This is a genomic window from Methylacidimicrobium sp. AP8, assembly GCF_903064525.1.
Taxonomy (GTDB): domain Bacteria; phylum Verrucomicrobiota; class Verrucomicrobiia; order Methylacidiphilales; family Methylacidiphilaceae; genus Methylacidimicrobium.
Window position 1 is genome coordinate 2,139,559 of record NZ_LR797830.1, and the last position, 56,640, is coordinate 2,196,198.

Here is a 56,640-nt window from a genome sequence, read left to right on the forward strand (position 1 = left end):
GTTCCGCCGGAAGCCGAGCAGGCCGCTGGCGCAAAACGCGCATCGGTACGCGCAGCCGATCTGACTGGATAGGCAGAGGGTCAGTCTGCCGGAACCGGGATCCGCTTCCGAGGGAATCACAACGCTTTCGACCGCCTCGCCGTCGTCCAGCTTCCAAAGCAGCTTTTGGACGCCGTCGGCGTTCTCGAGGCGACGAACCGCACGCAGGGCGCGGAGCCGGTACCGGCCGGCCAACTCCGCCCGGAGCGAGCTAGGCAGGCTCGTCATCCGCTCAAAGGACGGCGCTCGCTTCGCAAAGACCCACCGGCGCAAGATGCTGCGTTGGTAGGAGGGTCCGCTTCCTATCTCCCACTCGTCGGGAGTCTGGTCGAGGAGATGCCGTTTCACCGGAAATCCCTTGCTCCGCGCATCGACTTGCCCGGCGTAGCCCTTTACGGCATGGGACAGGTTATCCCCCTCTGCCGCATGTACTTGCCGTTGCGCTCGGCATAAGAAACCTCGCAGAGTTCGGCCGCCTCCAAGAAAATGACCTGGGCCAAGCCTTCATTGGCGTAGACTTTCGCCGGCAGCGGGGTCGTGTTGGAGATCTCCAAGGTCACGTGCCCTTCCCATTCCGGTTCGAACGGGGTTACGTTCACGATGATCCCGCACCGCGCGTACGTCGATTTTCCCAGGCAGATCGTGATGACGTTCCTGGGGATCCGGAAGTATTCCACGCTCCGCGCCAGCGCGAAGGAATTAGGGGGAATGATGCACACGTCGGCCGTCACATCGACGAAGGAACGCGGATCGAAGAGCTTCGGATCGACCACGGTGTTGAATACGTTCGTGAAAATCTTGAACTCGTTCGACACGCGGAGGTCGTAGCCGTAGCTCGAAAGCCCATAGCTGACCACCGGTGCTTCGGAGTCGGCCTTGCGGACCTGGCTTTCGACGAAGGGTTCGATCATTCCCTCCTCCAGCGCCTTCCGGCGAATCCAGGCATCAGAGTGGACGCCCATCCCGCTGCTTCTCCGCCCACATCCGCTCTTGCGCCAATTCCCCGCCCCGTTTCCATTTTTTCGATAGAGCCGCCCGATAGACTCTGCCCAGAAGGGAAATCGGCACAACAGAAAAGATGGATGCGCAAAGGCTGGGAAGAAAGCCCGGGGTGACCTGCGGCTTGCCCCGCCGGGCCGCCGCCAGCGAGCAGCGGACCACCTCCTCGGCCGTGGTCCACAAGAAAGGCGGACCACCGATTCGTTCACGGTCTCCCGGGCACCGGGCGGCCCGCTCGAAAAACTCGGTCGCCACGGAGGCGGGGGAGACTTGGGTCAGGGTGACGCCGCTTCCGGCCAGCTCCCATGCCAACCCGTGGGTCAGGCTGTGGACATACGCCTTGGACGCCGCATAGGCCGCATAAAACGGAACCGGACGCAGTCCGGCGATCGACCCGACGTTGATGATGCATCCTTTAGCTCGCCGAATCATTCCCGGCAAGAGCCACCAGAGCAGAAGCGTAAAGGCTTTCACATTGAGGTCGAGCATCCGGGAAAGGCGGGCGGGGTCCGCATGATAAAACAACCCGAAATCTCCGATGCCCGCATTATTGACCAGCAGGTCGACCTCGATCCGCTCGGCGGCCAGCTGATCGATTACTTTTTCGATATCGTCGGGAGCGGTCAAGTCGGCAGGAGCCACGATGACCCGCACCTTCGGCTGCTTCCGCTCGATTTCGCAGGCCAACTCGCAGAGCCGTTCCTTGCGGCGAGCCGTCAGGATCAGGCAGGCCACTTCCGGAGCGAGCTGGCGCGCGAACTCGGCTCCCAGCCCGGAAGAGGCGCCGGTGACCCATGCGGAAGAACCCGAAAACGAATGTTTCACCGCTCTTCCTATTCGACGTGGTAGAAGACGACCGAACGCGCCCTTTCGCCGTGAAGAGGGACTTCGGAAAGGAGGATCATCTTGTCTCCCGAAGCGATGACCCCCCGCTTCCGCAGCTCGGCTTCCGCGAGCGCGATTCCCTCTTCCTGGGTCGTCGGGTAGCCTGAAGGGATCGGCTCGATCCCGTAGTGGAGGACGAGCCGGCGGCAGAGCTCCTCTTCCGCCGCCAAGACGTAGATGGGAGAATAGCGCGGCCGGAGCCCGGCCACCGTAGCAGCCAGCTTCCCCTGGCGGGTGAACACGCAGATCGCCGCCGCGCGCACCTGGTCGGCCAAGTGCACGGCCGCGCTGGCTATCTTCTGTTGATCCTCGGTCAGTTCTGCAAACGCCGCGTAACCCGCTCCTCCGCTCCGCTCGGTCCGGCGGATGACCCGGTCGAGCACGGAGATGCATCCGAGGGGATAGCGCCCCGCCGCCGTCTCGCCCGAAAGCATCAAGGCATCGGCCTGCTCGTAGACCGCATTGGCGATGTCGGTGATTTCCGCCCGGGTGGGGACAGGGTTCTGGGTCATGCTCTCGAGCAGGTGCGTCGCCACGATGACCGGTTTCATTTTTTGCAGGCACATCTTGACGATCCGCCGTTGGATGATGGGGAGCTCTTCGAACGGGCACTCGATCCCCAGATCACCGCGAGCCACCATGATCGCGTCGGCCGACTCGAGAATCTGCGGCAGGTTTCGGACGGCGGCTTGGTCCTCGATCTTTGCGACAATGACCGCCGTCGAGCCCCTGGCGATCAAGATCTGGCGGAGCAGATCGACGTCATTCGCCTCCCGAACGAAGGAGAGGGAGAAATAGTCCATCTGACATTCTACGCCGAGGTCGATATCCGCCAGGTCCTTCGTGGTCAACGGCGGAAGGTTGACGCGAACGCCCGGCAGGTTGATGTGGCGACGGCTCCCCATGACTCCGGGTGTGACAACCTCACAGCGGACACGAAATCCCTCCTTATCGAGGACCTTCATCTGGATGACGCCGTTGTCGACCATCACCACGTCTCCGACCCGCAGATCCTGGGCTAGGTCATCATAGTTCACGGAGACCGACGGCTCATCGACAGTCGGATCTCCCCTCACCGTGAAGGTGAAGATGTCGCCCGGATGAAGCTCCAGCCGGCTCGATAGATCCCCCGTACGGATCGCCGGCCCTTGGGTGTCCAGGAGGAGTCCCACCTGCCTGCCGAAGCGGCGGCTTTGCTCGCGCACGATGGCGCTAGTTCTCCGAACCCAATCCGGGGAAGCATGGGACATGTTGAAGCGGAAGATATCCACTCCGCGCGCGATCAGCTCGGAGATCTTTTCTTCGGACTCCGTGCTGGGTCCCAGCGTGGCGATGATCCTCGTTTTCCGCTTTCCCGTCGGTTCGATCACGGCCGCCTCCCTCCGCTCCTCCTCTCCATGGCCCAAGATGTCAAGGCTCGGAAGCTTCCCGGGGTGCGAATCCGAATGACCGGTATGTGCGCTCACGCGCTTCCCTTCCCCACGGTGATTCTTAGTTCCCGAAGCTGCTTCGGCTCGACCGCCGATGGAGAACCCGTCAGCGGATCGACGCCGTGCCGGTTCTTGGGAAAGGCGATAACGTCTCGAATGGATTCCGCGCCGGCCAGGAGCATCACGAGGCGATCGAGGCCGAGGGCCACACCCCCGTGAGGAGGGGCTCCGTAACGAAACGCCCGCAGCAGGTGGCCAAAACGCTCCTCTTGCGTCTCCGGATCGATGCCCAGCACCGAAAAGATCTTCTGCTGCAGATCCGCTTCATGGATTCGGATGCTGCCCCCACCCAGTTCCATCCCGTTGAGAACGATGTCGTAAGCCAGGGCACGCACCTCTCCGAAATGCCCTTCCTCCAAAAGGGGAATGTCTTCAGCCTGCGGCCGGGTGAAGGGGTGATGCACGGAAGTCCACCGGCCGGCTTCGCGGTCGAAGGTCAACAGTGGAAAGTCTTTTACCCATAGGAACTTCCACTCGGAATGTCCTCTTCGGCCGCCGGAAAGCTCCGCGAGGCGCCCTCGAATCCGGCCCAGAATTTCGCAGGCAAGCTCCCACCGGTCTGCCGCGAAGAGGAGAAGATCGCCTTCGGCTACCTCCAGGGCGCGGACAAGTGCATCCCGCTGCCCGGCAGTGAGGAATTTCGCGATCGGCGATTTCCATCCGGAGCTCTCGACCCGAACGTACGCCAGCCCCTTGGCCCCGAGGCTGCGGGCAAGCTCCTCGAGCGCGGCCAGCTCCGAGGAACCGATGTTCGCCAGCCCTTTCCCGTTCACCGCCTTGACGACTCCTCCTCCGTCCAGAACCGTTCGGAACACGTGCAAATCCGACTCCCGGAAAATCTCCCCGACGTCCCGAAGATCAAACCCGTACCGGAGATCGGGCTTGTCGCTCCCGTAACGATCCATCGCCTCTCGATAGCTCATCGCGGGAAAGGGGAGGGGAAGGTCGACGTCGAGGACATCGAGGAAGATCTTCTGCAGCAATCCTTCCACCCAAAACTGAATATCCTCGGGGTCGACGAAGGAGGCCTCCAAGTCGATCTGGGTAAATTCCGGCTGCCGGTCCGCTCGCAAGTCTTCGTCGCGAAAGCAGCGGGCGATCTGGTAGTAACGCTCGATTCCGCCGACCATCAGGAGCTGCTTATATTGTTGGGGAGCCTGGGGCAGAGCATAGAAGGAGCCCGGGGTCAGCCGGCTGGGAACCAGGAAATCCCGCGCCCCTTCAGGCGTGCTCTTGGAGAGAATGGGGGTTTCCACCTCCAAAAAACCCTGCGCGTCCAGATATTCCCTCGCCGACTTGACGGTTTGATGGCGGATCCGGAGATTTTCCTGCATCCGCCTTCGCCGCAGGTCAAGAAATCGAAAGCTGAGCCGCAACTCTTCATTTTCCACATCGGCATCGAGCGGAAACGGGAGGGGCGAGCAGAAGCTGAGCGGCCGGACCCAATGGGCGACCACTTCGATTTCGCCGGTCGCCAAACTCGCATTCTCCGTGCCGCTTGGTCTCCTAGCCACCTCTCCTTCCACCTGCACAAGGTCCTCAGCGTGCAGAGCCTTCCCGATCGCCGCCGCCTCCGGATGTTCCTCCGGACGAAAGACGATCTGACAGATCCCCTCTCGGTCGCGAAGATCAACGAAGGCGAGCCCGCCATGATCCCGCCGCCGATCGACCCAGCCGCAGAGGCGGACTATCCGGCCGACATCCTCCTTCCGCAATTGCGCGCAATGATGGGTGCGCCACCGATTTGCGATTCTCATGGCAACTGCTCTCCCGCGGAAAGTCCATGCATCCTCGCCGTTCGGCTCTCCTCTCCGATGTCCGTCGCCGACCCCTGGAGCAGTGATCCGACGGCTTCGAGCGGGACGGTTCGGCTTTTCCGGGACGCCATCTCCCGAACCTCCACCATCCCCTCGATCGCGCGGACGTCGATGACGATGGCATGACGGACTCCCAGAGCCTCGGCGCGCTCCCACTGCTTCTTGAGTTTGGCGCCGTGGAGAGGATAATCGACCGAAAATCCCAGATCGCGTAGCCGTTGGACCAGCCGGATTGCAGACGGGCGAACCTCTTCCTCCGCGATGATCACAAAAATGTCCGGCTGCGGAAGCCTCGCTTCCAGCTTTCCTTTTTCCCGAAGCAGCTCTCCCAGCACCACGTCCCCCATACCGAACCCTACCGCCGGCATCGGATCCCCGCCGAGACGCGCAATAAGGTCGTCATACCGTCCCCCTCCCGCAATGGCCCGAAACGTTCCCTCCCGGTCGAACACTTCGAAGACGGTCCCGGTATAGTAGGCCAGCCCTCGCACAACACGGTAATCGCGCTCAGCGAAGGATCCGAGCCCGCGCGCGTGCAATCCGGCCAACACCCGTTCTACCGGCTCCCACGGCTCGCCCTCCTCGATCAGCCGAAAGACGGGACCGGCCAGGGACCCCAGCGCTTCCTCGGTCTTTTCGCGCGGCCGCCTCTCCATTTTGTCGATTGCTTGAAAAAGGCTGTATCGCTGTTCTTCACGCACGCCATGCCGCTCACAAAACTTGGTCCAGACTCCGCGGTCGCTCAACCGCACTACGAAGTCCTGCGGGCCCAGTCCGAAGCTCCGCAGCAGATCGATCGACAGGGCGATGACCTCGATATCGGCTTCCAAAGACTCCTCTCCGAGAATGTCGCAGTTCCACTGGAAATGCTCCCGCAGCCTACCGCGCTGCGCCCGTTCGTAGCGATACACCTGAGGCATCGAGAACCATTTCAGGGGCTTGCGGTAGTCGCGGTGGCGCGCTTGGACCATACGGGCGAGCGTCGGGGTGATCTCGGGCCGCATGGCCACCAGTCGGCCGCCTCGATCGCTGAACTGATAGACCTGCTCCAAGAGCTCGGAACCTGATTTTTTTTGGTAGAGATCGAGCGGTTCGAGGACCGGGCCGTCATACTCGACGAAGCCGTAACGGCGCGCCACCGCCCGCCAGCGGCACCGGATAGCTTCCCGGAAGGCGAGATCCTCCGGATAGAAGTCGCGAAAACCGGGAAGGGGCTGCATGGGAAGAGCTCCCCCGCTGCCTGTTCCCAGCGGGATAGCGAGATTAGGAGTATCCCCGACTGCCGGATTCAGGGCGAGCTTTTTTTCCCCGACTCCTCCTCCAGAAGCTCTTGCGTAACCTTCTGCAGGATACGCTTGACCTGTTTCCCCGGCTTAAAGCGGATGACAGCGCGCGGCGGGATCGTGATGTCGCGCCCGGGACTCCTCGGATTCCGGCCGACGCGGGCGCGGCGCAACGCGATTTCAAACACGCCGAAATTCCGCAACTCGATATTCTGCCGGTTCGCAAAGCTCTCCATGAGAATCCGCAATAAGGATCCTAAAACCTTCGCCGCCTGCTGCTGCGGAAGATTTGTCTCTTCCGCAACCTGCACCACCAAGTCCCTGCGCGTCAGGTTGCCCATAAATTGATCCGATGCGGTTCCGCTCGCCGGAAACCCTTTTTACGGAAAGAATAGTCTGAAAAGAAGGTTGCACAACAGAAAAAGCGGACCGCGGGGCCGCTCCAGCTCTTATATCTTATCCTCATCCCTTCCCCTCCTCATCGGGCACTGCTCCCGCCGGAACTGTGTGACGCTGCGGCTTGCAAATCGACGGGTATCTGGTTTTCTTGGCCTCCGGCCATGTCCTTCTTCCCTCGCCCTCGGCGGCAGCGCCTCCGCATGCGCCCGGCGCGATTTCCCGGGGAAGCCGGCCCGCAACGGCAATCCTACTGACGGCTTTCTAATATGGGAGAACGATTTTTCCTCACGACGGCAATCGACTACGTCAACGGCTTGCCCCACCTCGGGCACGCTTATGAAAAGACCCTCGCCGACGCGCTGGCCCGCTACCAGCGGCTCTGCGGCCGCTCGGTCTTGTTCCTCACCGGCGTAGATGAGCACGGGCAAAAGGTGCAGCAATCGGCACGCGCCCTCGCTCTCGACCCGCAGGATTTTTGCGACCGGCAAACCGCTCTCTTCCGATCGCTCTGGCTGCGACTCGACATCTCCTTCGACCGGTTCGCCCGCACGACCGACCCGCGGCACAAGGAGGCGGTTCGAGGCTTTCTGGTCCGGCTCCGGGAGAAGGGACTCCTCCGCTTCGAGGAGCACGAGGGCTTCTACAGCCTGCGCCAAGAGCAGTTCGTCACCGAAAGGGAACGGGTGGGCGGCCGCTGGCCGGAGATCTACGGCGAAGTGATCCCGATGCGGGAACCCAACTATTTCTTCCTTCTCTCGCGCTTCGGAGAACGGATTCGCAGCGCAATCGAATCCCGTCCGGATTGGATCGTCCCCGCCTTTCGGCGCCAGGAACTGCTTGCCGCCCTGCAACGTCCTCTGCCGGAGCTCTGTCTTTCCCGGCCGCGGAGTCGGCTGGCCTGGGGGATTCCCTTGCCCTTCGATGAGCAGTATGTGACCTACGTCTGGTTTGACGCCCTACTCAACTACGTCTCCTTCGCCGGCGACGAGCGCGGAGGCACCTGGTGGCCCGCCGATCTCCAGATCATCGGCAAGGACATCCTCATTCCGGCTCACGGCATCTACTGGCCCGCGATCCTCGAGGCCCTGGAACTGCCTCTCCCCCGTCGGCTCTTGGTGCACGGGTGGTGGCTCAATCGAGGTGCTAAAATGAGCAAATCGACCGGGAACGCGATCGATCCCGTCCCCTATCTGGACCGCTACGGTTCCGATGCGCTCCGCTACTTTCTCCTACGCGAGATGACCCTGGGGAACGATGCCGACTTCTCGGACGAGAAGCTGCTCCAGAGGTACCAGAGCGACCTTGCCAACGATTTAGGGAACTTCGCCCACCGCTCCCTCTCCATGATTGCGCGTTACCGGGGAGGCCGGGTACCCGGATGGGTCGATTCGGAAGCGGGGCCGGCGGAAAAGGAGATCGCCGCCGCCTTCGACGAGGCGGCCTATCGGAACGCCTTCGAAGAAGGGGACACCAGCACGGCCCTGGCCGTCGCATGGACCTTCATCGGCCGGGCCAACCGCTACGTCGATCAAGCCGCTCCGTGGAGAGCGGCCCGGGCTCCCGGGTCTCAAAAGAGGCTCGACCTCATTCTGGCAACCCTGGCCGAGACTCTCCGGCGGATCGCCATCTTTATCGAGCCGGCGCTTCCCCGGAGCAGCCAAAAGCTCCTAAAAGAGCTCGGTATCTCCGAACCCCCGCTCCTCTCCCGCGCCGCCTTTGCTCCGCCGAGGGAAAGCTATTCCGTCGGCGTCCCCGAGCCGCTTTTCCCCCGGATCGAGAGCTAGCGGCCACGTTTCTCACAACCTTTCTCCTACGGCTTCCAAAACGGGCTCGTCCGCTTCGCTCCCGTTTGGTTTTCCATCCTCGCAGTATGTCTTCCTACAGCTCTGATGGCCGAGGAAAACCTGCGCCCCGCCTCGCAACCCAAGCCCATTTGCGGCGCCTCGGCTACGAAATTTGCGAACATTAGCCGCCAGCCGGACCGCGGACCGAGAAGAAAAATCGGAAGATTTTCGGCTCCTCTACGAGCTTGCCATTGCCCGGAACTACTCTCTCTGTCATTTTCTCTTTCGCCATGAGCGCCGAAAGACGGGTTGGGTGCGGGACGGTGTCTTTCATCGTTCTTTTGGCCGTCAGCCTCTTGTTCAATTTGATCCTCTGGAATGCGCTCCAGATGAAGAAGGGCGTCAGCCCCGGAATGAAGCCTCCCGAGTTCCCGGAAGAATACGTCTTCGGCGATCCGGATCGGGATCAGAAGATCGTCCTGATCCGCTTGCAGGGACTGATCGCTCGAGAGGAGCCCGGCCAATTTGCGGACAGCCTGATCGAGGACATCTCCCTCCAGCTCAGACAGGCCCGTGACGACCGCCGCGTTAAGGCCATTCTCCTGGCGATCAACTCCCCGGGCGGCGAGGTCGACGCGAGCGATGTGCTCTACCACGAGATCGAACAGGCCCGGCGGATCAAGCCGATCGTTGTCTACATGGAATCGATCGCCGCCTCGGGCGGCTATTACGCGGCGATGGGCGGCAGCTACCTGATGGCCAACGCCCTCTCTCTTACCGGAAGCATCGGCGTGATCCTGCAGACCTTCAACGTCAAGGATCTCCTGGATAAAATCGGCGTGAAGGCGCTGACCCTCAAGTCGGGCAAAATGAAGGATATCCTCAATCCCACACGGGAGATGACTCCGGAGGAGCAAGCTTATGTCCAAGGGCTCATTAACGCGAGCTATGACCGATTCGTCGGCATCGTTTCCCGGGAAAGGCACTTGGACCTGGAGCAATTGAAAGCCCATTGGGCCGACGGGAGGATTCTTTCCGGCTCCATGGCTCTCCAGGCGAAGTTGATCGATCAGATCGGCTACTTTGAAGACGCCGTCGAGAAATGCAAGGAACTCGGCCGAGTCAAGACGGCCCGCGTGGTTCGCTACGTCCCACCCTTCCGGCTCTCGGCGCTGATCCGCGGCCTGTTCGGAAGCGAGGCCCGCGCGGCGAGCGTCCTGGCCGCCGATCGGCTCCCCCTGATCTCGGGCCGTCTCTACTATCTGGCGCCGACCGTATTCGGATCCAGCGGATTCCTACCGTGAGAATCCGGCGGCTGTCCTCGCTCCGCCTCGGCACGCCACTCTCTCGGACCTGTCGCCGACGCGCCTATCGCACGAGCGTTCCCCTACGGCTTGCGTGACGACTCCGCCGGGAATGAACGAGATCACCGCCAAGCTCTTCCACCGATATGGGGGCCTGGTCGCCAGCTTCTTTCTGGCGAGCGTCGCGGCCGCCGTGATGCTGGGCTACGCCGTCCGCAAGTTTCACCAGGCGGGTGCGCTTCGGTACGGGCAGGCTCCCACAATCCCGTTCTCCTCGATCGAGCTGATCACCGTACTTCTCTTCCTGGTCTCCGGCGTCTTTTTTTCGGCGGGAACGACCCTCGCCCTCGCCGCCATCCTGCTCCTGGTCCGCTTCCACCGGCTTGATTTCGGCATCTACTTCGGCACAACGCGCCTCTCGGTTTGGAAGAATCTTGGGGTCGGTTTCTGGATCGCCCTGGCGGCCGATCTGCCCCTCCGCCTCGCGGCCGCTCTTGCCGAAACGGTCGCCAAGGTCTTCGGCGTGCCCGCTCCGCCGCAGCCTGCCGTCGAACTCTTTCTGCGAACCCATAATTGGCCTTCGCTCTTGCTGCTTCTGTTCTTCATTCTCATCCTCGCCCCGTTCGGCGAGGAGGTGCTCTTCCGCGGGTTCCTCTATGTCTATTTGAAAAATCGGCTTCCGCGTAGGACAGCCCTCGTTCTGACCGCACTGCTCTTCGCCGTCCTCCATTTCAACTGGCCGACCTTCCTCCCGCTCTTCCTCTTCGGCCTACTGCTCGGCATCGCCTACGAGCTTTCGGGATCGCTGCTGCTCTCCATTGCCATCCACTGCTGGTTCAATAGCTTTACCACGGGGTTCCTTCTCCTGGCGAAATTCGGCTAAGAGAGCGATTCCCGGATTTACGAGCGGTCCAGTGACTTCCGGCAAACCCGTCGTCCCTCGTCCTTCCTTGGCTGACCTAGGCGAAGACGCCCTGCTCCGCCTCCTGACCCGACGTTGGCGTCACGGTCCCTCCGTGCGCGCAGGAGTCGGCGACGATTGCGCCGTTCTGGAAGGAAGAAAGAAAGAGGGCTCGCTGCTTTTCAAGACCGACTCGGTGGTCGAGGGAGTTCACTTCTCTCCGGGAACCCCATGGCGGCTCGTCGGGCGCAAGGCGCTTGGGCGGGCGCTCAGCGACGTAGCCGCGATGGGAGGCCGTCCGCTCTACGCCTTGATCGCTCTGGCCCTGCCGTCGTCCACCGATCCGGCCATCGTGCAAGAGATCTACCGGGGGATCGATGGGGCGGCCCGCCGGCATGCCGTCGATCTCGTCGGCGGCGAGCTCAGCCGGAACCCGCAGATTGTTCTGACGATCGCCCTGTTGGGAGAAACAGCAGGCTATCCACCCATCCTCCGGTCCGGGGCCACGCCCGGAGAAGGGATTTATGTGACGGGCAGCCTCGGCGGCAGCCTGGAGAGCGGGCATCACCTCCGCTTTCGACCACGGCTGGCCGAAGGGGAATGGCTGGCCAAAGGCCGCTGGGCCACGGCCCTAATGGATGTCAGTGACGGACTGGCTGCCGACCTGCCTCGGCTCGGCCGCGCCTCCAACGTCGGCTGGTCGCTGACAGAAGGCTGCATCCCTCGCCGCCGCGGCTGCTCCCTTCAGCAGGCCTTCTGTGACGGCGAGGACTACGAGCTTCTTTTTACCGTGAAGCCGGACCGTGAGGATGCCCTGCGCGCGCAATGGCCGTTCCCGACGCGCTTGACTCGCATCGGCGTCTGCGTGCGCCCGTCGTCCGCCGGCGCCCGCAACGCCTTTTCTTTCCATGGATTCGATCATTTCCGCGTCGCCTGAAGAGACGGAACGCTTCGGTCGCCGCCTGGGCGAAGGTGCCCTTCCCGGCACCGTCTTCGCCCTCTACGGCGAGCTCGGAGCCGGCAAGTCGACTTTGGTGCGGGGGATCGCGCGCGGGATCGGAGTTTGGGATCCGGTCACAAGCCCGACCTTCACGCTGGTCCATGAATACAAAAGCGGCCGGCTGCCTCTCATTCACGTCGATCTCTACCGGCTCGAGGATCCTCGGGAAGCGGCGGCCCTTCATCTCGAGGAATTCTGGAGCGATCCCGTCCTCGTCGCGATCGAATGGCCGGAAAAGATCGAAGAGCTTCTTCCTCCGCGAACGGAGCGATGGGAGCTCTTGCTTCTTTCGGCAAATGAGCGGATGATCCGCCAAAAGGCGGTGCCATGACCCGCCTGGACGAAGACCGGCTTCTGTCCCGCGCCCCCATGATTCTTGCCCTGGAAATGTCTTCGTCCTCGGGCAGCGTGGCCGTCGGAGAGCCGGGGCGGATCATCGTCGCCCGGACCTTCTCCGGCGTCTCCCCTTCCGCAGCTCTCTTCTCCTCGTTGCAGGATCTGGGACTCCCTGCGCTCCGCATCCATACCGTCATCGTCGGGCTTGGACCGGGGTCCTTCTCTTCGATCCGCGTCTCCATCGCAGCCGCCCAGGCGATCGCCTTCTCCAAGGGCGCTCGTCTCCGCTCCCTCTGCAGCGCTTGGTCTCTCGCCCTGCAATTTCCCGACATAGGGCGTCTCGGCGTCTTTGCCGACGCTAGGCGGGGAGAACTGTATGGCACGCTCTTCTCGTTCGGGCGGTTAACTCGCTCGACTTTCGTGTTTGCCAAGAGAGAGCTGGCTACCTGGATACGAAACCTGGATCTAGCCGTTGCGTCCGAAGATCTTGGGCCCGGCCTCCACCGCGCCTTCCCCCGAGCCGAGGACTTTCTGCGGATCCCGGAGGAGGATCCCGCGTTTTCGGATGAGCCGTTTCCCGAACCCATCTATTTGCGGGGTCCGGTCAGCGTGCCGGCGACCGCCTTCTAAGAAGTCATGAATGCTGGCGCTCTGCGCTGCTGGGCGGAAATCGACGGTTCCGCGCTCCGCCACAACCTGGCCGTGATCCGGAGCAGAATTGCCGAGGAGACCAAGCTCATCGCGGTGGTCAAGGCCAACGCCTACGGCCACGGCCTGGTGCCGGTGGCCAAAGAGCTCGTGGGCGGAGGGGCGGATGTCCTCGGAGTGAGCAACGTCCAGGAGGCCGCCGAACTTCGTGCCGCAGGGATCACGACGACGCCGATCCTCCTGCTGAGCGCGTGCCTTCCGAATGAGTTCGCGCAGGCGATCGCCTGTCGCGCTTGGCCAACCATCTCGACCTACGAGGAAGCCAAGCGGCTCAACGCAGCGGCCCGAAAAGCCGGGGTGCGCGCCCAAGCCCACTTTAAGATCGATACGGGAATGGGTCGGCTCGGACTATGGGGTGCCGAAGCCGTGAAAGAGCTCAAGCGGGCCGAACGGCTCCCCTCCGTGGAGATCGGAGCTGTCTGCACCCACTTCAGCTCGGCCGATGAGGACCCCGAGAGAACGGAAGCGCAGTGGACCGAATTCCTGCGCTGGCGGCCTCACTTCGCCGACAAGAAGCTTCATGTCGCCAACAGCGCCGCTCTCTGGAGGAAGACGGTTTATGCCTGCTCGTTTGTCCGGATCGGCCTTGCTCTCTATGGATTGCCTCCCATGCCTTTCCTGCGGCGGCTGCTCCGCCCGGTCCTTTCCTGGAAAACCCGGATTACGCTCCTGCGTCAGCTCCCGGCAGGTCGGACCGTCAGCTATGGAGCCACTTACGTTTTGCGGAAGGCCCAAACGGTGGCCACCCTCGCCATCGGCTATGGGGACGGGTATTCGCGCAGCCTCTCGAACCGCGCGCAGGTCTTGGTGCGCGGAAGCCGCTGCCGGATCCGGGGGCGGGTGACGATGGACCAGACGATCGTCGACGTGAGCGGCGTGCCGGGCTGCAAGGTCGGCGATGAGGCGGTAGTCCTCGGCTCCCAGGGCGACCAAGCGATTTACGCCGAGGAGCTGGCAAAGATGGCCGGAACGATCGGCTACGAGATCCTCACCTCCGTCGGCGCACGTGTCCCTCGGATCTACCGGAACTTTCATTTCCTGCCGCACGACCAAGCAGGCCAAACCAAGCGGCCGGCCGGAAAAGCCGAAGGCGAAGGTGCGCGATCGGCCCGCTCCGGCTCCTCGGAAGCGGCCCGCACCGGAGGGCCGAGCCGCCGCTTTGCACCCGGAGCCTGAGCAGCCGCATCAAAAACCGCCCGATGGTCGCGCCCGCAGCGCGGCAATCGCGGCCTCATGGACGCTTTCCATGAAGGATGGATGAGCCGGAACCGCCCGCGCCAGGGACTCGACGGAGACCTCCGCTTCCAGGGCGACCGCACCCGCGCCGATCAGCTCGGATGCTCGACTGCCCAAAACCTCCATTCCCGCGAATCTGCCCGATTCTTCGTCCATCCAGACAGTAACGAATCCATTCGGCATGTCCGCCGCCAGCGCCCTGCCGTTCGCCGGAAAATATGCGGTCCCGCGCCGATACCGACGCTTGGCCGCACGGAAATCCTCCTCCGAGAATCCGACGCCGGCCGCCTCCGGCTCGGTGTAAATGACGTTAGGGATGCACAAGTAGCGGACGCGGGCCGGTTTCCCCGCGAGCAGCTCGGCGACAGCTCTTCCTTCGGCCTGAGCCCGATGGGCCAACATCGGACCTTCGATGAGATCGCCGATCGCATAGACCCATGGGAGGGAAGTCTGCCAGAACCGATTGACCCGGATTCTGCCTCTCTCCGTGAGGAGGATTCCCGCCTCCTCGAGAGCAAGGCCCGCATGGTGCGGTCTTCTCCCAACCGCGACCAGAACCCGGTCGACAACCAGATCCTGTTCTCTTCCCCCCTCTTCGACGCGTACCTTCACCCGGGCTTCCCCGACCTCGGCACCGGTCACGCGAGCTGCGAGGAGAAACCGGATCCGCTGCTTCGCAAGTTCCCGCTGGAGCGCTCCGGCCCCGGTCGGACTAAATCCCGCCGCAATCCGCGGGAGCTGCTCCACAATGGTTACCTCGCTTCCGAGCCGGCTCCACACCGATCCGAGCTCAAGCCCGATCGCCCCCGCGCCGATGATCAGAAGGGTTTTCGGGACCTCCGGAAAGCAGAGAGCCTCGCTACTGCCGACGACCAGCCGCCCGTCAAAGCGGAGGAAGGGGAGATCGATGGGCTCGCTGCCGGTGGCCAGCAGAACGGCACGGGCTTCCAGAATCTCTTCCTCGCCTTGGGCGTGTCGCACCGCGACCGACTGCGGGCCGGCGATCCGTGCCGTTCCTTCGATCACCCGGACACCGTTTTGCCGCATCAGAAACGCGACCCCCTCGGCCAGCTTCGCCACGACCGCGTCCTTGTAAGCATACAGCCGCGGCAGATCGATTTCGAACCCCTGGCGTGCGTTGATGCCGTCCTGTGAAAGCCGGTCCCGGGCATATGCGTAGGCCTCCGTCAACGAAAGAAGAGTCTTGCTGGGAATGCAGCCGACCCGCAGGCAGGTTCCGCCCAACCGGCGGCAGCGATCGACCACCGCCGTCCGCAGGCCGAGCTCGGCGGCACGGCGAGCTGCCGTATAGCCCCCCGGCCCGCCACCGATAACGACCAGATCGAACGCGTCCTGGGCAGCCACCCGAGCTCCCTTCCCGCATCCCTTATAGTAGTTATAGGTCGAGCAAGGCGATCCCCGGATTTTCGAGGAATGCCTTGACTTGCGCCAGGAAGCCGACGGCTTCCTTCCCATCGATCACCCGGTGATCATAAGTCAAGGCCAGGTACATCATCGGGCGGATCTCCACGCGGCCGCGAACGGCGACAGGGCGCTCCTGGATGGCATGCATGCCGAGGATCGCACTTTGCGGAGGGTTAAGCATCGGGGTCGATAGCAGGGAGCCGAAAACCCCGCCGTTGGTGATCGTAAAGAGCCCCCCTTCGAGTTCAGGCAGCGTCAGCTTTCCGGATCGGGCTCGCTCCGCGAACTCGCGGATCGCCCGTTCGATTTCCGGAAAGCTCTTTTCGTCCGCATCGCGAAGAACGGGAACGATCAGGCCCCGGTCGGTCGAGACGGCGATTCCGATATCATATCGGCCCGGGTAGACGAGCTCGGTGCCGTCGATCTGCGCGCCGACCCGAGGCTCGTGGCGCAGTGCCTCGACGACCGCCCGAACGAAAAAGGGCATGTAGCCTAACCGGACTCCGTGCCGCTTTTCGAATCGCTCTCCGAATTGCTCGCGCAGATTCTGTATCGCTGAAACGTCGACCTCATTGAAGGTCGTCAGATGAGCCGTTTCCCGATGCGCGGACAGGAGCCGTTCGGCAATCTTGAGCCGGATGGGGCTCATCGGCTGGCGATGGGGCGACCTGGCTTCCCGCCGTTGAGGCGGTTCCTTTCGGACCGGAGTCCAGCCGCCCCACTCCTCCTCCGGCAGCACCCGTCCCCCGGCGCCGGGCGCCGCCGGCGGCGCCTGCACCGGCGGCGGAACCAGAGGGGGAAGGGCGGCCTCTTCCTTACGTGGCTCGATCGCAACCGGCGTTTCCACGGGATCCGGTTTCGCTTCCGCCTCATGCCGAGACTCCGCCGCGGAAGGGGCGGGAGCGCGGCTCGGCCCGCGCTCCCGATCCCCCGGTCCCTCCTCGATCCGCGCGATCACCTGACCGACCTTGATCTCGGTCCCCGGCTCGACCAGCGGGACGAACGAACCGGCGGCCTCGGCATAAATCTCGGAGGTGATCTTTTCGGTCTCGATCTCTCCGAGCGCATCTCCCGGCTCGACCCGATCCCCTTCGACCTTGAGCCACTTTCCGAGCACACCTCCCTGGATCGATTCGCCCAGGAAGGGCATTTTCACCTCGACCGCCATCTTCCTCCTTAGGAATCGCCGAAGGCTTGCCGGCAGATCCGTTCTTGCTCCAAACGATGAACTCCGAGACTCCCGCCCCCCGTGCTTGCCGCCGCTTCGCGCCCGACATAGCGGATCTCCCTCCCTAGGAGAGCGCGGAGGTGGCGTTCCATGTATTGCCAGCCGCCCATGTTCTCGGGCTCCTCTTGGCACCAGATCACCTCTTCGGCGCGATGGACGGAGACCAGGCGAGCGAGCTTTTCCCGATGGAGCGGGTAGAACTGTTCGACCCGAAGGATGGCGGTCTCCTTCTCCCCGAGCTGCTCCCGGTAGGCGGCAAGTTCGTAATAGATCTTGCCGGAGCAGAAGATAAGCCGGCGCGCCCCTTCCGGCCGGATCGGATCGGGGAGCAGCTCCTCGAAGCCGCCTTCCGCGAAGTCGCCCAGGAGCGAAGAACAGCGCGGATCGCGCAACAAGCTCTTGGGGGTGAAGAGCACCAGAGGTTTTGCAAAGCCGCGGAGAGCTTGGCGGCGCAGGATATGAAAGTAGTTCGCCGGAGTCGAAGTTTGCGCTACAACCATGTTGTCTTCGGCGCAGAGCTGCAGGAAGCGCTCGATGCGCCCGCTCGAGTGCTCGGGTCCCTGTCCCTCGTATCCATGAGGGAGGAGGACCACCAGGTTGGCCACCGCGCCCCATTTCGATTCGGAGCTCGACAGGTAATGGTCGATGATCACCTGCGCCCCGTTGGCGAAATCGCCGTACTGCGCTTCCCAAAGGATGAGCGCTTCGGGGAAGTCGAGGGAGTAGCCGAAATCGAAGCCGAGCACGGCGTACTCCGACAGGGGACTGTTGTAGATGCAAAAGATCGCCTGATCCGGGCTGACATGCTCGAGCGGCACATACCGGGCCCGCGAATGGATGTCATAGAGCACCGCGTGCCTTTGGCTGAAGGTGCCCCGACGGCTGTCCTGGCCGGATAGCCGGACCGGCACGCCTTCCTTCAGCAGGGAACCGAACGCGAGCGCCTCCGCCAGCGGCCAGAGAATGGGACCGCCGCTCTCCAGGGCAGCCCGGCGGTCCTGAAGCATCCGGGCGATCTTCGGATTGAGATGGATGTCCGGGGGCTGCCGGGTGATCGCCAGGCCGATGGAAAGCAGCTCTTCCTTCGGCACCGCAGTGCGGACGGGCTCCAAAAGCCGAGGGCACGAGAGCCGCTCGCGCAGCTTCGGCTTGGCTTGGGTCGCCCACTGCTTCGACTGGGCCATGTCCGCAGCAAGCTCCTCCACGAATGCTTTCCGGTAGGCCATCGCCTCCTCCCGGTTCATCTCCCCGGAAGCAACCAGGCGTTCGAGGAAGACCTCGCTGATCTTCGGATGCGCGGCGATCTCCTGGTAGAGGGTCGGCTGCGTGAAGCTCGGCTCATCTCCTTCGTTATGTCCGTGCCGCCGGTAGCCGAAAAGATCGACGACGACATCCCGTGCAAAAAGCTGCCGATATTCGAAAGCCAGCCGGACCGCGAACACGGCGGCCATCGGGTCATCGCCGTTGACGTGGAAAATGGGGATTCCCAGCATCCGCGCAATGCCCGTGCAATGATGGGTCGACCGGGCGTCTTGCGGCAAGGTAGTGAAGCCGATCTGATTATTAATGATGATGTGGAGGGTGCCTCCGGTCCGGTAGCCTTCCAGCTGGGAGAGGTTGAGAGTCTCCTGGACGATCCCCTGCCCCATGAACGCGGCGTCGCCATGGATCAGGAGCGGGAGCACCTTGCGGCGCTCCGCCATGTCTCCCAGTCTTCTCTGCCAGGCCCGCGCCTTTCCTTCGACTACGGGATTGACCGCCTCCAGGTGACTCGGGTTAGGAGCGAGCCCGATGGTCACCACTGACCCGGAGGCGGTCTTGCGGACCGCCTCAAAGCCCAAATGATAGCGGACGTCTCCATCACCCAAGACGCCCTCGGGAAAATAGTTTTCCGAGAACTCGTCGAAAATGGTTTTGAAATCCTGCTGCAAGACGTTGGCCAAGACGTTGAGCCTCCCGCGATGGGCCATCCCCATCACGATGCGGGCGACTCCGTGAAGCGGGCAGGCTTCGACGACCGCGTCCAGCATCGGAATCAAGGTCTCGTTACCTTCCAAGGAAAAGCGCTTCTGGCCGGCGTAGCGGGTGTGGAGGAAGGACTCGAATTCCTCCGCCCGCAAAATGGCCTGCAGGATACGGCGCCGTTCCTCCCCGGAAAAACTCTTCGCTATGGAGATTCCCTCCAGCCGCTCGATGCACCATCGCCTCTGCGCGAAGGACTGCATGTGCATGAACTCGATCGCCAGCGTCCCGCAATACGTTTGCCGCAGGATGGCGAGGATCTCCCGCAGGGGCCGCATGCCCCCGCCCGCCAGCGATCCGGAATCGAAGACAGTGTCGAGATCGCGTTCTTCCAATCCGAACCGATCGAGCTCGAGCTCATCGAAGCTGTATCGGTGGAAGCCGAGGGGATCGAGCTTGGCCACGAAGTGACCCAGGGTGCGGTAGGCATGAATCAACTCGTAGACTCCGCGCTGCTTGGCCAAGAGGTCCGCTCCGGACCGCGCTACCGAGCTCGGGCCGCTCCGTTGCGGAGAAACACTGCCTGCCGGGCCTTGGAACAAGGCGGCCCAGCTCGCGTCGATCGACGCGGGATCCCGGACCCATTGCGCGTAATAGTCCTCGACCAGCGCGCCGCTGTAGACCAGCGATGCGCCGTCTCCGGCCAAAGGAATCTCCGCGCACGGTGGTAAGCTAGTCATAGGAGCTGAGAAGAGCGGATGCCGGGACCCTGCCATCCCCGGACGGGTAGTGGGTAGTGCGTGCTTTTACGCCGGACCTTCAGCAAAGACTCTACCGCCGGAGAGGGCAATTTTCAATCCCATTCCCGGACCCGGCGGCCAAGAAATCGTCCTCAAGGGAGGATTCCGGCTCCGCCCTTTCGAAATTCCTCGGCTTTCTGCTCCAAGCCGTGCGCCAGCGCATCCTCCGGAGAAATCTTCCGCTCCCGCGCGTAGTTGCGGACCTCCTCGGTGATCTTCATCGAGCAAAACTGCGGCCCGCACATGGAGCAGAAGTGGGCGCTCTTCGCAGCTTCCTGCGGCAACGCCTCGTCATGCAGGGATCGCGCTGTTGCCGGGTCGAGGGATAAGGCGAATTGATCGTTCCAACGGAATTCGAAGCGTGCTTTGCTGAGCGCATTGTCCCATTCTTGCGCGCCCGGGAACCCCTTGGCCAGATCGGCCGCGTGGGCGGCGATCTTGTAGGCCACGACTCCCGCCCGTACGTCGTCGCGGGTCGGCAGCCCGAGATGCTCCTTCGGAGTGACGTAACAGAGCATCGCGCACCCCGCCCAGCCGATGAGCGCGGCGCCGATGGCGCTCGTGATATGGTCATAGCCCGGCGCGATATCGGTCGTCAGCGGTCCCAGGGTGTAGAAGGGGGCTTCCCAGCAGTGGCGCAACTCCAGGTCCATATTCTCCTGGATCAGCTGCATTGGGATATGGCCCGGCCCCTCGATCATCACCTGCACGTCATGCTTCCAGGCCACCCGGGTGAGCTCGCCGAGGGTTTTGAGCTCGGCAATCTGCGCTTCATCGTTGGCATCGGCGATCGCTCCGGGACGCAGCCCGTCGCCCAGGGAGATGCTCACGTCATAGGCGCGGAGGATCGAACAGATCTCCTCGAAATGGGTGTAGAGAAAATTCTCCTTATGATGCGCCAGGCACCATTTCGCCAGAATCGAGCCTCCGCGACTGACAATGCCGCAGCGACGGCGGGCGGTCAGCGGGACGTACCGGAGCAGCACCCCGGCATGGATCGTAAAGTAGTCGACCCCCTGTTCGGCTTGCTCGATCAAGGTATCGCGATAGATCTCCCAGGAAAGCTCCTCGGGTCGCCCGCCTACCTTCTCCAGCGCCTGGTAGATCGGCACCGTGCCGATCGGCACCGGGCTCGATCGGAGAATCCACTCCCGAATCCGGTGAATATCCTTCCCGGTCGATAGATCCATGACCGTATCCGCCCCCCAAAGGATCGCCCAGATCAGCTTCTCCACCTCTTCCTCGGGCGAAGATCCGATGGCCGAATTGCCGATGTTCGCATTGATCTTCACCCGGAAATTCCGTCCGATGATCATCGGCTCGCACTCCGGATGATTGATGTTGGCCGGCAAGATGGCTCGCCCGGCGGCGATCTCGTCTCGAACGAATTCGGGAGTGATGCGGTCGGGGATCCGCGCGCCCAGCGGGTTCCCCGGCAACTGGAAGCCAAGAGCCTCGCGGTCGCGGTGTTCCGCCACAAGAGCCTCCCGGCCTAGGCTCTCCCGAATCGCCACAAACTCCATTTCCGGAGTCACGATCCCACGGCGCGCATAGGCGAGTTGCGTTACCGCTCCTCCCTTCGACCGTCGCGGCTTTCGGGGGGAGGCAGGGATACGGTGCCGGGAGGCGCCGTTGCGGAGATCCCGCTCGGCCCTTTCCTCCCAGCTCCGATAGCCGTCATCAATTGGCTGCGCCTCCCGCCCGCAGTAAGGCTCGGTGTCCGCACGCTGCTCGATCCACGGAAGCCGGATCGCGGGAAGTCCCTGCGTCAGATCCACACGAGCGGACGGATCTCCATAAGGACCGGACGTGTCATATAAGCGGATATTCGGGTTGCGCTCGATTCCGCCCCCGGCCATCCGGGTCACTCCCTGGCGCACCTCCCGGAAAGGAACGCGCACCCCGGGGTTCTTCCCGGCGACGTAGACACGCTCCGATTGCGGAAAGTAGGAAAGCAGGGTTTCTCGGTTGAGAAGGGTCGATCCTTTCGACCGCTCATGATTCTGTGCCATAATCTTCTCCCTCGCCGGCGGCAACCGGAACGGGCTCGGGCGGGCACAGGGTGCGCTAGCACTCCCTCCGCCGGCATTACCCGGATCAGGTTCTCCTCGGGTCGCTCCTCCCCGGGCGCCCGCACCGTACACCGTACGGATAGCGTCCCCTCAAGGATTCGCCTCTCAGCCGCTTCCGGCTCCCCGCGCTAACGAATCAGTGGCATCCTAACCGATCCGCCGCCGTTTGCAACCGAACATCACCGGGCGACGCTCCTCTCTCTCCAGGGAACTGGAGGCGCCGGGCGGACGGCTAAGACGCGTGCGAGCCGTTGGCTCCCGGCTGCTTCTCGACCAGGGCGTAGGCCGCATGATTATGGATGCTCTCCATGTTCTCGGCTTCCACCCGATACCAGAGGATATCGCCGCGCGCGTTCAAGCGGACGGCCACGTTGCGCACCAGATCTTCGACAAATACCGGATGATCGTAGGCGTGCTCGGTCACGAATTTTTCGTCGGGCCGCTTGAGCAGGGAATAGATCGGGCTGCTCGCCGAGCCCTCGACGAGCTCGATGATCTCTTCGATCCAAATCGGCTCGCCGGATCGGATCGAGACGGTCACATATCCCCGCTGGTTGTGCGCACCCCGGTCGCTGATCGCCTTGGAGCAGGGACAGAGCGTGGTGACTGGGACGACCACCGTCATGACGAAATCGGTTTGCGGGCCGCAGGCTGCGGCTTCGAAGCGCACCTGGTAGTCGACCAGCCCGGCCGCGGTGGTCACAGGAGCCTTCTTTTCGACGAAATACGGAAAATCCATAATCAAATGCGCCACCTCGGCGTCGAGCCGTTTCTGGAGCGCGTGAACGATGGAGAAGAGATTCTTGACGTGGATGAGCCGTCCATGAGCGTTGAGCACTTCCACGAACCTGCTCATATGCGTTCCCTTGAAATGGTGGGGAAGATCGACCAGAAGGCTGACGGTGGCCACCGTCGCCTGCGTGGCGAAGCTCCGATCGCGAACCTCGATCGGGTGCCGGAACCCTTTGACGCCGACACGATCGATCCGGATCCGCCGATAATCCTGCTGGCTCTGACAGTCGGCGAGAAGTGTTCCTTGGCTCTTGTGGCTCATGGCGGAAAGTAAAAAGGATTCACAAGTCTACACCTTCGCTCGCCGGCCGCAAGGCGAGTTTATCCACGCCGGAGGCGCACGAAGGCGCGATTTTCACTTGGACGAGCAGTCCCCCTTCGCTAGCGTGACGGTGGGCAGGTAGCTCAACGGTAGAGCAGGTGCCTTTTAAGCACTTGGTTCAGGGTTCGAATCCCTGCCTGCCCACACTTTGCTCTCCTTTCTGGGCTCGGCGGATCAGTTCCCGGAAGTGGTCGCCGCGCTCTTCGAAGTCGCGGTAGGCGTTGTAGCTGGGGGCGGCCGGCGAAAAGAGGCAGCAGCTCCCCTCCGGGGTTTCGGCGATCGCCGTTCGGACCGCCGCCTCAAGAGTTTCCACGAAGAAAAGGTCTCCGGAAAACCGAACCCCGCTCCCGCGCAGAAGAGCACCGAGCCGCAAACCGGTTTCCGGCAACAAAATCACGGTCCGCAAAGAGGAGCAAGCCGCAAGCGCGCGGGCGAAGCCTTCGAGCGGCAGCCCCCGGTCCTGCCCTCCCACGATCAGGGTCCGGACGTTCGGCAAGGCGTCCAGAGCCACCAGCGCGGACTCGGGCACAGTCGAAATCGAGTCGTTGTAGAACGCTACGCCTCGGACCCGACCCGTCGGCTCCAACCGGTGAGGCAAGGGGGAGAACGAGTCGATGGCTTCCTGCATGATGGATGCGGGAATGCCCAGGAATTCGGCGGCCAGGAGGGCGGCTGCGGCATTCTTGCGATTGTGCCGGCCGAGCGGTCGGAAGCGGGAAAAATCGATCGCGGGAAGATCCTCCGGTCCTCGATAGGGCATCCGTTTCGCGGAACCCCCGTCGATTTCCAGTCGGTCGGCGACCTTGGGATCGTCCTCCGGGTAGACCAGAAAGTCGCGCTTCGATTGCCAGCGGGCGATGCGGCTCTTGGCGGACGCATAGGCGTCGAAGCTTCCGTGATAGTTGAGATGCTCGGGATAGAGATTGGTCCAAAGAGCGATGTGCGGCGAGGAATGAACGAACTCGAGCTGATAGGAGGAGAGCTCACAGACCACTACGGATTCGGGGTCGAGATCGCCCCAGACCGCGAACGGGGGAATGCCGATATTGCCGACCAGAAAGGTCTTTCGGCCTGCGCTCCGGCAGATATGCGCCAGCAGGGAGGCCGTCGTGCTCTTGCCCTTGGTTCCCGTGACGCCGATCACCGGGCAGGGCGCAAATCGCAGGAAAAGATCGGCCTGGCAACTCACCTTGCCCGCCTGCCCGTCCAGGGCGAGGCGGCGCGTCGGAATTCCGGGCGCCTTCAAGATGAGATCAAATTCCGGAAGCCGCCGCAACGCCTCGGCCTCTTCATACCGATCGACGGGGAGCGCGGCAAGCTCGGCTGCTTGCAAAGCTTGCGGACTCCGATCCGCTACGGCAAACGGCTGCCCGGGAAGAAAACGATGAAGGAGCTCCGCAGTCGCCCTTCCTTCCCGGCCGAGGCCCCAGACGAGGATCTTCTTTCCTTCCAGAAAACGAGGGAGTTCCGAATTGGGCGTCATACGCAGGAGGCCGGTCGCCGCCCGGAATCGAGCAGCGCAAGGAACTCGGAGGGAACGCGATGATCGGAATTCCAAGAAGCCAATAGCGTTTCCACCGAGGGATCGTCAGCTTTTAGGAGACCCCGCTCCTTGGCGAGCCTCACCAAGAGAGGAGGAGCGGGTCGACGCGCGAGCAGAGCCGCCGCCGCGCGGCACTCGACCACCGTTCCGATGCAGGCAAAGGGCTTGCTCGGCTCTCCGCCCAGAAGGGAAAAAAAGGTCGGCGCCAGCGAGGCATCCTCCAGCATGCTCCGGCCGAAGATCCGGTCGATGCGGCTCCTCTCCACGAATGGAGAAAGAATCAACGCGACAAAGAGACATTTCGCGCAGCGGCCGCACCAGCTGCGTCCGGGAGAGCTGCAGCTCCGGAACCGTCCGAGCGCCCCGGGGATGCGGGCGAATCGCTCGGCGATCTGCAGCTCGTTCCAAGGACGCAGGAGGCTAAAGTAACCCACGCTCGGCGTCATCCAGCGGGCGGTGTATTCCGCGAAGTCGCGCTCGAAGGCGAAGCTCTTCGAATATTGATGGTTGATCTCGCTTCCCGGCACGGTCGGCTCGTCGGCGCTCGCCTCGTTGGAGAGCACGATCCACCGTCTGCCGAGCGTGACGGCTGTCAAGAGGGCCGCAAAAGCCAAGAGGGCGGAGAAGGGGGTATGGCCGTTCCAAAATCCTTGCCGATTGAGTTCCAAAAGCTGCGGATCGATCGTCCGCCGCGCCAAGGCCGCATGCGAGAGAGGGAATCCGAATGCCGAAAGGGTGCTCCGCTGCTCCCAGGAGGAATTGAGCAGAAAGGGGGTCAGGTTCTCCTTCTGCGCACGGAGGAGTTCCAGGGTCACAAAGGAGTCCTTGCCGCCGCCCACCGGCACAAGCGCGCCGTTGCAGCCGCTCCGTTCGAACGGAGCAAAGCACGGCCCCGAGCTTTCGATTTCCACGAACCCCTCCTCGGTAACGGCGAGCCCGTTGCGAAAGAAGAACTCGCCCAACCCACGGAAGTAGAGCCGCTTCCACCAAGCCACCTGGTCACCCGTCAACCGCCCCGCCTCGACGCGGATCCGCGGAGGGCAAGCCGCCTTCCAGTAGCTGACGAGCTCGATCAGTCCTAGATGAAAGATCAGGAGGTCGAGCGCCTCCTTGCCGGGGAGAGGTGGTGCGACCGGAAAGGAGCTGCGCGGACGAAACACCAGGGAGCCGCCCAGGCGGAAGGAAAAGGACACGGAAACCCGGTTGGTATGGAGCCGGTAGCGGAACCCTTCGTAGCGAAGCTCTCCGAAACGGCGCCAGCCTCCTCCCGACAGCGTCGACATCGATCCGTTCAGCCCTCCGCAAAGCTGCGATCGGCCTTTTCCAGCATCCGGAAGTCACCAATATCGAACCATTTCCCCGCCAGCCGCCAGGAAAAGACGCACTCGCGTCGACAGAGCCATTCGATGAATCGGCCCGGCTGATCCCGACTTTCTCCGTCCGCGAGGTAGCGACGGAGCCAATCCCAGGTGTCCCCGGGGAAATAGTAGAGGGCGATCGCCGTGAGGGTGCCTTCGGGCTTCTGCGGCTTCTCCTCGAAGAAGATGATGCGCCCTTCCGCGTCGAGCCGGATGTTGTTGTATCGGCGGATCGCCTCCAAATCGCCTACATCATAAACGCCGACGACGGGTTTGCCGAGCTTCCGGCCGTAGGCGACGAACGGACCGAGCGGGGCATCGAAGAGATTATCTCCGGCGATCACTAGAAGGTCTTCGGAAATCCTCTCGGTCTCGACCACGAAGGCGAGATCCCCGATGGCGCCCAGACGGTCCGCTTCCGAGACGGACCCGTCGTCCACGATCTTGAGAGCGAGCCCGGGGCGGCTCGCCCGGTACTGCTCCGCCCACGCTCGGAAGGTTTCGGCGAAACGGTGGTTGGTGACGATCAGGCACTCGGGAGGCCCCTCCAGCGCCCGGACCCGATCGAGAATGTGTTCGAGGATCGGCCGCCCCGCGATGCGCAGCAACGGTTTGGGCTGGTGCAAGGTTAGCGGGTAAAGACGCGTCGCATACCCTGCCGCCAGAATCAGCACGCGCATCGTAGCCCCCACAGTCTAGTGGACGAGCAGCTCGGGATAAAAGCGCTCGGCCAGCCGGTTCAATTCCTTCAAGACCTCTGGGGTTTCCTTCCTCAGGAGCGCTACGGCCACCCCCTCGCGCGCCTCCGCGGCGCAGAGGGAGCGAACGGCGGTCTTTATCCGAGGAATGAGAACCGAGCCCATACTTAGCTCTTCCACGCCAAGCGCAACAAAAAAAGGCAGCAGCACCGGATTGCTGGCCATCTCCCCGCAGATGCTAACCGGCCGACCGTGCTTGCGCCCTTGGGCGACTACGTCCCGAATCAGGCGCAGCACCGCCGTATGCGGTGACGGGTAGAGGGAGGCGACCCGATCGTTGAGCCGATCGACGGCCAGCGTGTACTGCTCCAGATCATTGGTTCCGATGCTCAAAAAATCGGCCTCCTCCGCAAACAGATCGGCCATAAGAGCGGCTGCCGGTGTTTCGATCATGGCTCCGCAAGGCACATTCCCGAGTCGGTGCCCTTCGGCCGCGAGCTCTTGGCGGACCTCCTGCAACAAGGCGCGCGCCCGGCGGAATTCTTCCACGTCGGTCACCATGGGGAACATGAGCGAAACATTCCCTTGGTCCGATGCCCGAAGGATCGCCCGCAGCTGGGTGCGAAAGATCTCCTGTCTTTCCAGAGAAAGACGGATTCCGCGGAACCCGAGAAACGGATTTCTTTCCAGCGACCGGCCGGCGAGCCATGGGAGGAGCTTGTCTCCGCCCACATCGAGGGTGCGGATCACGAGCCGGTTGGGCTTCGCCGATTCGGCCGCCTCTCGATAGACGGCCAGCTGCTCTTCCTCGGACGGCCCGCGGTCGGAGCGGAGGAAGAGGAACTCGGTTCGATAGAGCCCGATCCCGTCGGCGTCGTTCTCGCGGATGAGGGGCAGATCTTCCGGAAGCTCCACGTTCGCCGAAACCTGCATTCTTTGCCCGTCGCGCGTGACTGCCGGTCCTCGCCTTGCCCGCGCCGCCTGCGTCTGGGTGAGGAAGCGCGCATGCTCGGCTCGCGCACGGGCCTTCCTCTCTTCGGTCGGATGGAGGACGGCGATCCCCGCAAAGCCGTCGACCAGGACCTCCGTTTCCTCATCCAACCGATCGAGAATGCCGTGGGCTCCCACGACGGCGGGGATGTTCAGGGATTGAGCCAATATCGCCGCATGGCAGGTCTGACTGCCCTCTTCGGTCACGATGCCCAGGAGCAGGCGGCGATCGAGGGAAATAAGATCGGAGAGGAGCAGCAGGTCGGCAACGACGACGCAGCGCTTGTCGATCCCCAAACCCCCCGCCGCACCCTCCCGCAGGTTCCGGAGCACCCGCTTGCCCACGTCGCGGACGTCGAGGGCCCTCTCCCGCAGGTAGACGTCATCGATGCGCTCCATTTGGTCGACGAACGAACGAATCACGTCCTGATAAACGGCCTCGACACAGATCTTCTCCGATTCGAGCCGCCTTTTGACCGCATCGAGGATCGTAGGATCATCCACGGCCAGCAGATGCGCTTCAAAAAGCGAGTCGCTCGCCTGCGACCAGGAGCGGACGAGTTCTTCCTTGGCCTGCAAGAGCTCCTGCCGGGTTTTCAGCAACGCAAGCTCGAGCCTCTCGAGTTCCTTCGGTATCTGCTCCGCAGCGACGGGTCGCCGGCGGACGGCGGCAAAATCTCCGCGGATCGCGAACGCGGGTCCGATTCCCACTCCCGGTGCGGCCGATACCCCCGCAAAACATTCTTCGGCTTTACCGCTCATGAAGGGAACCCGGCCTGCCTATCCTATACTCTGAGCAGCGTTCTGCCGCCGCCAGCCCCGACAGGGATGCGACCATCCCTGGCAGGAAACGTTCATCCGCAGCAGGCGTAGGGAAGAAACGCGGCTTGTTGCGATGGAGAAACCGGTGGGCTAAGTGTCTTGATCAAAATTTCTCTGCACCAGATTGCACAACGCCGCTACCGCAGCGGCAGCATCGGGCCCCTTGGCGGAAATCTTTAAGCGGGACCCTTGATTGGCGGCGAGGATCATGATCCCCATGATGCTCTTGCCGTTGACCGCCTCCCCTTCCTTTTCGACCTGGACGTTCGAAACGAAGCGGTTGGCGACCTTGACGAACATGGCCGCAGGACGAGCGTGAAGTCCAAGCTTGTTGCAGATCACGACCTCCGCCTCGGCTTCCTCCACTCCCGCTTGCTTTTCTCCGCTTGCGTTGTCGGCAACCGATTTCTCCATGGCGCTCGCTATTGCCTTCTCTTGGTGAGTTTCGTCAGCTTCTGGTTGAATTCCTGCGCGGCATTATGCCCCATCGCTCGAAGCTTTTGATCGACGGCCGCCACCTCGACCAAGGTAGCCAAATCTCTGCCCGGACGAACCGGAATAGTAACATGAGGAACCCGGATATTCAAGATCTCGTACTCGTCCTGATCGAGCCCGACCCGCTCGATCTCCTCGTCCCGCTCCCATTCGCGCAAGGTGACTACTAAGTCGACCCGTTTTTCGATGCGAATCGCGCGCAAGCCGAACAAGCTGGTGACGTCGACGATGCCGATCCCCCGAACCTCCATGTAAAAGCGGCTGATGTCGGGCGCGCGCGCCACCAGCTCCCTCCCTTCCAAGCAAAAGATGGTCGTGATATCGTCCGCGACCAAGGAGTAGCCCCGAGCCAAAAGGGAGAGGACGCACTCGCTCTTCCCGACCCCGCTCGCACCCTTGAGCAGCACGCCGATTCCCTGGATATCGACCATGCTCCCCTGCTCGTTGACCCGAGGAGCGAAATCCATTTCCAGACAGATCGTCACCGTGTTGATCAGCCGCATGGTGTGCAAGCGCGAAAGGAAGAGCGGCGTGCCGGTCTGCTCGGCTTCCTCGATGAGAAAATCGGGCGGGACAATCCCGCGGGAGACGATCAGGCAGGGAATCTTGCGCAGGAAAATGGCCCGAACCCTCGCGCGGGCTTCCTCGGCATCCAGGCTCCGGAGGTAGGAAGTCTCCCCGGCGCCGATGATCTGCACTCTCTGCCAAGCGAAATTCTTCAAATACCCTGCAAGCTGGAGTCCCGGTCGGTTTACGGATCCTTCCAGGATCATCCGCCCCAAGCCCGACCGGCCGGCGACAAGCTTTCCTTGCAGCGCCGCACCGTGCTGCTCAAAAAACTCTCCGGCCGTAACTCTCGGTACCGAGCCGGTCGTATTTCTGGTCCGCGTCATCCCCGTACCGCCGTCCCTCCCGTCACGTACAAGCGAAGCGCTTCCTCCCCGGCTTTTGCTTTCAGGCAGGTCTCCTCGTATTCCGCTTCCGGGTTCGAATCAATCGTAATCCCGCTGCCGACCGCAAGAGAAACGCTTTCGGAGCTCACTTCCAACGAGCGGATCGTCATGGTGAAGGCCGCCTCTCCGGTAAAAGCGATGTATCCGAAAATGCCCGTGTAAAGTCCGCGCGGTTCCGGCTCGAGCTGCGAGAGGATCTCGGCGGCGCGCCGCTTGGGAGCGCCGGTGATCGATCCGCCGGGCAGGCAAGCAAAGAGCGCGGTGACCGGATCGACTTCGGGCCGCAGCAGCCCGTGCACCGAAGAATACAGGTGCCAAAGACGGGCGTGGCGCGCTATTGCCGCAAACCGCGCGACGCGCACCGTCCCGAAACGGCAGATCCGCCCAAGATCGTTTCTCTCGACATCGGTCACCATCAAAAGCTCGGCCCGCTCCTTGGGGTTTTCCCGCAGGGCGACCGGAGAACCGGCTTGGGCCCCCGCGGGACGGGCCAGCGTTCCCTTGATCGGCCGTGTTTCGATGCGCCTGCCCCGGATCCGGAGGAAAAGCTCCGGAGAAGCGGCGAGCAGCCACCCGCTTTCGGTCTTGAGAAAGCCCCGGCCCGCAGGACGATCCTGCGCGAGCAAGCACTCCCAGAGGCGGAAAGGATCGGCGGAAAGCTCCCATCGGAGCCGGCGGGCGAGGTTGACCACGTAGATGTCTCCCGACCGGATATACTCCTGCGCCTGCCGGACCATGGCCACGAAGCGCTCCCGCCCGGTTCGCGAGAAGGCGGGCGGAAGCCGGCGAGGGGGGGGCGGTCTCTTGGGACGCCTCCGCAGCCAGGACTGCTCCTGCCAGGGAGCAGGACTCCGCCGCCACCTCCGGTAGATGCCGAACCGAAAGTCGCCAGCGAAAGAGACCGAGCCCATCAGCCCGCCGGCGCTGGCGGTCGGATCGCTGCCCGCATGTGCCAGATAGGCCGCGCGCAGCCGCTCCCACTCTTCGCGCGTGCCCCGAACGATTTCGATCGGCTCCTCCGCGAGGAGATATCCGCCTCGTCCCCAAAGGGGAACGAAGCTATACTCGGTCTCCGTGCTCATGGCTCGCGGCTGCCAGTGCCAGAGGCAAGGCTTACCAACGGGTATGGACGGCCGCGGCTCCGTTTGCCGCCTGGAGAGTGGCCAGCCCCTGCGCCACGATCTCCACGGCAAGAGAGGCGAGGATCAGACCTGTTGCTTGGATGAGCAGAGCCATGCCCCCTTTTCCGAGCAGCCGGGCAATCCGGGAACTGCCGACTAGGATAAGATAGGTGAACAACAAGATGCCGAGCAATAGGCCCATATCGATCATCTGGACGTGGATCGGATACACATTGTTGTCGGTCAGCAGGACGGCCGCCAGGATGGCCTCGGGGCTTGCGATCAGCGGCATCGCCAAGGGGAAAATCGCCGGATCCTCCCCTCTAGCCGCCTTCGCCTCTTGCTGGTGCCCGAAGATCATCTGCAGGGCAAACAAAAAAAGGATCGATCCGCCCGCTACCTGAAAGGAGGCGATGCGCACGTGCATCGCCTCGAGCAGTACCTGGCCAAGAAAGACCGAGCTGCCCAAGACCAGCGCGGCATAGAGAACCGCCCGCCGGGCTATCGTCCTCCTTTCGGCATCGGAAAGGCCCGCGGTGAGATGAAAAAAAAAGCCCAAGACTCCCACAGGGTTGATCGTGGCAAAGAAGATCAAGGAATCTTGCCCGATTTTCTGCGCGATCATCCCCGCCATCAATTTCTCCTGCCGGCTCTCACTTTCGCTGTCGCCGCCACGCCGCGCAAGGCGCAAATCAATGACTTGTCAAAGACGGAGCCCTGGGCATCAATAGGTGGAATGCCGCCTAAGAAAGCCGTCGTCCCCCGCCGGCTCCCCGCTGCGATCGGCCCCTATTCGCCGGGAATCACCATCGGAGAGCTCTGCTTCGTCTCCGGCCAACTTCCGCTGCCTCCGGACGGCGGGCCGCTGCCCGAAACGATCGAACGGCAGACCGAGCAGGCGATCCGCAACTTGGAGGCCGTGCTCGCGGAGGAGGGATTGGGCCTGGCGGATGTCGTCAAGGTCTCGGTCTTCTTGACCGATCTCGACGACTTCGCCGCCATGAACGGGATCTATGCGCAACGCTTTCCGGCCCCACGGCCCGCCCGCACGGTCGTCGAGGTCAGCCGCCTTCCGCAGGGCAGCCGGATCGAAATCGAAGCGATCGCGCACCGCTAACTGCCATGGACCTGCTCGAGCAGCTGCGCGCCACCGGCGCGCTCCTGGAAGGCCACTTCGTCCTCCGCTCCGGCTTGCACAGCCGGCAATTCCTCCAGTGTGCGCTCCTCCTGCAGCACGCCCGGCTGGCTTCGGAAGTCTGCGGATCGCTTGCCGACCGCGTCCGGGACCTCCCTTTTCCCACCGTGATCTCCACGGCGCTGGGGGGTATCCCCGTCGGGCAGGAGCTAGCCCGTCAGCTTGACCGCCGCCACATCTATACGGAAAAGGAAGGGGATCGGCTCTTCCTGAAACGATTTACGGTCGCCCGAGGCGAAGGGCTCCTCATCGCCGAAGATGTGGTGACCACAGGAGGAGCGATCCGGGAGGTCATGGCCGCCGCCCGGAGCGCGGGCGGGCGGATCGTCGGAATCGCCTGCCTGGTCGACCGGAGCCCGAAACCGATCGATTTCGGCGTCCCCTTGATTTCGCTCCTCCGGCTGCCGATCGAGGTCTTCCCGCCGGATCGGCTGCCCGAGGATCTCCGAGACATTCCCGCAGTTCGCCCATAGCGGAGATTTTCTTGTGAAGGAAGTTCTTATGCAGGCACCCGGCTGGTGGCTTTTGGCAGGCGCCATTCTCCTCGAGGTGACGGGGACCATCTGCCTGAAGATCTCGCAGGGATTCACCCGCGCCCTTCCCGCCGCTTTGGTGCTTGTCTTCTCCGGCGCTGCCTTTGTCTTGATGGCGCACGCCATGAAGAGCCTCGAAATGGGGGTCGCCTACGCGGTGTGGGCGGGAGCGGGGACCGCGCTGACCGCGGTAATCGGCGTTTTCTTGCTGGGAGAGAGCTTCCATTGGCAGAAGCTCTTCGGCATTGCCTGCATCATCCTCGGCGTCACCGCTCTCCAGGCCGTCCGTAGTTGAGCGCCCGCACGAACCGGCCGAAGCGGCAGGCTACCCGTGCCTAGTCCAGTCGAGCGCCTTTTTCCGCAGCTCGTAGACGAGGCCTACCCCGAGCACGGCCAGGAAGAAAAGCATGGCGAAAAGAATCCGGGGCCCGTACGCGAGCTCCTGGCGATAGACGACTGCCCAGGCGAAAAAGAAGACGGTCTCGATGTCGAAGAGGATAAAGAGCATCGCCACCATGTAAAACTTGACGGTGAAACGGGGATTCGTCGGGCCCATCGGATCCTTCCCGCATTCGTAGGGAATGTCCTTGGCCGGGGTCCGGCGTCCCCGCTGGCCGAGCAGGATCGCTCCTCCCAGCATGGAGACGGCGACCACGACTGCGATCACCGTCTGGAACAAGATTGGGACATACTCAAGATTCATGCTACCCTCCAATCGGACACCCTACGAAGAACCCTCTCACGGGGAAAGCACGTTTTTCCTCTTTTCCAACGGGTGGCCTCTTGGGAAAAACGGACAAGAACGAAGAGGAAGCGGCGCACGGGCATGCGGCTTTTTTTCGCACTCTGGCCGTCCCCACGAGAGCAGGTGCGCTTCCGGGAGGCCGCGCAAGGTTTCGAACGGACCGTCTCCTGCCGGTGGACCGCCCAGGAGAACCTCCATCTGACTCTTCTCTTCCTCCCTTCGGTGGATGAGGAGCGGATCGACTCTCTTATTTCTCTGGTTACCCCTTGCGCGCTCCCCAGGATTTGTCTCCATCTCGACCGGCTGCTCTTGCAGCCTGCCGGTCGGGAAGGCCTCCTCTGGCTAGCTCCGAGCGAGCGTTCGGCGGCTCTGGAACATCTGGTCGAATCCCTCCGGAAAGGGCTTCCCGCCGCCGGAGTCCCACGCCGGGAAGGACCGCCGTTCTTTCCGCACATCACCTTGGCGCGCCGCGTGATTCTGCCGACTTCGCGGAGAAGCGGCGGGCGGCAGCCGGTTCTGTTGCACCGGCTCGCATGCCCGATCGACTGGTCGGTCCGGGAGATGGCGCTTGTCCGCTCGGAGACCCTGCCGGAAGGCAGCCGTTACCGCCGGCTCGCATCCTGGACTCTGCCTGCGCCGGCCTAGCCGAACTCCCCTTGTAATTTGCACAAGAAGCCCGTACGGAAAGAGACATGCTGGCACGTTATAGCCGAGAGCCGATGCGGGCCCTGTGGCGCGAGGAGCGCCGCCTCGAGCTCTGGTTGGAAATCGAGCTTCTGGCCGTCGAGGCGATGGCGCGCCTGGGGCACGTCCCCGCCGCGGAGGCGGCACGGATTCGTGAACGGGTCAGCTTTTCCTTGGCCGAAGTCCAGAAACGGGAAGAGCAGACCCAACACGAGATCCTCGCCTTCCTGGAAGAGATCGCCGCGCACGCCGGACCGGCGGGCCGCTGGCTGCACCATGGCCTCACGTCCTCGGACATTCTCGACACCGCCCTCGCTCTTCAGCTTCGCGCGGCCTGCGATCTCCTTCACCAGGACCTGCTCGCCCTCCGGATCACGATCGGGGAGCAGGCACGCCGCTATGCTTTCGTGCCCATGATCGGCCGGACGCACGGCGTCCATGCCGAGCCGATCACCTACGGCCTCAAGCTGGCCTTGATGTACGATGAGTTCGGCCGCGCCGCCGAACGGCTGCTGGCGGCGCGGGAGCAGATCTCGGTCGGAAAGCTCTCCGGCGCGGTCGGCACCTATGCGCACGTCGACCCCGCCGTGGAAGAGGAGGTCTGCCGGAAGCTCGGCCTGACTCCCGCGCCCGCATCTAACCAGATCATCCAGAGGGACCGGCACGCCGCCCTGGTCACAACCCTCGCCTTGATCGGCGCCAGCGTCGAGCGATGGGCCATCGAGTTCCGCCATTTGCAGCGGACGGAGGTCCTCGAGGTCGAGGAGCCGTTCGCGAAGGGGCAAAAAGGAAGCAGCGCGATGCCCCACAAGCGGAATCCGATCCTTTCCGAACGGCTTTGCGGCCTTGCGCGCCTCTTGCGCGGCTACGCTCTGGCCGCCATGGAGAACGTGCCGCTCTGGCATGAGCGCGACATCTCCCACTCTTCGGCCGAGCGGGTGATCTTCCCCGACGCCACCACCATCCTCGATTATATGCTTGTCGTGCTGGACCGTCTGGTCGCGGATCAATCGGTCTATCCCGAGCGGATGGCCGAAAACCTGTCACGATCCAAAGGGCTCTTCGCGTCGGAAGCGATTCTGCTCGCCTTGGTCCGGAAGGGGTTGTCGCGCAAAGACGCCTACGAGCTTGTCCAGGAAGCCGCGATGCGCTGCTGGCGCGGAAAGGAGTCGTTCGCCGCCTGCCTGCGGGCCACGCCCAAGATCGCGCAGCTTCTCACTTCGCAGGAGATCGAGCAGGCCTGCGACTGGAAGAGCTATTGCCGCCATATTGCCGATACCTTCAAAAGAGTTGGCTTGGAGGCCCCGGAGCCATAGATTGCGATGGCGATGATTCGAGCCCGGATATCCATTTTGCCAAAGCGCACCGTCTTCGATCCCCAAGGGGAGACCGTTCGCCATGCGTTAGGCCACTTCGGGCTGGCTCCCGTGGAGCGCGTCCGCGTGGGGAAGGAAATCGAGTTGGAGTTCCCTGCTGATACGGATCCGTCGGCCATACGGTCCCGACTCGAAGCGGTCGCGCGGGATTTCCTATCCAACCCCGTCGTCGAAGAGTTCGAGCTCCATTTCGAAGGGCTGCCATGAGATGGGGCGTGGTCGTCTTCCCCGGATCGAATTGCGATCGTGACTGCCTATTCGTGCTCCGGAGCGTCCTCGGCCACGAGGCGGTAACAATCTGGCATGACCAGCGCGTGCTGCCCGCCGTGGACGCCGTCGTGCTTCCCGGCGGCTTCTCGTATGGTGACTATCTCCGGGCCGGAGCGCTCGCCGCCTTCTCCCCGATCATGGCGGCGGTCGGGCGGGCGGCGCGCAGCGGCCTGCCGGTCCTCGGCATCTGCAACGGCTTTCAGATCCTCTGCGAAGCGGGGCTCCTTCCCGGTGCTTTGTTGACCAACGCCGACGGTCTCTTCCATTGCCATCCGGTCCGGTTGCGCGTCGAAACCAGCTGCTGCCTCTTCACCCGGAGCTACACGACCGGGGAGGTCATCCGGATGCCGATCGCGCACGGCCAAGGCCGGTACTATGCCGACTCGGCGACGCTCGATCGGCTGGAACGGTCCGGCTCGATCCTTTTCCGCTATTGCGATGCCTGCGGGGAAACCACGCCGGAATCCAATCCCAACGGATCCTTCGCGAATATCGCCGGAATTTGCAACGAAGAAGGAAATGTGGTCGGGCTCATGCCGCATCCGGAGCGCGCCTGCGACCCCCTGCTCGCTTCGACCGACGGGATCCGGCTCTTTCTCTCTCCCGGCTCTCCGCGGCCCCGGAAGGAGCTTCGGGCCGCCCATGCCGCCAGCGCCCTTGGATAACCTCGATCAGCCCGCTTATTGGGACGACCGGTACCGCCGCGGGGATACGCCCTGGGATCGCGGAACGCACTCGCCCGCCCTGGAAGACGCCTTGCGGCGCTTGCCCCCGCCCGGCCGTGTTCTTGTTCCCGGTTGCGGGGTCGGCCATGATGTCCGCTTTCTGGCGGTCTGCGGCTGGCAGGCGGTCGGCATTGATTTCTCGCCGGCCGCCATCGCCGAGGCCCGGAGACGGGGAGGTCCGGAAGGCGCCGTGTATGAAGAAGGCGACTTCTTTGCCCTGCCGCAGCGGCTCGCCGGAAGCTTCGACCTGGTATGGGAACACACCTGCTTCTGTGCGATCCCCCCGGAGCGCAGGGAAGATTACGTCCGAGCGGCTTACGGAGCCTTGCGGCCCGGCGGCAAGCTCCTGGGCGTCTTCTTCCTCCGGACGGGCCCGGATGATCCGCCCCCTTATTCTTTCACGCTCAAGGAGCTCGACTCCTATTTCGGATGCCGCTTTCTTCTCGAGGCCGAGTGGCTTCCCAGCCACTGCTATCCGGGAAGAGAGGGCGAAGAGATCCTCCGCCTCTTCGCTCGGAAAGATTGATCGGGCCGTCTGGCGGGGCGTCCGCCACGGCTTGTCGGGAGCGGAAGGCGCGCAGCGCAGGAACCAACGTGGACATGCATTCGCGTAGCGTGGAAGACTTGCCTTCTTCTCGACCCCTGTTCCTTCCCCTGACCCGCCTCGACTGGGCGATGGCCGCCGGCTTCCTGCTCATCGCCATTTTCCGGCTCCTCTATGCCCTTACCCTGGATCTGCTACCCGACGAGGCCCACTACTGGCTTTGGGCCCAGCATCCCGCGCTTTCCTACGCCACCAAGGGCCCGGTGGTCGCTTGGATGATCGGCCTGGGCACCCTGCTCTTCGGAGACTCCGTCCTCGGAGTCCGCATTCCCAGCGTCTTGCTTTCGGTCGGAACCGGCTGGCTCTTTTACCGACTGGGGCAGCGGCTCTTCTCCTCCCGGTGCGGGGTTGTCGCGGCCGCCCTCGCTGCCCTCCTTCCGATTTTTGCGGTGGGGTCGGTGCTGATGACCATCGATTCGCCGTCGGTTTTCTTCTGGCTTTTGGCCGCTGCATGGTTTTGGGAAGGCCTCGAGAATCCATCTCCATGGCCATGGGTGGCTTCGGGGCTGGCGGTCGCCGCCGGATTTGCGGCCAAATTCGTCAACTGGTTCGAACCGCTCTCCTTCGCGCTCTTTCTCCTCCATAGCCGCAAAATGCGATCCTGGCTCTTTTCGACCCGTTTCTTGCTCCTTCTCGGCTCCGCCTCCATCGGGCTCCTCCCCTTCCTAGCATGGAACAGGGCGCACGGCGGGATCACGATCGCCCATCTCCTCCACCGAGGCGGGTTGCACGAACCCTTCACCCTCCAACCGGCGGAATTCGCCAAATTCTGGATCGAGCAGGCGCTCTCGCTTTCGCCCCTCGCATTCCTCGCCCTCCTTTGGGCGGCCGTTGCCGGGCTTCGCGACCGGTCCTCCGCCCGGCCCTCCCTCTTTCTGGCTTCGCTCTTTTTTCCTGTCTTCCTCTTCTACGCAATCTTGAGCCTCCATCAGGCCGCTAAGGCCAACTGGACCGTCACGGGCGTTTCTGCGGCGCTGATCGCGGCGGCGGCCTATTGGGACGACCGCGCTCGCCGCTCCTCTTGGGCTCGGATCTTCGTGGGAGCCGGTCTCATCCTGGCCCTGGTCGAGACCGCTTTTCTCCATGGATTGGGCTCCGGCCTCCTGGGACCCAAGGACCCGCTCCTCCGCGCCCGCGGCTGGGCGCAGATCGCCGAGGAGGCCGAACGGCAGGCATCGCTCACCCATCCCGATTTCTGGATCGGAAACGATTATGCCGTGGCGAGCGAAATCGCCTTTTACACCCACCGGAAGGAGGTCTTCGTGCCGAGCTTCCGAAAGCAGGGGACGCAGTTCGCGCTCTGGCCGGGCTATCACGCTTCTCCGAGGAGGCGCGCCCTCTACATCTCGAGCGAGACCGAGGGGACCGTGCCCGCGGAGCTGCTCCGCGAGTTTCCGGACGCCCGCTACCTCGGCGGAACTTGGCGGCAATGGAAGGGCCGGCGCATCGAGTACTTCCGCTTCTGGCTCCTGGGCGGCTCGTCGGAGAACCGGACGGACGCCGGTCACAATTCGAGTGTTTCGCCCGGCGGGGGAACGATCACTTCCAGGCCGGGTCTCTCTTCGCGAAGCCGCTCCTGAAACCAGGCAAGGGCGGGCGCGTCCCCATGGACGAGCACGCAGAGCCGGGGGTTCACCCGCAGGATGTAGGCTAAAAGATCCTCGCGAATGGCGTGGGAAGTCAGGTCGAATTGTTCGACCTCGCAGAGCAGCGGCTGGGGAGGCTGTTCCGAATCGAGAGCCACAAGGTTGCCTCGGGAAGTCTGCAGCAGCTGCCCCGCCGGCGAATTCGGATCGCAATACCCCACGATAAAGATCGAATGGCGCTCATCGGAAAGGAAGCGCTGTGCGAGAATATTCGAAAGGGTACGCTCGGTCATCATCCCCGAGGAGATCAGGTAAAGCTCCCCCGGCCTCGGCGAGAGCTGTCGGACGCTGCGGCCGTCGAGGACGGACGGAGCAACATCCTCCAGGAGGCTGAGTCCCGGGTGCCGGCGAAAGGAGCGCTTGGCCAACCGATCGTAAATCTGGGTAAAGCTCCGGCTCAAGCCCCCGATCGTAATGGGGCAGCGGCGAAGCCGGCCCGCCTTCTGCTCCAGATGGATCGTCGCCAGCAGCTCCTGTGTTTTCCCGAGAGCGAACACCGGAATGAGAACCGCCCCTCCCCGCCGGAAGGTGGCCTCGATCGCAGAGATCAGGCGCTCGACCTCCATCGGCCGCCTTTGATGATCCGGCGTCTCCTTCGCGCCCCGTGTCGCCTCGATGATGAGCGTGTCGATTCCGTCCAGGGGAAAATCCGCGGCGGGCATGATCGTCTGCTCTTGGAAGCTCACATCCCCGCTATAAAGAATCCGCCGATCGCCGTAGCGGAAACGCACGCCGACGGCCCCGAGGATATGGCCTCCGGGGTAGAAACGGAAGGTCAGCGGCCGCCCGTTCGAGTCGGAATCCTCCGCAATCGAGCATTCCTGGCCCGCGCGGCAGATCCGGTAGGACTTCGCAGAGCGATCCACCTCCTTGTGGGTGAAGAGCGGATAGCTCGCGATTCCGAACTGCGCCCTCTGCTTGAGCATGACCTCGACGGAATTGTGGAGCAAGGGTTCGGCGAGAAGGGAAGTCGCCTCGCTCAAGTAGACCGGCATCTTTTCGTTGCGGCGGAGGAAAAGCGGGAGCGCCCCGATATGGTCGTGATGGGCGTGGCTCACGATCAGAGCGTCGGCGGGACGCTCTCCGAGGAGCCCCAAGTTGGGCGTGGCCTCCTCCCCTTCCTTCCGCGGATGCATTCCCGCGTCGAGGATGACCCGCGCTTCACCGTCGAACTCGAGAAGATAGCAATTCGCGCCGATCTCGTTGGCGCGCGTTAAGTTGGTGAATTTCACTAACGGTAGGGTCGAAGAGTCGGAAGCCGGCATCCGACATGCCCGACCGAGTCAAGAGAGCGCGGATCCGGAACGGTGTCAAGCGAAAGCCATGGGCGGCGGGCGATCCGCATTTTTTCCCGGGCGGTGCTTGCGTTTTTTTTTCCGCTTGCTATCAACGTCATCCAATGAAACCTCCTACCCGATTTGTACCCGTAGTAATCGCCGTATTGGGCTTCCTCGCCTTCTCCTCCTCCGGTTGGGCCGCATGGGACCTGCAGGACACGGTCAACCGGGCCACTCGGGACGTCTGGCACTTCAAGCGGTTGAAGAAGGGCACGATTCCCCATTCCGTCCTCGAGCGTGCTAAAGGCATCGCCTATCTCCGGAAGAAGGAAGAGGGCTTCCTCTTCGGCTTCTCCTCCGGAAAAGGCTTGGTCATGGCCAAGACTCCCCACGGCTGGTCCGGGCCGGCAGCCATCAAAAGCGGCGGGATGAGCTTCGGCCTCGAAGTGGGGGCGGAGACCGAGCAGCTTCTCTTCATCTTGAACACCCCCGAGGCCGTCGAGCACTTTGCCAAGGGGCATAAGTTCAAGCTGGGAGCGGATGTGGCCGTCACCGCCGGTCCGACTTCGGAAGAGGAGGTGAAGCACTACAAGGGCGCTCCGGTCTATGTCTATACCCGGAAGAAGGGCTTCTGGACAGGCCTCGCCCTCAAGGAAAGCACCCTCGAGCCCGATCCAGACACCGACAAGGAGTATTACGGGCGGAAGGTGACCACCCGGGAAATCTTGGAGCGTAAGGTCGCGCCTCCGCCGGGCGCCAAGGAGCTTATCCGCGCGCTCGAGGCTCCTCACCGCAAGTAAGGCGGCAAAGCCGAAGCAGGAAATTAGAATTAGCGGGCTTCCTCCGGGGCCGGGGGAAGCCCGTTTTCTTTTCGCTCGATGAACATGGGATTTTCCTTGCCACTATGTGATAATGCATTATCACATAGTGCGCATGCGCCGCCGCTTCCCGCTCGGTCTTGCCATCCTCTTCCTTGCTTTTGCGCTTCCTCTTTCGCTCGGGAAGGCCTTCAACGGTTCCGGCGATCTTTCCCCTACCACGACCCTTCCCGTAGTTCAGGTCGAAGCTTCGAGCGGCGGCATCCTTCCCGGAAGCTGCTCCTCCGCCTATGCCATCCCGATGGACGTTGTCGATACGCCCAGAGCAGTGACTCCCGTCTCGAAGACTCTCATGGAATCGGCCGGGATCGGCCAGTGGGGGAAGTGGGACCCCCTTTCGATCACCTACCTCAATCCCGCAGCCATGGTCGATCCGTCGCAAGCCGCCTGCGCTTCCGCGCCCGACATCCGCGGGCGCCAGGGCCTGACCTTCCTCAACGGGATCGAGGAGAACGTCAACTTCGGCCTACAGGATGTTCCCTGGAACTTCAACATGGTCGAGAGCATGGACCTCGTCGAAGGGCCGCCCGGCGCGGTTTATGGGGCAACCCAGCCTTCCAACGGCTACGTCAACTACATCACCAAGCAGCCCTACTTCGACCGGTTCCGAGGCGACGCCTGGGCAACGATGGGGATGTACGACCAGTACATGTGGGGAGCCGAGGTCGGCGGGCCGATCGACCACCTGGCCGAGGGCCAGTCCTCCAAGCTCGGTTACCGGTTCAGCTATCTTGGAATGAACAACGGCAGCTACTACGACTATATCTTCGATCAGCAGGAGAACTTCTACGGAGCGATCGGCTGGCATCCGAACGACCGCTACCGTGCCGACCTCTACGCCGACTTCGGCACTTACTCCTACATGCTCGAAGATGTGCTGATGAACCGGCCGACGGAGGCGCTGATCCAGGATGGCCTCTACTATCCCGGTTACCCGCCCCTCCCGCAGGTGAGTAGTCCCGGCACGGTTCCGGCGAACAACTTTCTGGGCACTCCCGTTCCCGTGAGCCGCCGGCAGACGATCAAATATCCCGGCGATCTCGGCCGGGCGATCACCGGCATGGCCCAGCTCATCCAGTCGGTCGCGGTGAGCGACGACCTCCAGGTCGTCAACAATACGCTCTTCTGGTACCAGGATCACATCGCAAGCGAGGACGAGATCCTCTTTCAAGAGGCGTGGGATGCGTACGAGATCGACAACCGGACCGAGGTCCGGGCACAGTTCACCACCCCGGGCCCCTTCGGGCGGATGGCGCAGTTCCTCGACACGGGCATCGAATGGCGCTACCAGCAGGCGCTTGCCTACGACTCGCTTGAGTTCACGGTCCCAAACCAGTGGAGCGTCTTCGAGAATCCCTACCTTCGCAACGGCGCCTTCACCCCTGCCTTTCAAGCCTGGGTCGGCAACCCCTCGGCTCCCGGCGGCGGGGAGTGGCTCGTGCCCGGCGGCCCCTACCCCTTCTACTTCGAGCCGCTCAACGGAGCGACGGGAACCAACTTGACTCGCTACGGGAAGGTCTCTCCCTTCTGGCAGCAGACGATTCAGCTTACGGACACCCTTTCGGTCATCCTGGGCGCGCGTCTGGACCTCTACATGATCTCCGCCCAGACTCCTCCGGGCACACCCGCCATCCTCTTCGAGCAGCTCGACACGACGCAAGCCCTGCCGCTCTTCAACGTCAGCCCGACGTGGAAGCCCTACCCATGGATGACGACCTACTTCAACTTCAACTGGGCTCAAGCGACCGACGTGGGAGGGGCAGGCGGCTACTCGCCGACATTCACCGACGAAGCCTTTCATCTCCTCAACGAATTGGAAGAGCTGGGAGTGAAATTCAGCCTCGCCCGCAGTCGACTTTTCCTTTCCGCGGATGTCTTTCACGAGGACACCTATCTTTTCAACTACCTAGAGCCGGCCAACCCCGTTCAGATCAACGGATTCGAAACGACCGCGACCTTCCAGCCCAACCGGAGCTTCTGGATCCGAGCAAACTACCTCCTCATGACCGGAGTCGAGAATTGGAGTTCGTCACCTTACGGCCCGCCTCTGACCCAGACCTACTCGACGACGCAGGCCGACCGGCTCGGCCTGCCCCTCGACAATCAGGCGAGCTTCCCGCCGGGAAGCTATGCGCTGATCGGCTGGCCCGAGCAGACCGTCTCCGGAATGGTTACTTACCAGGACGACTCGGGGATCGGCGTGACCTTGGGAGGACTCTTCTTTTCCGATATGTACCTCGGCTACGAACACCAAGTACGGATTCCCCCCGAGTTCGTCCTCAACGCCCAGGTTTTCTATGCACAACCCCATTGGGAAGCGCGCCTCTACCTCTTCAACTTCACCGACGAGCACTACTGGCTGCCCAACGGGTTTGCCTTCAGCCGGGTACGCACGCTCAACCTCGACACGGTCTATGCCGGCTGGCCTTTCTGGATCGAGGGGACAGCCACATGGAAATTTTGAGGAGGAATCTGCACCCAGGAGGATTTGAACCCCCAACCCCCGGGTCCGAAGCCCGGTGCTCTATCCGATTGAGCTATGGGTGCCGGCAACACTCAGGCTGTGCAATTTTTTTTCCCCGGTCAAGCCGGCCCGCTTCTTCAAAAGAAGACTCGGACCGTTCCCATCACCCAAAAGGGGAGTCCGATCAAAACCTTGTCGTAATTGTAGACCCGGTCTCCCTGGAACCCGGTCCCTGTCGGAAACCAGTAGTGGTTGTCGGTCAGGTTGTAAACCTGCACCCGGGCTTCCCACCGCTTGGTCGCATAAAAGACGCTCGCATTGAGGGTGTAGTCGACGGGGATCCGGGTGGCATAGTCGTAGGAAAGAAACATGCCGCTCTGGATCCAGAGCCAGAGGGAGGTGCCGAAGCCCTGGTCCGATTTATAGGTCGCCATCGCAGTCCCGTGCTCGTGGGGAAAGCCGATGAACGGATAGATTCCGGTCGGGAGGGTGGTGTAGGGATCGACCGGGAGGTTGTATCGTGCCGCGGTTGCCGCGGAATAATTCTGGATCACCGTAGGGCCGGTCTGTGCCGCGCTCTGCGTCCAGAACTCCTCGCCCGTAAGATAGTCAAAGCCGAAGCTGTAGGTCCAATTCCGGTTCGGTTGATACGTTCCGGCCAGCTCCGCTCCGAGCACGTCGGCGGGCGTGATCGGCGTAAAGCCCCCGGGAAGGACCGTCACCGGGAAGAAGGTCGAGTAGTAGAAGCCTTCGGCGCTTAGGAAGAGCTTATCGCGGAGTAGGTTCAATTTTACGCCCGATTCGTACATGACATTCGTCAGGTGGTAGTAAGGGCTCGTGAATTCCGGACAGAAAGCACCCAGGACGTCCATGGCTGCGGTTTGGGCGTAGGAATAGGTGAAGTAGGCGTTCATCCAGGGATAGGGCTTGTAGCTTACGCTCGCGTTGGCCTGGGGCTCGAGGATCGAGTAGTTGCTCTGGAGCATGAGCGCGGGCGGGGTGCCCGGCGGCTCGCTGTTGGCAATCTCGTACCATTGGAGCCGGGCGCCGAGGAGAAGGTTCCACTTTTCCCCGAGCCGGATGTTGTCCTGGACGAATGGGGAAACCTGGAAGAATTGGGACCGGGCCGTTGCGAAGTTATTCGTGTTGTAAGTCATCCCGGGAACGCCCGGCACGGGGATGTCGGTCAGGTAGATATCCCCCGCCCGCAAGGCTTCCGCCATCGTGATCGGCGGGAGCAGGCCCGACCGAGTGAGAGGCTGGGTCATGTTCCAGAAGTTGTCGGCGATCCGGCTCGTCTCGGTGTAATCGGTCTGTTTGTCGAACCAGAGGAAGATGCCGCCGTCCAGCTCGTGAAAGAGCGCGAGCCGGCCGAGGGGGGGTTCGGTCTTCGCCTGGGCTTCGAGCCGATGCTCGATCAGCCAGTCGCCGGGAGTATAGCTGAAGTTGGAGTTGGCCAGCGGATCCTGCACCATGTTGAAATATTCGAACATCGTGTTGTTGACGATCCGGAGGTCATCGGAGAGCTTGAGGGTCTGGATAACCTGAGCGACTCCGTAGAGGTTCCGGTTCCCCGCGCCGGCTAGGTCCGCCAGGTTGTTCCGTAGGCTGATCGGCACCTGCGGCCCCCATTGCACGATATACCCCTCGCCGGGAACCGAGGTGCCGATTCCCGGATGGAAGGTGCCGTTCGGTCCGAGCCAGCCGATCATGCTCCCGCTCTGGTAGAGGTCACTATCGATCAGCGCCTGATCGGGCCGGTTGATGCCGAGGGGCAAGTTGAAGCCTAGGGTGTCGAACTCGAAGTTCGAGTCGATCGTGTAGTTTTCCGAGGGATGGGCGGAGAGGGCCAGGTAGAAGTCCTGGCTGTGCATGTAGGCCCCCTCGTAGTAGCTGCCCGAGTATTGCCCCGCATAATCGAAGCGGTAGGCCGCCCTTCCGCCGGCGAACGGCCCCCCGATATCCAGGTTCCACCGGTTCTGATCGTACATCCCCATGCTGTACTGGGCATCGCCGCGAAAGCGGTCGAAATAGGGCTGCTTGGTCACGTCGTTGGCATAGCCCGCCGCCATCTCGCGCGCTCCGAAGACGGCGGGCACCGGACCCTGGACGATATCGATATTGTCATAGGCGTAGAAGTTGGGCATGGGCCCGGAGGTGCCATAGCTCTCCAAGCCGACGAGCATCCCGTTACGGAAAACGGTGGCGGGAAGCCCCCGAATGAAGGGCTCCACCGAATAGTCCCCGGCGGGCGCCATCGTGGTCAAGGAGGGGACGAGCGGAGCCAAGTCGTCGTATCCCATCAGGTTCCCCGGCGCCACCGTATCGAGCTGCTCCCGCGAGATCGGCGTCACTTCCCGCGGGGTGTCGAGGATGCTCATCTCGGTCCCATAGACGTTGATCGGGGTAGCTCCGGGCCCCGGCAGCTCCCCGATCACCTCCACCTCCGGCAGGATGCCGGGAGCCTGCTCCGGAGAGACGGGAGCGGCTGGCGCGGTCGGCGCGGCGGCCGCGGGAGCGGGCGGCGCTTCCTGGGCGGCGGCGGGAACGGCGTCGAGGCAGCAGAAGCCCATAAGAACCGCAAAGAGACGGAACGTCTTTCGGGGGCAGACGCCCCGGGCCGCATCCATGACCGAGCAGTATAGGCCGGCCCCGAGTAGAGACAAGCCATTTATTAGTCTAACCTAACTTTATTTATGGATATAAAGCGCGCCGTTTTTACAACTTCCTCTGCTGTCTTTCGCCTTGCATGTAGAAAAACGGCTTCTTGAGCCGCGCATCACCGGGATTCGGCTTTCGCCCGGCGAGGTTCCGGCCGAATCCTTGACCGGGGCTGCCGGCCAATCCTAAATGGCACATGCTTCCACCTTTCCGCTTCGCATGGGAATGCCTGAAGGCGGCGTTCGCCCGTGTCCGGGCGGCACCCGGTCGATCCCTCTTCGTGGGATTCGCCTACTTCGCCCTCGCGCTGGGTTTCCAATGGATCGCCTCGATCCGCCTCTGGCATAACAAGCTTTCGGTCATCCTGGCCGTCCTCCTCTGTCAAGGCCTGCTGGGGATTCTGATCATCGGGCTTGCCCGTTTCTTCCTCACCCTGGCCGACGGCGGCTCCCCGCGCTGGCTCGAGCTCCTCGACGGTTTCCGCGCTCCCTGGAAAATTATGGCAGGAACCCTCTTCGGCTGGCTGATCGGGACCTTCGTCCTGTTCCTCCTCGTCTTCTTGGGAAGGGATCCGATCGCCTTCTTGCTCGTGCTCGGCGTCCTCCCTCTGGTCCTCTTTTGGCCTTTTCTCGTTGCCGACGGGGCGGCCTCCCAGGCGGTCGACACGTTTCTCGTGTCGTTCCGTTTCGGAATCTCCCGCTATCCACAGGCGCTGGCGGTCGCCGTCGTGATCGTCGGCTTGGTCGAGATCGGAGCCGTGCTGGTCGTCGGCACGCTCGTGAGCATTCCCTTGTGCTACACCATGGCCGCGGTGGCGTACCGCAGCTTCGCGACGGAATGGCGATGAGACCGATCCCGTTCGCAGGCGCCATGGCGGCGTTTCCTGGATTTGACTTCGCCCTCTCTACCCGCCAGGTTTCCCTCATTGCAATCTCCAGCCGACGGAGGGAAAGGACCATGGCATTCGACGGCAAAACATCGTTAAAGGAAGAGGAAGGACGCGGCTTGGATTCGGCCATCCTCGAGAGCCTCGAACGTCATCCCGAACGGCTTCCGCTCGAGGTGTTTTGCGAAGACGGCGGATGGCCCGGACCGTGGCGGGCGCATATCGAAGAGATCCGCAGGAGCGAAGACCGGGTCGCGGCAATCCTGTCCGTATCCTTCGCGGAGCGTATATCCGCCTGCTGCGATCTGGGCAGCGCCAAGGAGGAGGCCGGCTATTATGAAATCCCCCGGTACGGGCGGCTGGAAGTCCGTTGGATGCCCCGATCGGGAGACATGACGATCCGGCCGCTTCTGTAGGAGCGCGCCGAAACAGGGGCTTTCCCTCTCCGAGGAGCCGGTTCCGCAGGAAGATGACGCAACGCACGCACCCGAGGGAACGCTGGTTCGGCGCCGGCCCCTTTGATCGATGGCGAAAGCAGCTGCGGCCCGGAAGAGCCTATAGCCTCGAATCGATTCCGACCTCCGCGCAAGCTTTCGTTCTCTCCGGCCTTTTCCGCTCCTCCCCGCCGTTCCTGCTGATCCTCGCGGCATCCCCGAAGCGGGCCGCCGCGCTGGCCGCCGGGTTGGAAGCGTGGGGTTGTCCGATCCCGGTCTTCCCGGAAAGCGCACCCGTGCCGCAAGGAGCCCTGCCCGATCTCGACGTGGCGGCCTCGCAGCTGCAAATCGCCACGCTCCTGCTCCGCCGGGAGCTTCCCGGTTTGATTGCGACCCCGGGCGCGCTCCGTTATCGAGTGCCGATCCCGCAGGCTCTGGAGAAAAGCATCCTCCGGCTCTCTCCCAATAATCCGCCGGATCGAGCGGAGCTCCTGGATGCGCTCGCGGCCGCTCAGTTCGAGCGATGCCCGCGTGTCGACGTCCGAGGACAGATGAGCGTGCGCGGAAGCATCCTCGACCTGTTTCCATGGACGGCCGGTCGCCCGTTGCGAACGGAGTGGGACGGCGACACCCTCGTTTCGCTTCGGGAGTTCGACCCGGTCTCCCAACGCTCACTGCGGACTCTCTCCTCAACCACGATTTCTCTTCTCCCTCCCGCCGAGATCGCAGAGGGACAGGCCTCCTCTCTCGAGGAATACCTACCTGATGCGTCCTGCCGCTTCCGAATCGATGCAGCCGCCGGCGAGCCTGCGGGCGACCTCTTGGAGCCGGAGCCCGAATTCCGGGACCACGACTTCCTAGGGATGCCGACGGAGGACCGCCTGATGCGGGAGGGCCGCTGGACCCTTTTCACCGCCGAGCTTCGCCGCTGGCTTGCCGAGGAATGGGACATCGGAATCTTCGTCAATAACGAAGGGGAAGAGAAACGGCTCCGGGAACTCTTGGCGGCGGAGAAGATCGATACGGCCGCCATCGCTTGGCTCTCGGGAGCGCTGACGCGCGGATTTTCCTGGCCGGCCGCGCGCATCGCGATCCTGAGCGACTCGGAGATCTTCGGGCGCTATCAGGTCATCCTCCACCGGCCGAAGGAAGCCAACCACCTCACCGAGGTCCGTCCGGTCGAAACGGCTCCGGCGGAATGGCAACCCGGAGATTTTGTCGTCCACCTACAGCACGGCATCGCGCGTTATCGGGGGGTTGAGGCCCTTCCTGATGAAGGCGGGGAGGCGCTGCTGTTGGAGTTTGCGGATGCCGCCAAGCTCTACGTGCCGATCGATCAGAGCTATCTGGTTTCCCGGTATATCGGCGGAACGCGTCGAGTCCCGAAGCTCGATACGCTGGGGGGAACCCGATGGAAAAAGGCTCGGGCGGCCGCCCAAGGCGCCATCCGCGACTACGCCGCCAAGCTGTTGCGTATCCAGGCAGAACGGCAGGTGCTTCCCGGAAACGCCTCTCCCCCCGACTCCGATTGGCAGCGGGAGTTCGAGAAGTCGTTCGTCTATCGGGAGACGCCCGATCAGCTCCGAGCCATCGCCCAGACAAAAGCCGACATGGAAGCTCCGCGACCAATGGATCGGCTCATCTGCGGCGACGTGGGGTTCGGCAAGACCGAAGTCGCCATCCGGGCCATCTTCAAGGCCGCCGTAGCCGGCGGGCAGGCGGCGCTCCTCGCGCCGACGACGGTGCTCGCCTACCAGCACTACCAGACCCTCCGGCAGCGATTCGCGGACTACCCCATTCAGGTCGTCTTTCTCGGGCGGCTGGCTTCCGCCGCGGAGGAGCGGCGGGCGCTAGCCGCCATCGCTTCCGGAGAGTGCGACGTCGCGGTCGGCACTCACCGGCTTCTATCCCCGGATGTGCGCTTCGCCCGTCTGAAACTCGTCGTGATCGACGAAGAGCAGCGATTCGGGGTGCACCAGAAGGAAAGATGGAAGGAGCGCTTTCGCTCAGTGGATATGTTGGCCCTCTCCGCAACCCCGATCCCCCGCACGCTCTACCTCGCCCTGGCGGGCGCACGCGATCTGAGCCTGATCGAGACTCCCCCCTCGAACCGCCTGCCGATCGAAACGATAGTCTGCCCGTATGACGAGCGGACGATCCGCTCCGCGATCGAAAAAGAGCTGGCACGAGGCGGACAGGTCTACTTCCTGCATAATCGGATCGCCTCGATCGAGCGGGTATGCCGACGCCTCCGCGAGCTGGTCCCTACGGCTCGGATCGAGATCGGGCACGGCCGGATGGACAAGGAGCACCTGGAGAGTGTGATGCAGCGATTCGTGTCGGGCGAGATCGATGTTTTCTTGGCCACCTCGATCATCGAAAACGGCCTCGACATTCCCAACGCGAACACGATTATCATCGATCGGGCCGACCGGTTCGGCTTGGCTGATCTCTACCAGCTTCGAGGGCGTGTCGGCCGCTCCCATCAAAAGGCTTATGCCTATCTCCTGTTGCCCCGCGACCGTTTCCTCGCAGCGGACGCAAAGCGTCGCATCCGTGCGATGCAGGAGTACAGCCAGCTCGGCGCAGGCTTCCGCATCGCTCTCCGCGACCTGGAGATCCGAGGGGCGGGCAACCTGCTGGGAACGGCGCAGAGCGGTCACATCGCCGCGATCGGCTTCGAGCTCTATTGCCGGCTTCTCCGCGAAGCCGTCGCCGCCGTACAGGGGAAAAAAGTCCGAAGCCCGCTCGCCTGCAAAGTATCGATCGACTTTTGGGAGAACGGTGTCGACAGGCCGGGCATTCCCGCCTCCTACATCCCTTCCATCGAGGAACGGATCGCGGCGCACCGCCAGGCAGCGGAAGCGGCATCCCTCGCGGAACGGCAGGAACTCGAGAAATCCTGGCGCGACCGGTTCGGTCCCCTGCCCGCGTCCGTGCGCCTCCTTCTGGAAGAAGTGGAGCTCCGCATCTTGGGGGGCGAGCGCTCCCTGGAACGCATCGAGGTACAAGGAGACAAGCTGCTCTTGCAGCGGAACGGCAGCTACCTGATGATCGGCGGCCGCTTCCCCCGCTTGACCGGGCAGGATGCCGAAAGTAAGCTCGCGTCCGCCAAGAAGTGGATCCTCACTCTGGCTTAGCCGCTATGTTCCCCAAGCTCTTTCCCGCGGCTTGCCGATCGGACTCGTCGGTTCCCGCGAGGATCGGGTTTACCGCAGCTTCGATAAGGAGCGAACATCGCCTGATCCGGATAGCCCTGTGAGCCCTTGGGCTCCCTTCCTCCTCTTCCTCTTTCCATGCCGCGCACGCTCCGAATTCGGTTTTGGGCCAGTCGCCTTGCCGTTCTCCCGGCGAGGCTCCCTAATCGGACGCCCCACCGGGCGATGAGCCGTTTTGTCATCCCCCTCGGCTGGCTGCTCGCCCTGGCGGCGGCCTCCTGTCGTCTTTTCGGACAGGCCGGCGTCGACGGGGTTGCCGCGATCGTCAACGACAAGGTGATCACGTTTTCCGAAGTCAAGAAGCAGGTGGAGCCCAACGAGGCCGTCCTGCGGGAGACCTATCAAGGCCCGGAGCTCGTCGACCGGATCAAGGAAGCGCGGCTCAACGCCTTGCGCGCGCTGATCGAGCGCGAGCTGATCATCCAGGATTTCAAAAAGAAAGGATACCAGATCCCGGATAGCTTCATCGAAACGCGCGTCCGGGATGTGATCCGGAGCCAGTTCGACGGGGATCGCATCGCCTTCATTCGGACGCTCCAAGCCAGCGGGATGACCGAAGAGCGCTACAAGCAGAACCTCCTCGAACAGATCATTGTCCAGGCCATGCGGATGAAGAACGTCTCCGATACGATTGTGATCTCCCCCTACCAAGTCGAACAGTACTATCACGATCACCTCGCTCTTTTCGTCGAGCCCCCCAGCGTTAAGCTCCGGTTGATCTTCCTGCAACGTCCTGCGTTGAAGGAGCATCGGGTCGGACCGGATGGAAAGGACGAAGAATACGATCCAGCTCTCGAAACCGCCAAGGATCTGGAAACGAAGCTCCGATTCGGCGCGAATTTCGCCGAACTAGCTCGCAGCTACTCCGAAGGGCCGCGCAAGCAGGAGGGTGGGGATCTCGGCTGGGTCACCCGAGACACGCTGCGGCCCGAGATCGCGGACGTCGCCTTTGCCATGTTTCCCGGCCAGACCAGCGACGTGATCGCCACCCCCGACGGCTACTATCTCCTCCATCTGGAGGACAAGCGCCGCGAACGCGTCAAGCCGATCTCGAGCGTGCGCACCCAGATCGAAACCGCGCTCCTGCAGGAAAAGCGCCAGAAGCGCCAGCAAGAATGGCTCGACAGCCTGCGAGCCAAGGCGTTCATCAAGATGTTTTAATGGTCATGACCGGGACGCTTTCTCTTGCGCCTTTTTTCCACCGGATCGGTTCTCTCCTCGGCGAAAGCGGCTCCTTCGCGGCGCGATCCCCGGGTCGGGAGTAGACATAATGAAGAAATCGGTTATCGCCATCCCCGTAGGGGAGCCCACGGGCATCGGCCCGGAAGTTGTGCGCAAGGCGATGGCATCCGGAAGGCTTTCCGGCCGTTACGCCTACCGCGTCATCGGATCGGACCGGGGGTTCACCCCGGGCCGGCCGAGCCTCTCCTCTGCCCGCGCCGCGTGGGAGTGGCTGGAAGAAGCGATCCTCCTGTGGAAGGAGGGCGCGATCCAGGCCATCGCGACAGGTCCGGTGCATAAGGCCGGCTTGCAGGCTGCGGGATTCCCTTTCCCCGGCCAGACGGAGTTCTTCGCCGAGCGGACCGGATACCCGGCGCAGAAAGCGGTGATGGCCTTTTGGCATCCGAAGCTCTCGATCTCCCTGCTCTCCACCCATTGCAGCCTCAGCGCAGCGATTGCCATGATCCGCCCGGAAAAGATCGTGCTTTCGGCCGAGCTTCTCGCCGACTTCCTGGCGCGGCTCGGCTGCCGTTCTCCGCGGATCGCCGTCGCCGGACTCAACCCACACGCGGGGGAAGGGGGGCTCTTCGGAACCGAGGAGCGGGATCTCTTCGAGCCGGCGATCCGCCTCTTGCGGAAACAAGGCCGGGAGGTTTCCGGTCCTCTGCCCCCGGACTCGGTCTTCCGCCAAGCCGCTCGCGGCGAGTTTTCTGGAGTCGTCGCCGCATATCACGATCAGGGCCTCATCCCCTTCAAGCTGCTGGCCTTTGCGACCGGAGTGAACGTCACGCTGGGTCTTCCTCTCATTCGGACCTCTCCGGACCACGGGACCGCTTTCGATATCGCCGGGAAGAACGCCGCAGATCCGCGGAGCATGATCGCCGCGATCCGGCTGGCCGCACGTTTGACGAAATCCGAAGGGCTTGAACAGCTTGCGTGAAAGGTAAGCGAATATGCTTTATACTCTCCAAAATGGAGAGGTTGGTTAGTATAGGGGAGGCAGCTCATGCGCTCGGCGTATCGATCACGACGCTTCGGCGCTGGGAAGCGGAGGGCCGTTTGCTGGCGGAACATACCGCTGGCGGACATCGCCGGTATGATCTGGCAAAATTGCTGCCGGAACGCTTCCGCGCCACACAACAGGCAAGCCGCAGGACCATTGCCTATGCTCGTGTTTCCAGCCATGACCAGAAAGCCGATCTAGAGCGCCAGAAGCAGGTTCTGGAACTGTATTGCGCCCAGCAGGGTTGGACGTTCGAGATCATCGCCGACCTTGGCTCGGGCATGAACTACCGCAAGAAGGGCCTCAAGCGGCTGCTGGACGCCATGATGGACGGGCAGATCGGCCGCTTGGTGATCACTCACAAGGACCGGCTGCTCCGCTTCGGGGCGGAACTGGTATTTGCGATCTGCGAGGCGAAGGGCGTCGAGGTGGTGATCCTCAATCAGGGCGAGGATACGACCTTCGAGGAAGACCTCGCCAAGGACGTGTTAGAGATCATCACGGTATTCTCGGCTCGGCTTTATGGCTCGCGCTCGCGCCGGAACCAGAAGCTGTTGGACGGGGTGCGGCAGGCAGTGGAGAATGCGGCATGCTGATTGCCCACCGCATCGCGCTGGACCCGAATAACAAGCAGCGGACCTACTTTGCTCGCGCATCGGGGGTGGCGCGATTCGCGTGGAACTGGGCATTGTCCGAGTGGACGCGTCAGCATGCGGCGCGGAAGGAAGATCCATCATTGCCGCCGCCGTCCGATGTTTCCCTTCGCCGTCAATTGAACAGAATTAAGCGGGAGCAGTTCCCGTGGATGTTCGATGTAACGAAATGTGCGGCACAAGAGGCCATAATCGATCTTGGCGCGGCTTTTCGGGCGTTCTTCGATCGCCATGGCCGATATCCCCGGTTTAAGAAGAAAGGCGTGCGAGACAGTTTTTGCGCCGCAAATGAAGCCGGTACCTTCCGTGTGGACGGCCGGCGTATCCGGCTACCGGTCATAGGCTGGATACGGATGCGTGAGGAGGTGCGCTTCACGGGAAACCTAAAGCGCGTCACGGTGAGCCGCGAGGCAGACCGCTGGTTCGCCAGCATCATGGTTGAGACAGACGACATCAAGCCAGTTGAGCATCCGCAGGATGCGGTTGGCGTTGATTTGGGCATCACCACTCTGGCAACGCTAAGCCGGGGCGAACCGATTCCGGGTCCCAAGGCTCATACGTCGCTTCTAAGGCGGTTGAGACGGACAAGCAGGAGCCTGTCCCGCAAGAGGAAAGGCTCGTCCAATAGACGCAAGGCCAAGCTGAAGCTGGCTCGGCTGCACAGCCGCATCGCCGCCATCCGCCGCGACGCGACTCATAAGGCGACGACCATGCTCACAAGGACCTATCGGCGTATCGGCATCGAGGACCTAAACGTACGCGGCATGGCCCGTAATCGCCATCTAGCCCGGTCGATCATGGACGGCGCATTCTTCGAGTTCCGCCGTCAGCTTGGTTATAAGGCACGGTTTTACGGAGCTACGATTGTCGTAGCGGATCGCTGGTTCCCCTCGAGCAAGACCTGTTCTTGCTGCGGTTCGGTGAAGGCCGAACTGGCGCTGTCGCAGCGGACTTATCGTTGCGACGCGTGCGGGTATGAGATCAGTCGCGATCTCAACGCCGCCCGCAATCTCGAAATTCTGGCCGCAAGCTCTGCGGTGGCAGCCTGTGGAGAGGAACGCTCTGGCGCGAGGCGCAAGCCCCGCGTGAAACGGGCCTCTAGGAAGCAGGAACCGAACAGCGGGCTCGCTGCATAGCTTTGAGCGGCTATGTGGCGGTTTGCGTAGGTTTCGGAGAGCGGAGACAATGAACTTCACGAACCTGCGGGGAATTCTCACCTACGTTCCCGAGTTTCGGGAGAAGATCTTTGTGATCGCGATCGACGGCGCGGTCGTCGCGCACGAGAACTTCGCGAATCTCGCGCTCGACCTCGCCGTTCTCCGCAGCCTGAACGTCCGGGTGATCGTGGTCCATGGCATCGGCCTCCAGGTGCGGGAACTCGCCCAGGAGCGCTCCATCCCTCTCTCTTCCTCGGATGGAACCGGCCCTACCGACACCGCGACCTTAAAGGTGTGCCAGGCCGCATCCTGCCAAGTCGCACAGCAGATTCTCGCGACATTCAGCTCCGCGGACCTACGGGCCGCTCTGCCGAACGCGCTGGTGGTGCACCCTTTCGGGATCGTCGGCGGAGTCAACCACCTCCTGACGGGACGGATCGAGCGGGTCGACACCGCCTTCCTGCACGATCTTCTCGACCGCGGCATCCTACCGGTGATCAGCCCCATCGGATCCGACCGGGAGGGTAATCTCTTCCGCGTTAACTCCGATGCGGTGGCGGTGGCGGTCGCGGAGGCCGTCGGCGCCGTGAAGCTCATCTATCTTTCGGCGGAAATCGATTATGCCAAGGAGGCCGACTTGGCGCGACAGCTCTCCGTCAGCGAGGCCGAGGCCTTCCTCCAGCGGCATGCGGCCACTTCCTCCGCGCTCCTGCTCTCTAAGCTTTCCCATTCGATCGCCGCCTGCCGCGGCGGGGTGCCGCGCATCCACCTCCTCGATATTCGCATCGATGACGCCCTTCTCTCGGAGCTCTTTTCTCAGGTAGGGGTGGGCACGATGGTCTACTCCGAAGGATACGAGTCGATCCGAAAAGCGCAGAAAAAGGACGTCCGTTCGATCCTCCAGCTCATTGCACAGTCTGTGGACGCTGCCGAACTGCTCCCCCGCACCCGGCAGAGCATCCTCGCGCGGCTCAACGATTACTATGTGCTGGAGATCGACCGCGCGGTTGTCGGTTGCGTGGCGCTCCACCGCTTTCCCGAATCCTCGCAGGCGGAGGTCGCCTGCCTTTCGGTCGCCCGAGTGTACGAAAACCAAGGGCTCGGACGAAAGCTGGTGCAGTTCGCCCAATCGGTCGCCCGCGAGGAGGGCATCCGGCAGCTCTTCGCTCTCTCGGCCCGAACTTACAATTTCTTCACCCAAAAGGCGGGCTTCCGCGAAGGGACTCCGGACGACCTACCGGCGGCGCGCCGGCTCCTCTACGAGCAGAGCGGCCGCCGCTCGAAGGTCTTGCTCAAGCAGCTTTTTTGAACCGAATCCTTTGCGAACCGATTTAGCCTCCGCTATGCAGCGGGCACGGAGCATCGCCCGGACCGACCGCGAACCTGGTGGAGGAAAAAGGCGCACGCCTCGGGACAAAGAAGGGGGAGACCCGCTTCCTTCTCCGCCGGTTCGCGCTCCGCGGCATGCCAGAGGGGTCGGCGCAAGCAGCCCCGGATGCAGATCTCTTCCACGAGCAGAGGAAGTTCTTCGGAAGAAAGTCGTTGCGTCACCCGATAGATTCCGGTCTGGCGGCCGGCGGTCTCCGCAAAGGGTGTCGGCGCAAGCCGATCCGCCTCCCAGGCCGCCAGCAGTCCGACGGCGCCCGGGTAGAGCAGCTGTAGGTCGGCGATGAGCTCTCCCGCCGAATACGGTCCCCGGCGCCATCCCTTTCGCAATCCCGGTGCCCCGCGCAGCGGACGAAACCGCCCGGCCGAATCGAAGCGAACCAGCTCCAGGAAAGAATCCATGCCCGTTAGGAGCTGCAGCCGGCTATCTTCCGGAACGTCCTCCCGATGGACGAGGACATAGCCGGGAGAAATGCGAACTTCGCCCAGGATCCATGGCGGGGGGGTTCGCGCAAGACGGGCTTCAAACCAGTCCGTGAGCTTCATCGAAAGCCTCCACCTGGCCGAGAATGACTCGATCCAGAATCGAAGCCATTCCGGCGGCCCGCGCGTAGTAGATCCGCCGTCCGTCCTTGGTCACCTGCGGGTTGAGAAACTCCGGATCCCGCGGATGCCCGCTCAAGCCCATCAGATGCGGAATGTCGGTGTACGAGTGCTTCCCTTCGGAAAGGAAAAACGGGACAACGGCGATATCCCTGCTGCGGATCAAGTCGCGCCATCGGCGCACCGACGGGTCCTGCTCCAAGAACGCCACGCCGCATTCGGCGAATCGCCCGGAGTCGCGGATGCGGGCGGCTTGCTC

General features: G+C 62.9%; 51 protein-coding genes, 2 tRNA genes and 1 riboswitch (2 of these 54 cut by a window edge). Of the genes, 27 read left to right on the forward strand and 26 right to left on the reverse strand.

Going from position 1 to position 56,640, the window contains the following annotated elements; genetic code table 11:
• The 7 genes from rlmN to MTHMO_RS10005 form a co-directional block, all read right to left on the reverse strand.
• A protein-coding gene (rlmN, locus tag MTHMO_RS09975; RefSeq protein WP_202214636.1) for a 23S rRNA (adenine(2503)-C(2))-methyltransferase RlmN crosses the window boundary here: on the reverse strand, positions 1–387 show its 5' end (the start). 738 nt of this gene lie to the left of the window's left edge; 387 of the gene's 1,125 nt are visible here — the first part of the coding sequence; it begins with the start codon at positions 385–387; its stop codon lies off the left edge, out of view.
• A gap of 44 nt (positions 388–431) precedes the next feature.
• Entirely contained in the window at positions 432–1,001 is a 570-nt protein-coding gene (gene dcd, locus MTHMO_RS09980; protein WP_202214637.1) for a dCTP deaminase, read from the reverse strand.
• A complete protein-coding gene (locus MTHMO_RS09985) occupies positions 985–1,863 on the reverse strand; it encodes an SDR family oxidoreductase (RefSeq protein ID WP_202214638.1) in 879 nt (292 codons plus the stop codon). The genes dcd and MTHMO_RS09985 overlap by 17 nt, the downstream gene beginning before the upstream one ends.
• Positions 1,864–1,871: 8 nt before the next feature.
• Entirely contained in the window at positions 1,872–3,389 is a 1,518-nt protein-coding gene (pyk, locus tag MTHMO_RS09990; RefSeq protein ID WP_202214639.1) for a pyruvate kinase, read from the reverse strand.
• Entirely contained in the window at positions 3,386–5,170 is a 1,785-nt protein-coding gene (gene aspS / locus MTHMO_RS09995) for an aspartate--tRNA ligase (RefSeq protein WP_202214640.1), read from the reverse strand. Before aspS ends, pyk begins: the two co-directional genes overlap by 4 nt.
• Positions 5,167–6,450, reverse strand: a complete 1,284-nt coding sequence (hisS, locus tag MTHMO_RS10000) for a histidine--tRNA ligase (protein WP_202214641.1) — start codon at positions 6,448–6,450, stop codon at positions 5,167–5,169. The genes aspS and hisS overlap by 4 nt, the downstream gene beginning before the upstream one ends.
• A gap of 68 nt (positions 6,451–6,518) precedes the next feature.
• Positions 6,519–6,854: an HU family DNA-binding protein gene (locus MTHMO_RS10005; protein WP_202214642.1), complete on the reverse strand. Its 336-nt coding sequence runs from the start codon at positions 6,852–6,854 to the stop codon at positions 6,519–6,521.
• Positions 6,855–7,178: 324 nt separating this feature from the next.
• Here MTHMO_RS10005 and metG point away from each other — a divergent pair, with 324 nt between their 5' ends.
• The 7 genes from metG (at position 7,179) to alr (ending at position 14,121) form a co-directional block, all read left to right on the forward strand.
• Positions 7,179–8,696, forward strand: a complete 1,518-nt coding sequence (gene metG / locus MTHMO_RS10010) for a methionine--tRNA ligase (RefSeq protein WP_202214643.1) — start codon at positions 7,179–7,181, stop codon at positions 8,694–8,696.
• A gap of 290 nt (positions 8,697–8,986) precedes the next feature.
• Positions 8,987–10,000, forward strand: coding sequence for a signal peptide peptidase SppA (gene sppA / locus MTHMO_RS10015; RefSeq protein WP_202214644.1), 1,014 nt, complete (start codon positions 8,987–8,989; stop codon positions 9,998–10,000).
• A gap of 112 nt (positions 10,001–10,112) precedes the next feature.
• On the forward strand, positions 10,113–10,883 hold the full coding sequence (locus MTHMO_RS10020) for a CPBP family intramembrane glutamic endopeptidase (protein ID WP_202214645.1): 771 nt from the start codon (positions 10,113–10,115) through the stop codon (positions 10,881–10,883).
• A 31-nt stretch (positions 10,884–10,914) separates the two neighbouring features.
• A complete protein-coding gene (locus tag MTHMO_RS10025; protein WP_202214646.1) occupies positions 10,915–11,838 on the forward strand; it encodes a thiamine-monophosphate kinase in 924 nt (307 codons plus the stop codon).
• Positions 11,810–12,232 carry a tRNA (adenosine(37)-N6)-threonylcarbamoyltransferase complex ATPase subunit type 1 TsaE gene (tsaE, locus tag MTHMO_RS10030; RefSeq protein ID WP_202214647.1) on the forward strand — a complete coding sequence of 141 codons (423 nt, stop codon included), beginning with the start codon at positions 11,810–11,812 and terminating at the stop codon, positions 12,230–12,232. The genes MTHMO_RS10025 and tsaE overlap by 29 nt, the downstream gene beginning before the upstream one ends.
• Positions 12,229–12,867 carry a tRNA (adenosine(37)-N6)-threonylcarbamoyltransferase complex dimerization subunit type 1 TsaB gene (gene tsaB / locus MTHMO_RS10035; RefSeq protein ID WP_202214648.1) on the forward strand — a complete coding sequence of 213 codons (639 nt, stop codon included), beginning with the start codon at positions 12,229–12,231 and terminating at the stop codon, positions 12,865–12,867. Before tsaE ends, tsaB begins: the two co-directional genes overlap by 4 nt.
• A 6-nt stretch (positions 12,868–12,873) precedes the next feature.
• Positions 12,874–14,121 (forward strand): alanine racemase, encoded by a 1,248-nt coding sequence (gene alr / locus MTHMO_RS10040; RefSeq protein ID WP_202214649.1) that lies wholly within the window; start codon positions 12,874–12,876, stop codon positions 14,119–14,121.
• 9 nt (positions 14,122–14,130) lie between these two features.
• Here alr and lpdA read toward each other — a convergent pair whose 3' ends face one another.
• The 5 genes from lpdA to folE2 all read right to left on the reverse strand — a co-directional run bounded on the left by lpdA (position 14,131) and on the right by folE2 (position 22,722).
• Entirely contained in the window at positions 14,131–15,546 is a 1,416-nt protein-coding gene (gene lpdA / locus MTHMO_RS10045) for a dihydrolipoyl dehydrogenase (protein ID WP_237394894.1), read from the reverse strand.
• 31 nt (positions 15,547–15,577) lie between these two features.
• Entirely contained in the window at positions 15,578–16,774 is a 1,197-nt protein-coding gene (sucB, locus tag MTHMO_RS10050; RefSeq protein ID WP_202214651.1) for a dihydrolipoyllysine-residue succinyltransferase, read from the reverse strand.
• An 8-nt stretch (positions 16,775–16,782) separates the two neighbouring features.
• Positions 16,783–19,536: a 2-oxoglutarate dehydrogenase E1 component gene (locus MTHMO_RS10055; protein WP_202214652.1), complete on the reverse strand. Its 2,754-nt coding sequence runs from the start codon at positions 19,534–19,536 to the stop codon at positions 16,783–16,785.
• Positions 19,537–19,688: 152 nt separating this feature from the next.
• Positions 19,689–21,608: a phosphomethylpyrimidine synthase ThiC gene (gene thiC, locus MTHMO_RS10060; protein ID WP_202214653.1), complete on the reverse strand. Its 1,920-nt coding sequence runs from the start codon at positions 21,606–21,608 to the stop codon at positions 19,689–19,691.
• Between the two features lie 44 nt (positions 21,609–21,652).
• Positions 21,653–21,804, reverse strand: a riboswitch (TPP riboswitch).
• A 96-nt stretch (positions 21,805–21,900) separates the two neighbouring features.
• On the reverse strand, positions 21,901–22,722 hold the full coding sequence (folE2, locus tag MTHMO_RS10065) for a GTP cyclohydrolase FolE2 (RefSeq protein WP_202214654.1): 822 nt from the start codon (positions 22,720–22,722) through the stop codon (positions 21,901–21,903).
• A gap of 132 nt (positions 22,723–22,854) precedes the next feature.
• On the opposite strand from folE2, the gene MTHMO_RS10070 reads away from it, so the two are divergent.
• Positions 22,855–22,926, forward strand: a tRNA-Lys gene (locus tag MTHMO_RS10070).
• Here the strand turns inward: MTHMO_RS10070 and murD are convergent.
• The 8 genes from murD to MTHMO_RS10110 all read right to left on the reverse strand — a co-directional run bounded on the left by murD (position 22,901) and on the right by MTHMO_RS10110 (position 31,387).
• Positions 22,901–24,265: a UDP-N-acetylmuramoyl-L-alanine--D-glutamate ligase gene (murD, locus tag MTHMO_RS10075; protein WP_202214655.1), complete on the reverse strand. Its 1,365-nt coding sequence runs from the start codon at positions 24,263–24,265 to the stop codon at positions 22,901–22,903. The genes MTHMO_RS10070 and murD overlap by 26 nt on opposite strands.
• The gene (locus tag MTHMO_RS10080; protein ID WP_202214656.1) at positions 24,262–25,608 is read right to left on the reverse strand and encodes a hypothetical protein; all 1,347 of its coding nucleotides are present in this window, start codon (positions 25,606–25,608) and stop codon (positions 24,262–24,264) included. The genes murD and MTHMO_RS10080 overlap by 4 nt, the downstream gene beginning before the upstream one ends.
• An 8-nt stretch (positions 25,609–25,616) precedes the next feature.
• The gene (locus MTHMO_RS10085) at positions 25,617–26,363 is read right to left on the reverse strand and encodes a nucleotidyltransferase family protein (protein WP_237394895.1); all 747 of its coding nucleotides are present in this window, start codon (positions 26,361–26,363) and stop codon (positions 25,617–25,619) included.
• Positions 26,364–26,378: 15 nt separating this feature from the next.
• Positions 26,379–28,133 (reverse strand): phosphoenolpyruvate--protein phosphotransferase, encoded by a 1,755-nt coding sequence (ptsP, locus tag MTHMO_RS10090; protein WP_202214657.1) that lies wholly within the window; start codon positions 28,131–28,133, stop codon positions 26,379–26,381.
• 150 nt (positions 28,134–28,283) lie between these two features.
• Positions 28,284–28,607, reverse strand: a complete 324-nt coding sequence (locus MTHMO_RS10095) for an HPr family phosphocarrier protein (RefSeq protein ID WP_202214658.1) — start codon at positions 28,605–28,607, stop codon at positions 28,284–28,286.
• Positions 28,608–28,615: 8 nt separating this feature from the next.
• Positions 28,616–29,581 (reverse strand): HPr(Ser) kinase/phosphatase, encoded by a 966-nt coding sequence (gene hprK, locus MTHMO_RS10100; protein WP_202214659.1) that lies wholly within the window; start codon positions 29,579–29,581, stop codon positions 28,616–28,618.
• A complete protein-coding gene (locus MTHMO_RS10105) occupies positions 29,578–30,723 on the reverse strand; it encodes an anthranilate synthase component I family protein (RefSeq protein ID WP_202214660.1) in 1,146 nt (381 codons plus the stop codon). Before MTHMO_RS10105 ends, hprK begins: the two co-directional genes overlap by 4 nt.
• A 31-nt stretch (positions 30,724–30,754) precedes the next feature.
• Positions 30,755–31,387, reverse strand: coding sequence for a MarC family protein (locus MTHMO_RS10110; protein WP_202214661.1), 633 nt, complete (start codon positions 31,385–31,387; stop codon positions 30,755–30,757).
• A 111-nt stretch (positions 31,388–31,498) separates the two neighbouring features.
• Here MTHMO_RS10110 and MTHMO_RS10115 point away from each other — a divergent pair, with 111 nt between their 5' ends.
• From MTHMO_RS10115 to MTHMO_RS10125, 3 genes are read left to right on the forward strand one after another with little or no spacing between them, the layout of a single operon-like run.
• The gene (locus MTHMO_RS10115; protein ID WP_202214662.1) at positions 31,499–31,879 is read left to right on the forward strand and encodes a RidA family protein; all 381 of its coding nucleotides are present in this window, start codon (positions 31,499–31,501) and stop codon (positions 31,877–31,879) included.
• Positions 31,880–31,884: 5 nt separating this feature from the next.
• The gene (gene pyrE / locus MTHMO_RS10120; RefSeq protein WP_202214663.1) at positions 31,885–32,430 is read left to right on the forward strand and encodes an orotate phosphoribosyltransferase; all 546 of its coding nucleotides are present in this window, start codon (positions 31,885–31,887) and stop codon (positions 32,428–32,430) included.
• A 13-nt stretch (positions 32,431–32,443) separates the two neighbouring features.
• Positions 32,444–32,785 carry a multidrug efflux SMR transporter gene (locus MTHMO_RS10125; RefSeq protein WP_370568336.1) on the forward strand — a complete coding sequence of 114 codons (342 nt, stop codon included), beginning with the start codon at positions 32,444–32,446 and terminating at the stop codon, positions 32,783–32,785.
• A 30-nt stretch (positions 32,786–32,815) separates the two neighbouring features.
• Here the strand turns inward: MTHMO_RS10125 and MTHMO_RS10130 are convergent, their stop codons facing one another.
• Positions 32,816–33,193, reverse strand: a complete 378-nt coding sequence (locus tag MTHMO_RS10130) for an NADH-quinone oxidoreductase subunit A (protein ID WP_202214664.1) — start codon at positions 33,191–33,193, stop codon at positions 32,816–32,818.
• Positions 33,194–33,316: 123 nt separating this feature from the next.
• On the opposite strand from MTHMO_RS10130, the gene thpR reads away from it, so the two are divergent.
• The 6 genes from thpR to MTHMO_RS10160 all read left to right on the forward strand — a co-directional run bounded on the left by thpR (position 33,317) and on the right by MTHMO_RS10160 (position 38,474).
• On the forward strand, positions 33,317–33,880 hold the full coding sequence (gene thpR, locus MTHMO_RS10135; protein ID WP_202214665.1) for an RNA 2',3'-cyclic phosphodiesterase: 564 nt from the start codon (positions 33,317–33,319) through the stop codon (positions 33,878–33,880).
• Between the two features lie 47 nt (positions 33,881–33,927).
• Entirely contained in the window at positions 33,928–35,235 is a 1,308-nt protein-coding gene (gene purB / locus MTHMO_RS10140) for an adenylosuccinate lyase (protein ID WP_202214666.1), read from the forward strand.
• Positions 35,236–35,247: 12 nt separating this feature from the next.
• The gene (gene purS, locus MTHMO_RS10145; protein WP_202214919.1) at positions 35,248–35,502 is read left to right on the forward strand and encodes a phosphoribosylformylglycinamidine synthase subunit PurS; all 255 of its coding nucleotides are present in this window, start codon (positions 35,248–35,250) and stop codon (positions 35,500–35,502) included.
• Positions 35,499–36,230 carry a phosphoribosylformylglycinamidine synthase subunit PurQ gene (purQ, locus tag MTHMO_RS10150; protein WP_202214667.1) on the forward strand — a complete coding sequence of 244 codons (732 nt, stop codon included), beginning with the start codon at positions 35,499–35,501 and terminating at the stop codon, positions 36,228–36,230. The genes purS and purQ overlap by 4 nt, the downstream gene beginning before the upstream one ends.
• Positions 36,208–36,816, forward strand: a complete 609-nt coding sequence (locus MTHMO_RS10155) for a methyltransferase domain-containing protein (RefSeq protein WP_202214668.1) — start codon at positions 36,208–36,210, stop codon at positions 36,814–36,816. The genes purQ and MTHMO_RS10155 overlap by 23 nt, the downstream gene beginning before the upstream one ends.
• 98 nt (positions 36,817–36,914) lie before the next feature.
• Positions 36,915–38,474, forward strand: coding sequence for a glycosyltransferase family 39 protein (locus tag MTHMO_RS10160; protein WP_202214669.1), 1,560 nt, complete (start codon positions 36,915–36,917; stop codon positions 38,472–38,474).
• On the opposite strand, the gene MTHMO_RS10165 is transcribed toward MTHMO_RS10160, so the two are convergent.
• Entirely contained in the window at positions 38,399–39,805 is a 1,407-nt protein-coding gene (locus tag MTHMO_RS10165; RefSeq protein ID WP_202214670.1) for an MBL fold metallo-hydrolase, read from the reverse strand. The two genes, MTHMO_RS10160 and MTHMO_RS10165, sit on opposite strands and share 76 nt — an antisense overlap.
• Positions 39,806–39,939: 134 nt before the next feature.
• Between MTHMO_RS10165 and MTHMO_RS10170 the strand changes: the two genes are divergently transcribed.
• Together MTHMO_RS10170 and MTHMO_RS10175 are read left to right on the forward strand one after the other, a co-directional pair.
• Positions 39,940–40,617 carry a lipid-binding SYLF domain-containing protein gene (locus MTHMO_RS10170; protein ID WP_202214671.1) on the forward strand — a complete coding sequence of 226 codons (678 nt, stop codon included), beginning with the start codon at positions 39,940–39,942 and terminating at the stop codon, positions 40,615–40,617.
• A 112-nt stretch (positions 40,618–40,729) separates the two neighbouring features.
• Positions 40,730–43,159 carry a TonB-dependent siderophore receptor gene (locus MTHMO_RS10175; protein WP_237394930.1) on the forward strand — a complete coding sequence of 810 codons (2,430 nt, stop codon included), beginning with the start codon at positions 40,730–40,732 and terminating at the stop codon, positions 43,157–43,159.
• Between the two features lie 9 nt (positions 43,160–43,168).
• Here MTHMO_RS10175 and MTHMO_RS10180 read toward each other — a convergent pair.
• Positions 43,169–43,242: transfer RNA gene (locus MTHMO_RS10180), tRNA-Arg, on the reverse strand.
• 54 nt (positions 43,243–43,296) lie between these two features.
• Positions 43,297–45,789: a TonB-dependent siderophore receptor gene (locus tag MTHMO_RS10185; protein ID WP_237394897.1), complete on the reverse strand. Its 2,493-nt coding sequence runs from the start codon at positions 45,787–45,789 to the stop codon at positions 43,297–43,299.
• A 227-nt stretch (positions 45,790–46,016) separates the two neighbouring features.
• Between MTHMO_RS10185 and MTHMO_RS10190 the strand changes: the two genes are divergently transcribed.
• The 8 genes from MTHMO_RS10190 to argA all read left to right on the forward strand — a co-directional run bounded on the left by MTHMO_RS10190 (position 46,017) and on the right by argA (position 55,701).
• A complete protein-coding gene (locus MTHMO_RS10190; protein ID WP_202214672.1) occupies positions 46,017–46,667 on the forward strand; it encodes a hypothetical protein in 651 nt (216 codons plus the stop codon).
• A gap of 110 nt (positions 46,668–46,777) precedes the next feature.
• The gene (locus tag MTHMO_RS10195) at positions 46,778–47,122 is read left to right on the forward strand and encodes a hypothetical protein (RefSeq protein ID WP_202214673.1); all 345 of its coding nucleotides are present in this window, start codon (positions 46,778–46,780) and stop codon (positions 47,120–47,122) included.
• Between the two features lie 53 nt (positions 47,123–47,175).
• The gene (mfd, locus tag MTHMO_RS10200) at positions 47,176–50,280 is read left to right on the forward strand and encodes a transcription-repair coupling factor (RefSeq protein ID WP_202214674.1); all 3,105 of its coding nucleotides are present in this window, start codon (positions 47,176–47,178) and stop codon (positions 50,278–50,280) included.
• 243 nt (positions 50,281–50,523) lie between these two features.
• The gene (locus MTHMO_RS10205; protein ID WP_237394898.1) at positions 50,524–51,519 is read left to right on the forward strand and encodes a peptidylprolyl isomerase; all 996 of its coding nucleotides are present in this window, start codon (positions 50,524–50,526) and stop codon (positions 51,517–51,519) included.
• A 109-nt stretch (positions 51,520–51,628) separates the two neighbouring features.
• Entirely contained in the window at positions 51,629–52,519 is an 891-nt protein-coding gene (gene pdxA, locus MTHMO_RS10210; RefSeq protein ID WP_202214675.1) for a 4-hydroxythreonine-4-phosphate dehydrogenase PdxA, read from the forward strand.
• Between the two features lie 32 nt (positions 52,520–52,551).
• On the forward strand, positions 52,552–53,178 hold the full coding sequence (locus MTHMO_RS10215; protein WP_202214676.1) for an IS607 family transposase: 627 nt from the start codon (positions 52,552–52,554) through the stop codon (positions 53,176–53,178).
• Positions 53,172–54,371, forward strand: a complete 1,200-nt coding sequence (locus MTHMO_RS10220; protein ID WP_202214677.1) for an RNA-guided endonuclease TnpB family protein — start codon at positions 53,172–53,174, stop codon at positions 54,369–54,371. The genes MTHMO_RS10215 and MTHMO_RS10220 overlap by 7 nt, the downstream gene beginning before the upstream one ends.
• 49 nt (positions 54,372–54,420) lie before the next feature.
• Positions 54,421–55,701, forward strand: coding sequence for an amino-acid N-acetyltransferase (gene argA, locus MTHMO_RS10225; RefSeq protein ID WP_202214678.1), 1,281 nt, complete (start codon positions 54,421–54,423; stop codon positions 55,699–55,701).
• Positions 55,702–55,733: 32 nt separating this feature from the next.
• Here the strand turns inward: argA and MTHMO_RS10230 are convergent, their stop codons facing one another.
• Positions 55,734–56,324, reverse strand: coding sequence for a DR2241 family protein (locus tag MTHMO_RS10230; protein ID WP_202214679.1), 591 nt, complete (start codon positions 56,322–56,324; stop codon positions 55,734–55,736).
• Positions 56,302–56,640: the final stretch of a CbiX/SirB N-terminal domain-containing protein gene (locus tag MTHMO_RS10235; RefSeq protein WP_202214680.1), read on the reverse strand. 465 nt of this gene lie beyond the right edge of the window; 339 of the gene's 804 nt are visible here — the last part of the coding sequence; its start codon lies beyond the right edge, outside the window; the stop codon is at positions 56,302–56,304. The genes MTHMO_RS10230 and MTHMO_RS10235 overlap by 23 nt, the downstream gene beginning before the upstream one ends.

Coding starts and splice junctions, on each gene's coding strand:
- MTHMO_RS10205 (WP_237394898.1), top strand. CDS start 50,524: ATGAGCCGTTTTGTCATCCCCCTCGGCTGGCTGCTCGCCCTGGCGGCG.
- MTHMO_RS10130 (WP_202214664.1), bottom strand. CDS start 33,193: ATGAATCTTGAGTATGTCCCAATCTTGTTCCAGACGGTGATCGCAGTC.
- MTHMO_RS10020 (WP_202214645.1), top strand. CDS start 10,113: ATGAACGAGATCACCGCCAAGCTCTTCCACCGATATGGGGGCCTGGTC.
- MTHMO_RS10175 (WP_237394930.1), top strand. CDS start 40,730: ATGCATTATCACATAGTGCGCATGCGCCGCCGCTTCCCGCTCGGTCTT.
- MTHMO_RS10095 (WP_202214658.1), bottom strand. CDS start 28,607: ATGGAGAAATCGGTTGCCGACAACGCAAGCGGAGAAAAGCAAGCGGGA.
- hisS (WP_202214641.1), bottom strand. CDS start 6,450: ATGCAGCCCCTTCCCGGTTTTCGCGACTTCTATCCGGAGGATCTCGCC.
- pyrE (WP_202214663.1), top strand. CDS start 31,885: ATGGACCTGCTCGAGCAGCTGCGCGCCACCGGCGCGCTCCTGGAAGGC.
- thpR (WP_202214665.1), top strand. CDS start 33,317: ATGCGGCTTTTTTTCGCACTCTGGCCGTCCCCACGAGAGCAGGTGCGC.
- MTHMO_RS10190 (WP_202214672.1), top strand. CDS start 46,017: ATGCTTCCACCTTTCCGCTTCGCATGGGAATGCCTGAAGGCGGCGTTC.
- purB (WP_202214666.1), top strand. CDS start 33,928: ATGCTGGCACGTTATAGCCGAGAGCCGATGCGGGCCCTGTGGCGCGAG.
- aspS (WP_202214640.1), bottom strand. CDS start 5,170: ATGAGAATCGCAAATCGGTGGCGCACCCATCATTGCGCGCAATTGCGG.
- MTHMO_RS10165 (WP_202214670.1), bottom strand. CDS start 39,805: ATGCCGGCTTCCGACTCTTCGACCCTACCGTTAGTGAAATTCACCAAC.
- purS (WP_202214919.1), top strand. CDS start 35,248: ATGATTCGAGCCCGGATATCCATTTTGCCAAAGCGCACCGTCTTCGAT.
- tsaE (WP_202214647.1), top strand. CDS start 11,810: ATGGATTCGATCATTTCCGCGTCGCCTGAAGAGACGGAACGCTTCGGT.
- murD (WP_202214655.1), bottom strand. CDS start 24,265: ATGACGCCCAATTCGGAACTCCCTCGTTTTCTGGAAGGAAAGAAGATC.
- purQ (WP_202214667.1), top strand. CDS start 35,499: ATGAGATGGGGCGTGGTCGTCTTCCCCGGATCGAATTGCGATCGTGAC.
- sucB (WP_202214651.1), bottom strand. CDS start 16,774: ATGGCGGTCGAGGTGAAAATGCCCTTCCTGGGCGAATCGATCCAGGGA.
- argA (WP_202214678.1), top strand. CDS start 54,421: ATGAACTTCACGAACCTGCGGGGAATTCTCACCTACGTTCCCGAGTTT.
- dcd (WP_202214637.1), bottom strand. CDS start 1,001: ATGGGCGTCCACTCTGATGCCTGGATTCGCCGGAAGGCGCTGGAGGAG.
- hprK (WP_202214659.1), bottom strand. CDS start 29,581: ATGACGCGGACCAGAAATACGACCGGCTCGGTACCGAGAGTTACGGCC.
- MTHMO_RS10220 (WP_202214677.1), top strand. CDS start 53,172: ATGCTGATTGCCCACCGCATCGCGCTGGACCCGAATAACAAGCAGCGG.
- MTHMO_RS10005 (WP_202214642.1), bottom strand. CDS start 6,854: ATGGGCAACCTGACGCGCAGGGACTTGGTGGTGCAGGTTGCGGAAGAG.
- MTHMO_RS10215 (WP_202214676.1), top strand. CDS start 52,552: ATGGAGAGGTTGGTTAGTATAGGGGAGGCAGCTCATGCGCTCGGCGTA.
- thiC (WP_202214653.1), bottom strand. CDS start 21,608: ATGGCACAGAATCATGAGCGGTCGAAAGGATCGACCCTTCTCAACCGA.
- MTHMO_RS10115 (WP_202214662.1), top strand. CDS start 31,499: ATGCCGCCTAAGAAAGCCGTCGTCCCCCGCCGGCTCCCCGCTGCGATC.
- MTHMO_RS10170 (WP_202214671.1), top strand. CDS start 39,940: ATGAAACCTCCTACCCGATTTGTACCCGTAGTAATCGCCGTATTGGGC.
- ptsP (WP_202214657.1), bottom strand. CDS start 28,133: ATGAGCGGTAAAGCCGAAGAATGTTTTGCGGGGGTATCGGCCGCACCG.
- MTHMO_RS10055 (WP_202214652.1), bottom strand. CDS start 19,536: ATGACTAGCTTACCACCGTGCGCGGAGATTCCTTTGGCCGGAGACGGC.
- MTHMO_RS10105 (WP_202214660.1), bottom strand. CDS start 30,723: ATGAGCACGGAGACCGAGTATAGCTTCGTTCCCCTTTGGGGACGAGGC.
- tsaB (WP_202214648.1), top strand. CDS start 12,229: ATGACCCGCCTGGACGAAGACCGGCTTCTGTCCCGCGCCCCCATGATT.
- MTHMO_RS10195 (WP_202214673.1), top strand. CDS start 46,778: ATGGCATTCGACGGCAAAACATCGTTAAAGGAAGAGGAAGGACGCGGC.
- MTHMO_RS10230 (WP_202214679.1), bottom strand. CDS start 56,324: ATGAAGCTCACGGACTGGTTTGAAGCCCGTCTTGCGCGAACCCCCCCG.
- metG (WP_202214643.1), top strand. CDS start 7,179: ATGGGAGAACGATTTTTCCTCACGACGGCAATCGACTACGTCAACGGC.
- alr (WP_202214649.1), top strand. CDS start 12,874: ATGAATGCTGGCGCTCTGCGCTGCTGGGCGGAAATCGACGGTTCCGCG.
- pdxA (WP_202214675.1), top strand. CDS start 51,629: ATGAAGAAATCGGTTATCGCCATCCCCGTAGGGGAGCCCACGGGCATC.
- MTHMO_RS10085 (WP_237394895.1), bottom strand. CDS start 26,363: ATGCGCGTGCTGATTCTGGCGGCAGGGTATGCGACGCGTCTTTACCCG.
- MTHMO_RS10080 (WP_202214656.1), bottom strand. CDS start 25,608: ATGTCGACGCTGTCGGGAGGAGGCTGGCGCCGTTTCGGAGAGCTTCGC.
- sppA (WP_202214644.1), top strand. CDS start 8,987: ATGAGCGCCGAAAGACGGGTTGGGTGCGGGACGGTGTCTTTCATCGTT.
- MTHMO_RS10110 (WP_202214661.1), bottom strand. CDS start 31,387: ATGATCGCGCAGAAAATCGGGCAAGATTCCTTGATCTTCTTTGCCACG.
- mfd (WP_202214674.1), top strand. CDS start 47,176: ATGACGCAACGCACGCACCCGAGGGAACGCTGGTTCGGCGCCGGCCCC.
- MTHMO_RS10155 (WP_202214668.1), top strand. CDS start 36,208: ATGCCGCCAGCGCCCTTGGATAACCTCGATCAGCCCGCTTATTGGGAC.
- folE2 (WP_202214654.1), bottom strand. CDS start 22,722: ATGAGCCACAAGAGCCAAGGAACACTTCTCGCCGACTGTCAGAGCCAG.
- MTHMO_RS10185 (WP_237394897.1), bottom strand. CDS start 45,789: ATGGATGCGGCCCGGGGCGTCTGCCCCCGAAAGACGTTCCGTCTCTTT.